This window comes from Nostoc sp. LEGE 06077 (genome assembly GCF_015207705.1).
Classification (GTDB): Bacteria; Cyanobacteriota; Cyanobacteriia; order Cyanobacteriales; family Nostocaceae; genus Nostoc_B.
In genome coordinates, this window is sequence record NZ_JADEWI010000005.1 from 115344 (window position 1) to 173014 (window position 57671).

A 57671-nucleotide genomic window follows, 5' to 3' on the forward strand; every position below is an offset into this window, starting at 1 on the left:
TCGGTGATGGTGTAACGAGCGATCGCATCTAAACCGGGTGCTATGATAGCAATCTCTTCTGGTTGTATTTGCCCTGATTTGATAGCTTTGCCAATAACCTCGGCTGTGGTTCGCAGTAGTTCAGCGCGGGAAGTCGTCTGAATTGACTGTACTGTTGCGGGTAACTCTAACATCACCATTGGCTGTGTAATAAATTCTACCATTGGTGTAGCTAGTTGCTCTGCCAAGGATTCTTGGGCAGGTGCAAACAAAGTTTCTAAGCGACAATACTTTGATAAACCTTCCAAATAGTTAGGATCTGCGCCTAATCCCCAGCGCACGGCTCCATCAGGATTGTAAGTAAAAGCGCCAACAGCACCATGTTCTAAAAGTGTTTCACATAACTGACGGGCTACACCTGGATAATCATCAACATCGTCAGCTAGTATCGCTTGATACCTTTGGGTCAGACGTTCTTGGTAATGGCGATCGCTTAACAAATGCTGAGAGTAGAGTTCAGTTATAATTCCATAAGTGAGTAAGCCTCGCTCTAAACACCAGTTACGCCAATCTAGTAGCAAAGATGCCAGAAATTCCGGCTCTAGATTTATGCCATCTTCCTCTAAACCTTTTTGCAAAACCTCGGCTATTCCTTCACAGGGTGTGCCACTATAAGCAGCTAGTTGCAATAAGTCTAAAATCCGTCGCACTAAACGATACTCATTTACTCCCGCACGACGCAAGATTTCTGCATCTAATTGCTCACGCCAGAGTTTTGTGGCTAATTCCTGTTCAGTTTCTGGGCGTAATCTTACCGGAAATTGTGCCTTGAGATGCAACAACTCAATCAGTAAAGGCCAAAATAAAATAACTTCATCCTGCAAAAAACCTAATGGAGTTTTAGCCCGAATAGGGTATTTTCCTAAAGTTTTTGTAACAATTTTGTCAGATAATTCTCGACGATTATCATCATTGGCAGCTAAGACCAAAACTCCCGGTTCTGTTTGCTTTAAAACTAAGGGTTTGGAGATGGAATTGTCTGATTTTTTTCTGGCTTTTTTAGTATAAAATAATTCAAAGTTATGATTTTCTATTTGCAGCCAACGACAAAAATGATCTACTAAACGAGTTGTCTTCCCACTGCGGCTATTGCCGACAATCCAAACAGAATGCGAAGTCACAAACTTTCTCCTTCTAGATTTGGTTAGTATATCTTGTGCGTTAACTTAGGGTTAAGAATCACTAAAAAAGGCTGGATAATTGCCTGCAATGAATAATTTTGTTTTTACTCAAAAAATTTACTCTTACTTACTCTCTGCTTACCGTTGGTACTTATTAACGCCACAGCGTTCTCTTGATGAAGCTTATCAAGCAGCATTACGCATTAAATCCATCGAAGATGAGCATTTCAACGGACAGAAGATAGACGCTGACTCAACCATCTACAGCAGCAGCATGATGGATTATTTTGAGTTAGATCTAAAAAAACAATTAAAAATTGCCCGGATGCGTTTGACGGAATTCCGCGCCAGCCGTTGGTTTTCTAACGAATCTAATCAAAAAGCAGCACGAAAAACCGGGATAGAATATCCCACTGCTGACATAATTTTAGAAAAGTTAAGATTTATTGATGAAGTCATATCAAAATATACTGTACCTGATATTGAGATTAATTCTGCAATAGTTACCCAACCACAAATAGTCAAAGTTGATGAGGTTGCTATCCAAAAATCACCTGGATCATTACCTACGTCATCACCTAATAAAAATCTAGAACCAAAACTAAAATCACGCAGAAAAGCTGACACAACAGGTGTATTACCTCGCTCAATTTTAGGCACAATTAGTCGGTTACAAGTTGAATTAGACCCTAATTCTGAGGAAGATGTTGTTAAAAGCTTTCGTCAGGCGCAAAGAAGAACCATTATATCTATTAGATTTATATTATTACTAATTATTGTACCTCTTTTAGCACATCAACTATCAAAAACTTTGATTGTTGGGCCATTAATTAGCCATTTTAGACCAGATGAAACAGCCAATGTCTTCATCAATTTTGAAATGGAAGAAGAAGCGCTGGCAGAATTACAAAGATTTGAAGAAAGACTTAAATTTGAAAATTTAATTGGCATTACACCAACGCTGAATGCAGAAGCCATAGAAGATAAACTGAAAGAAAAAGCAGCAGAAATTGCTGAGGAATTTCGAGGTGAAAGTGCCAATGCGATTAAAAATGTTTTTGCAGATATTTTCTCGGTAGTTGCTTTTGTCTGGCTGCTGCTAGTTAGTAAACAATCTATTTCAGTACTCAAAGATTTCTTTGATAATATTGTTTATGGCTTAAGTGATAGTGCCAAGGCATTTATTATCATTTTGTTTACCGATGTGTTTGTCGGATTCCACTCTCCCCACGGTTGGGAAGTACTCTTAGAAGGTATATCTCGTCATTGGGGTTTACCAGCTAATCGAGATTTTATATTTTTGTTTATTGCAACATTCCCAGTAATTTTAGATACGATTTTTAAATACTGGATATTCCGTTATCTCAACCGAATTTCACCTTCGGCTGTTGCAACTTACCGCAATATGAATGAGTAGTTTTTTCCCTAGGGATATTAATTTGGGGTGTAGGGATTGATGGAACAACGATTCACTCGTGGTTTTTAGAGTCCTGACTCATTGCTTTGTTCAAAACCTACACTATAAGGTGGATGTGATCAATGAAATACAGATTAGAAACTATCCTCAGTCCACCGATAATGCTGTTGATTTTTCTGGTGGGGATGCAACCATTTGGATATCGAGAACTGAGTTCACCAGGATGTCGAGTGAAGAAATGGGATATACCAGAGTCTTTACAAAATAAGCAACAAGTCTTAATTCCCCGATCGCCTGTGAGTTGTTGTCAAGATGATCTCTCTTGTTTAGACGAATTAGCCGATAAAAAAGCTTTAATTACTTCTATTGACCGCAGTTTACAATATTTGCAAACATCAGGAGCGATCGCAGCTTATCAAAAATATCCAGTAACGGGAATTACCCGCGATCGCATCATCAAAAGTTTAACAAGATTCCGCGAACTCCTGCTCAAATCTCAATCTGCTCAAGAATTACATCAAGCCATCGAACGAGAGTTTGTTTATTACCAATCTGTCGGTAAAGACCAAAAAGGCACAATTTTATTTACCGCTTATTATGAACCACTTTATCAGGCTAGTCGCTCTCCCACAGCCGAATTTCGCTATCCTGTCTATCGCTTACCTCCCGATATCAATTCCTGGGCGCAGCCTCATCCTACACGCTTAGAATTAGAAGGGGCTGATGGCTTACAAGGAACCCAAGGCAAATTGCGAGGATTAGAATTATTTTGGTTCCGCGATCGCCTAGAACCATATATGATTCAAATTCAAGGTTCGGCGCAGCTGCAATTGACCGATGGAACTAAAACAACAATCGGTTACGCAGGTAATACAGCTTATAACTATAAAAGTATTGGCAGAGAACTAGCCAATGATGGCAAATTACCTTTACAGGGGATGACAATGCCTATTATCCTCGACTATTTTCAACAGCATCCCCCAGAATTAAATACATATATCCCCCGTGATCCCAGTTTTGTGTTTTTTCAAGAAAACCACGGCGCACCAGCCCAAGGTTCGATTAATGTCCCACTTACACCAGAACGCTCAATCGCTACAGATAAGTCTCTCATGCCTCCTGGTGCTTTAGCTTTGATTCGCGCGGCTTTTCCTTTTGTTAAGGCTAATGGCGAGATGGAACATCAAATTGTTAGCCGTTATGTGCTTGATCAAGATACAGGTGGAGCCATTAAAGGTACAGGTAGAGTCGATTATTTTTTGGGTACTGGGAAAGTTGCAGGCGATCGCGCTGGTGTTACTGTTAGTAATGGACAATTGTATTACCTGTTACTCAAGCCCTAAGAAGAACTTACGCTGTAAGACGAAAAATCAAAGGTTGAGGCATTTTATTTACACCCTATACCCCAATACGGTTCAGATCAGCTTTTTTGTCTTTTACTGTTCCCTTCTCTCCACAAGAAAACTTTCTTAACTGAACTGTATTGCCCTATACCCAATCTCAAAAACTATCCCTGGTACGTAAATTCTATTTCAAAAACTCGGAACGAAACAGCAAAAAGATTTTACATTTGGAACCAATAAAATCATTTGCCGTCATTTTTGCTAATAGTCAATATTAGACAGAGCTATGCTACAGCTTGCTTTTATTCTGTACGTATTTAAATTGATTGTTATCTGAAATGGATCGCTTTTCTTTTTTTATAGTTTTATCACAGATAAGTTACTTATCTTAATATTTTGCCCAAAAAAAAGGAAAATCAAATCTGAAATAATGATTAATTCCCTTGTATTTGATGATGTAAGTTTAAGTTTCAGTTACTACGACTAATGCTCGTTTATATTAGCAGCACCTTTATTCTCAATTCTAGCGATCGCGGGTTAACTACAAAAACTCAGTGCTGACTACGCTTCACTGTCCGGGGAGCATATTGAATGGTTACTAACCACTTCTTAGCTGCATTTATTCAGTCCATCATTGGGAGTTGAAAGTGTTCAGGATTTTAGTTGATGCCGATTTAATCTTAGATGCTTTGATAAATCGCCACAAATTAACAGAAGATGTCAGAGAATTACTCGATGGGGTGCATCCATCAATTAAGTTGTATTTAACAGATATTGGCTGGCAAAAAATAGCCGCTTACACTAGTCGCTTGCAAAACAGTCAAATTGCGGAGATAGTCATTGATTGGTTGCGCGAAAAAATTCACATTTGTATTGTTGATCAGCAAATTTTGCAAATAGCACGCGCGTTACCCTTAAGAGATTTTGAATCTGCTGTAGAGTTAGTTTGTGTCAGTGATCAATTGCTAGATGCGATCGTTACCCATACACCAGAGAATTTTGTGGAAGCACCAAATCAGCTATGGGTTTGGTCTGTAGGCGACTTGTGGTTGCGAGCCGATTTAGAAAGACAGTTACAAAAGTGTCTTTGATTGGTTCATAGTCAATGGTCAATAGTACTGAGTAGAGCATATTCTCCCCTGTATCCTGACACCTGACCTCTTTTAGTCCAAATTTTTCCGAAAGATGGTTAAAAATAAAGTTTTTTTAGGGATTTTCTAGGCGCAGGTTTTTTTTGGTGCTAGGATCTAGCACTATATATTGAGATAAAAGTGCTGTAGCTGTGAAACAAAAGCCAAAACCGAGGATTGCTTTGCTTCGTGAGAGAGCAGGGCTGACCCAGCTTGAATTGTCGCGTCTTGTTGGCGTAACTGAAAGCACTATTCAAAACTGGGAAAGCGGCAGAACTGGGACAGACCACATTGAAAGAATCATTAGGTTCTGCAAAGCCTTAGATTGCAAAGTAGAAGACCTAATAGAATATGTGAATGAACCATTAGAAGAACCTGTAGCGAAACCAAGTTCTATAAACGAAATACATCAGATATTGGGAACTGAGGCCACAGCCTCAACCATCAATTCTGAAAGTGAAGTTACTCAAAAGCGTCAAGCCACGAGTAGCTAACATAGGTCTTATGTAAATTCCCTGGACTAACCGATAGATAATCTCTCAAAAGTATTTGGCAAGAGATAATCTATCGGTAATTTTCAATTATTCAATTTTAATTAGTTTGATTGTATTTCCATAAATTATCTACTGTGACAAACTGGTAGCCTTGTTGTAGTAATTGGGGAATCAAGACTTCTATTGTTGCAGCTACATCTTGTCCGCCACAAACACCATCATGTAAGACAATGAGTGAACCATTTTGTACTTGTTGGTTGACTCGCTGTACTACAGTAGTAATTCCTGGCCTGACCCAATCTTCTGGTACAACACTCCACATTACCGGACGGTAATTCCACTGACGGAATAAATTTAAAGTTTTTGGGGTAAATAAACCGTTGGGAGGCCGTACATCGCGCACTTGTTCAGGTAGCAGGTTACAACTATCGTAGATAGCCCCTTGGGTTTTTGCTAAACTTTCTTGGAGTTCGTTAGGAGTAAGCAAAGGAAAGGAACGATGATCGTAACCATGTAAGCCAATCCAATGGCCGCGATCGCACACTGCTTTAGCAACCTCTGGTGAACGGTTGACACAAGCACCCAACCAAAAAAAACTGGCTTGAATATTGTAGCGGTCTAAAACTTGCAATACTTGGCGTGTGTATTGTGGATGAGGGCCATCGTCAAAAGTTAGGGCGATCGCCTGAGAATTGCGATCGCCACACCAAAGACAATCAGGAAAACTCGGTTGAAGAATCCGATAAATAAAAGGAAAAAAGGGAGCAAACTGCATTACTAATGTTTTCGTAGCTTTCCCTAGTCTAACTCTAGAATTCTTGTCAAGATTTGCTAATAATATTCATTTTTTAACAGGGCTTAAACACGAAGATTATCTGTTAAGACTGGGTGTAGAGGCGTAAAATTTTTGAACTCTTAAAAGAAATAAGAGTCTTGTATTCAAATGAAGGTGTCATCACTTACACCATAAATTAGCAACAAGATACTATTGTACTACGCAAGGTAAACAAATTGTAATTTGTAATATTGACTCACTCTTAAGAAACATGGGGAGTAGAGAGTATTTGCGTAATTCCTATGATGTTAGAGCTTGCTAGGGCGGGCAAAATGCCCACCCTACAAGAATTATCTCTATTCAGCAATGCCCAAAAGTTAACTGGTATTAAACCCAGTCCAAAGTCTTAATCTAAGAAATTTGGCCGGGGAGTAGTGACACCATTACTACCAACTGCGGGTATTTCCACTAGCTGATCTGTAGCAGTAGGAGTTCCATTAGTATTACCGCTGGAAGTCACTAAAGATTGATTGCCCGGATGTCCATTGGGGATGAACAATTGTGGATGGTCAAAGGGTGCTTTGTCGAGAAGGACTCGCTGATCAGTCAGTCCGCTTCTCATAAAAGTGACCAAATCGGCTTTTTGCTGTGAGTTTAAGTTCAATGGCGCTACACCCGCTCCACCATCGTCACCTCGACCACGATTGTAAAAGTCAACAACTTGCTCTAAAGTTGCCATACCACCGTTGTGCATATATGGTGCTGTCAAGGCGATGTTACGGAGAGTAGGGATTTTGAATCTTGATGTAGTAAAGTTTCCTGCGCCTGGGTCTTCTGCTGCTGGTCTGACACCGTAGTTAGGAATGAAGCCGTTAACAAAATTATTAATCAACGGATTGCCAGAATCAGTTGAAGTTACTCCTGCGGTTCTTCTGACAGAAGCCATGCTGAATTCTGGAATCGCATGGCAAACGTTACAATTTGCGCCACCATTAGCCACAGTATTAACAAACAAAGCTAGACCGCTTTTTTCTTGAGTGGTGAGAGCATTGGTATCTCCCGCCTGAAATTTATCAAAAGGTGTCTGATTAGATACAAGAGTAGACATATACTTTTGCATTGCTAACCCAGCAAATAAGGAGAAGTTCCAATCCCTGAGCGTAAACTGATTGGCAGGTAAAACCAGTTTTTCTTCACTATCAGTAGAGGTAGCCAAAGCATTAATACTGAAAGCAGCATCAGTAGTGAAAGACTCATCAGTAGCGAGAGACCCATCAGTAGTGATAGCCGTATCAGTAGTGGTAGTGAAAGAACTAGTATTGGTAGTCAAAGCTCCGGGGAGGATTGTTATTGTTCCATCACTCTCAACTTGAATAATAGACTTTGATTTCCACCATTCCGGCTTAAAGGCTTTCTGAATTAACCTATCATAGGCTCCGATTGCCAGACCTTTATAGGGGTATCGACTAAAAGATCCTAAAACACTGTCTTGGGGATGTACAACTTGTTTACCTAACGGTCTGAGACTTTTGAGCTTCTGACCTCTTCTTCGCAGAAACTTAGCACCGATTTCAGGGAAAGTCCGGCCATCCGCAGATATCTCAAATGGACTCAATGGTGGCCCAGTTACTAAGGAAGCTATGGAAGAATTGTTGAGCGAAATGGAAACTGGAGTTAGTTGGGTTTGTCCTGAAGCTCGGAAAACTTTAGCATTAAGGTCTGCTGCTCCATTTCCATTCACTCCATTGAAGGTTTCCTTGGCACGACCATCCCAAAACTGGAGTTTGTTGAAGATGGCATCAATTACGGTTGGGGCATTACGTGGTTCAACTCGGCGTACATTGATGCCATTAATTTGAAAACCATCTGGATCTGGCGTGGATGTAACATTATCCTCTGCTTGACCTGGAACGGTTGCTAAGAGAACGCTATGAAATACTCCTTGGGAGGAGGCGACATCGTTAACATCAGAAAGAACTGTACTAGTTCGATTGTCAGGATCTGCAAGTTTGTGAAATGGAAAATCTGCTGCTGTGAGTTGATAGTTTGGACTACCACCAACCTGGAAAGTTATATCTTTTAGTGATGCCAAAAGACCAGGACTGATTTGATTCTTTGATCTACTATCAGATCCGGCATGAAAGTGACAACTAGCACAAGACTGAATGCCGTCGCTACCAAGCTGCATATCCCAGAATAGGGATTTTCCTAACTGGAGTAGGGCTGTGTTGTCCCGAACAAAGCCTCCGAGATTACTTGGTTCAGCTACTGCTGTCAGAAGTGGTGGATTTGCCGGGGTAGGGTCTCCAACTGTAGCTGGTGGAAGACTAGTTATGGCATTTAAGGGAGCCGGGTTTAAAGTTAATTGTGCTGATACGACACCTCCACTAGCGATCGCTAGTGAAACTATGAGGAAAATTGTCAGAGGGCGTGAATACCTTGATAATTTTCTAGATTTAAACGCTAAATAAATCCAAAAAAGCATCACAAATATCATCAGCAAGATTGCTAATGTACCACTTGAATGTATCATAAGACCTCGTTGTACCTGTAGATACCGTGGGATTGATGTTAATTAAGAGGATGTTTGAAAAGTGGTTGGCTGTAACTTTAGGTACTCACTGATCCCCCTAAGTTTCGCTTAAGAATCAAGGTATTTTCATACATTCAGAAAAAAAGACGACTGTGTTTCAAAGCATCTCCCCTTCGTGGGGAATAGGTTTGGAGACGGGTCATAATCTCTGCTACAAAATGAGAAATCAGGACTTATGGATTTTTCTTTTTTCGTATGAAACCACCCTGCCTAAGTCTCCCTTTTTAAGGGAGACTTAGAGAGATATGAAAGCATTTGATACATCACTAAGGACTTTTCAAACAACCTCTAAGGAAGACTACGTACTAAAGTATTCAATTACTAGGTTCTTAATGCCGACATTTCTCAGGTAAGAAAGGATATGAATGGTATTTTGGATGAAAGATACCATCACAGTCAGAAATAAGATTACAAGATATTGACCACTACTGGATAGTGGCAGAGATTATATTATTAAGCAAATTATGTTTTGTAGAATGTAGATATTATTATCATTTAATAACTATTGTTGAGAATACCTAACCTATCTTTTTTGATCTAAAAACGGTCACACTCCTCTACTGACTTTGCTTCAGATGCTTTGTCACCCCACCAGACAAATTATTTGCTATCTGGATTCAACTCGCCAAATTTAGGACTCCACCAACCTTTGGCTGTACTAAAAAAAGCCACATCTTTATGCTTTTTATCTTGACGAGACGCAGCAGAACAACGCAGCATGGTTTTGTTTTGTCCATCTTTGGTGTAGCTATACTCTTCTAGAGGTTTTTTACAGACTGGACAGGGATATGAGCTTAACTTAGCAGGAGTTTGGGCGTGGTTTTCTGGCTTGGTTTCTGGGGTGCGTGGTGGTTGCCAAGATTTGCTGAAGTCACTCCAAAATAGGACTATATTTGCACAACCGCTGGTACATTTGAGGAAATATTTTTTCTTGACTTTGCTGCTGGGAATTTTAGCGAGAAAATTATTACATTCAGGGCAGCGAGTTTTAGAAGTATCATATTTGCGTTCAGCTACTGAGGATTTTGTACTTGAAGTACTTACAACAACAGTTTTGGCTTTGGCTAAGGCTGGGACGAAATAATTTTTATTCCAAGTTGTTAAGTATTGCTGCCAACTTTGTTTACCTTCAGCGATCGCATCGAGGGCGCTTTCCATTTTGGCTGTAAAATCTGCTTCTAGTAAATCTGGCAAAGCTTTCTGCAAAAAATCATCAACTTCTAGCCCCAAAGTTGTGGGCTGGAGATTTCCCTTAATTAACTGCACATAACCCCGCTTTTTGAGGGTAGCAACAGTGGGCGCGAATGTACTCGGACGACCGATACCTTTACGTTCCATGAGTTGTACTAATTTCGGTTCGCTGTAACGGGGTGGCGGCTGAGTCTGTTTTTTCTCCGAATTTGCATTATCTAGAGTTAATGCTTGTCCCTGCTGGACAACAGGTAACACACTATCTTTGCTGAGGTTATTCCAATAGCGAGCGTAACCGTAAAATTCGATTACTTGGCCTCTGGCTTGCCATAACAAAGAACCCGACTGAGTGATAATCTGAGTTTTACGGAGTTGAGCAGCCCGACATTGAGAAGCGATCGCTCTTTTCCAAATCATCACATACAAGTCAAATTCATCAGCAGGTAATTCTTGCCGTAGCTGGACTGATGGACGAAACACATCGGTAGGGCGAATCGCTTCATGGGCTTCCTGGGCTGTTTTGGCGCTGCGATGTTTGGCAACTTGCTGTGGTACATTCTGCGGATCATTTTGTTCTAACCACTGACGAGCCGCAGCGCAGAACTCAGGACTTAACATTACTGAATCTGTCCGCATATATGTAATTAACCCAGCCTCATAAAGCTTTTGGGCTAAAACCATTGTTTTGTCTGGGGCTAATTTCAGCTTGGAACCTGCGGCTTGTTGCAAGGTGGAAGTAATAAATGGTGGGGGTGGTTGACGATATACAGTTTTACCTTCAACTTGTATCACTTGATGGGGATATCGCCTTGCTTCTTCAACTAACCCTGTGGCTTCTGCTTCCGAAAGAACCCGCTTAGACTCTGGCTTTTGGGTATTATTACCTGCTGCATCGTCGTGGGCTTCTGTTTCTGGTTCTGGCGCATCGGTGGGAGAATTGACTGTACCTTTATAAAAAGCCCGGAATCCTTCGGCGTAGTCTACCCACACACTCCAATAGTCTTGGGGTACAAAGGTGACAATCTCTCGTTCTCGCTGACATATTAGGTGCAACGTCGCACTTTGTACTCGGCCAACACTCTTCGCACCATTATTTAACGCCCAAACTAAGGGACTACCTTTGTAACCAACCAGCTTATCGAGACAATCGCGGCAAAGTCCAGCACCAACTAAATTAGAATCTAGTTTGCGAGGATTAGCGATCGCACTTTGTACCGCCGATGCGGTAATTTCACTATAAATAACTCGTTTCGGTTCTCGCAATCCCAGCACTTCTTTTAAATGCCAAGCAATTGTTTCCCCTTCGCGGTCTGGGTCTGTGGCGAGAACAACTTCATCAACCTGTTTGGTAGCTGCTTTTAGCTGCTGGATAGTTTCTTTAGAGCGTTGGTCACGGGGTACATAGTTGCACTGGACGTGACCATCATCAATGACGAAACCCAAAGAATCTTCTCCCGTATCACTCAGTTCGCGGATGTGACCACAACTAGCCCGGACAATCCAATCAGAACCCAAAATCTGACTGAGCTTTTTGACTTTCCCAGGAGATTCAACAACTAGAAGGCGTTTCGGCATAGATGCTTTTGATAACAGAGATTCTAGTCTTTGATATTTAGCAGAAGGCAGGAGGCAGGAGGAAAAGTCTTACTATTCCTGGCGTTCAAGTTTTCAAATTGTCCTAACATATCTGACTACCGATATAGTAATACGATTTGATTGCTGAACTATCAATCATCACGCTTTACTTAAAAAAATGCAATAAAATTAACCGCAGATGAACGCGGATATAGACGCGATAGCGGCTTCCCGGAGGGTACGCAGATAGGTATTTTTAGGAGGTGTTGATGAATTGGGTAATTAAATCTCACTTACTTAAATATTAAACTCCTTCTTCTCTCCGCGCATCTGCGCCTCTGCGTGAAACAAATTCATTCCGTATATTTACTTTCTTATTGAATTAAAATAATCGCCTCTTGAACTTTCGTTACCAGGGCTTTTTGTAGACCTTGTTCAACTTTTTGGGTGAGTTGTTCAAAAGCTGCTTGATTATTAGTTAATTGTTCTCGAAAGACATTTTCTAATTCCGGTTTGATTTGAATGCACATATCTGCAATTTTCTGATCGTTCATTAAATTAGAACGAATCCAACTGGGGATATCGAAATTTTTCTTGATTGTTTCTTGGACAGTTTTGCGGTTGAGTTCCATCCCGGCGGCCATCACAGAAGCACCGTAGACTAATGCGATCGGCCAAGTTAAATGTCCTGTGAGAATGAGGGTAATCAGACTCGCTACAGTACCGCCACCAATGACGACATTGACGATAAACGCCACAGTATCAGCTAAAATTGCATCACCAATTCGTAATTCTGGATTAACAAAAGCTGGTTCAATGCTATCTTCAAACCTTAAACTACTTCTGGGTATTTGAAATTTGCGGCAGATGGGGTCGGTTTCTGCGGCTAAGTCTGGTTGAATTTTGTTGTTAAACCAAAGAATACATTGATTGTTAATTATCTGCTGGGCGGTATTGCTTTTTAACCACTGTTCTGCTCGATTTTTCATGGATGATTCTAAATCAGCCAAAGTGCGAATTTTGTTGGTTTGCCATTCTTTTACTCCTGGTCTAACGGCGTGTTCAATCAAATTTTCGGCTAATGGTTGAGTTAACAATTCAATTAAATCTGGAATATGTCTCTCAATTAATTGTTTGAGTTTTTGGGAATCTAATAATTGATTAACTTCTTGTTGAAAAGCCGTCGCCCGCAAATCCCATCTTCCGACTCTTGCTAAACCCAATGCAATGCACCGTTCCGGTTCAGGATCAGGGCGAAGTTGGGTTGCTGGTTCGGGAAACATTTGCTGGCAAATTTGGTGGGTAAATTTCATTCGGGATGCACCACCAGTCATCAAAACTAATTTTGGGACTGTATCAAGTTGTTCTAATTTGGTTTTGGCTTCCCTGACACTATCTTGAAACGCCTGAAGCCAACTTTTATTTCCTAGTTCGGGTAAAGGTTGGTGCAGAATTCCCTCCATCATCAATTTGTTGACTTGGGGAATAAAATAAATCTGCTCGTTGATAGACTCAAAGCCACGGGCGAAAGATTGCGGGTCGTTGTATAACTGTTCATTAGAAAAATAATCTTCTTTGGCTTTGCGACAAGCGAGTTCACAACGGGCTTGGTGATGAGGATATTCTTGAAATACTTTTTCTAGTAATGGTTTTTGCTCGTGTTTGGCAAGAGTTCTGGTAAAAATCGCTTTGTCAATTAAGGATGCGCCTAAAGTATTACTGCCGAAATCTAAGGGGATTTCATGTAAACTTTTTACCAAGGTAAAATCTGTAGTCGAAGAGCCAATATCAACAATTAGCACCGATGCGAGGAGTTTCTCATACTCCAACTTTCCGGCTTCTTTGGCTTGCATAAAAGCCGCACGGGATTCAGGTATAACGTTGAGGTGGGGAATACCAGCCTCTTGAAGTAGTTTTTGATATGCTTGGCGATCGCTCACTGACCATCCGGAAGGACAACCAATGTAAAAATAACTACTTTCGTCGCCTTCTATTTGTTTGCTTTCTTGCAGTTTGTGATAGTAAGTAGCGAGAAAAGTAGAGATTGTTTTTCTGTAATCAGGATTATGGTTGGGTTTTTGCTTGAAAGATATAGTTAACTGAGTAACGCCAGCTTGAATTAAGGCTTGTTCTCCCACAAGATAACCGAGTTTGGGATGCCAACCTAACGCGGTAATTTGATTTTTTTTGTTATTAATTTCCAACATTTGGGGCGGTTCGATGCTTTCAACGATTGCTTTCGCTACGGCTGTCTCACCGTGTCCCAAATCAAAGCCGATTGTTTCTAAAATTCTCATACTTTTATTGTCTACTATTCTCTTGCCTCGGAGTATGCTGGCTCAATTACTCGACCGCGGCGGAGTAAGCGATCGCCTTTTAACAATGCAGGTGTGATGGTAACGTAATCTTTAGTGTCAGGGTCGATACTCGGCTCAAAGTCGAAATAATCACGCTCATTTTGCGGTGCTTGCTGTTGGTAAATTTGAGCGCGGATTCCTTGAGACATGAGAATTTGGGGAAGGAGTTTTGTTAAAGCGATCGCCATTTGCGGTTGTTCGAGAAATGATGCACCCATCAGCCGTTGGAGAAAATTCAATAACTCTGGTAGTTCTTCTAAGGTGCGATCGTCTGCTAATTTGTTTCCTTCCTCAAATCTAGCCACTGCTATGTCAATTGTGTTCAGCCCATCGGCTAAGTTATCTAAAAGCAGTTTACTATCCACTCGCAGCACAGGTTGGGGTATCTCTAACAATTCCGTGGATTTAATATTACTTTTATCCAGTTGCAACACAACTTCTAAACCAAGAAGCAATAAAGTTAGTAAGATACCCATCCAAGCACTAATGCTAATTTTCGTTAAGGAAAATAAAACACCTAAAATGCCAACATAAATCAGCGCCTTTAGTAGTTTTAGAATTAATTTTTTTGGGGAAACATTTGTAGTTAAATTACTAATTGGCTGTTGTTCTGGCGGTACAACTGGAGACTGGTTAACCACAGTCAAAGTAGCGATTGACTGTCGCAGCATCTCCACAAAAAAGGATGCTAAACGTACTTGAGTTAAATTTAGCTCGCTAATATAAATTCTTTCTAAATTATCGAGTCGATGTTGAACAAGTTTAACTACTTGTTCAACACTAGTTATCTTATCAATCTCTATCTGTAGTTGGTTACGTTCTGCGTTAAACAGTGCAGTTATAGTTTTCATTGGTTAACGTTACTAATCGCCCTTCACCTTTTATAAATTTAGCTTATATCGATTCACTGATTGCCAGAAAACATTAACCGTAGATGTAGACGTGTCAGCAGCTTGCCGCAGGCTACACAGATTAATTTTTACTTTGGCAGATGAGGAAACTCTAGATAAAATTAGTCTAGCTTTATCTTGTATGTTAAAAGTTAAAAGCTAAAAGCGAGGAGTGGCAATAACTCCTCACTTTTAGCTTTTTAACTAGTTATAGATTATCAAAACTTACGTCCAAAGCTTAATTGCTCAGACAAAATGTAAGATTAATCCTCAACCAAACCATTGAGATGGTTCACAACCGGGTTCAACTGTGTCACATAGATGATTATTAATCCAAGCTGATTTATCTTGCATAATTGCAAAAATGCCTTGATGAATCAAATTCTGTATATGTAGTTTTTGCTCTAATGGACTCCGAGGAAATTTTTGCTCTATTGGATAATCTTTGATGATATTTTGCAACGGAAATTCTCTGTCGAATTCCTTGTGATAGAAACAGGGAATGCGACTGATTACGAAATCAATTAGTTCTTGACGTAATTCAGGAATCACAAAGGTTTCTTGATAGGGATGATATGAGTATGTATCTAAAACACTTTCAATTTCGCTGATTACTGATTCCCGTGTTAAATTGACTACTGTTTTCATGATTTTTTATCTCCATTTAAATACGGATAAGTTTTGTTTTAAAGACTCACTAAGTGCTGATCATCACCAAAACTGATTCCCTAAATTGGTTTTTATACCCTAAACTTCATCTTTTATTTCGGTACAGACTCAGACCTTTGGTTAGAGTTATGTAAGTTAAAGTTTATACCTTTGACCCTTGTATTTCGTCTATAAATTTCCACCAAATAGTATAGTACCGAAGCTTTATATCTACAATGCCAATTATTTCAAATTTATAGTTTTTTGGCTAAAATCTACACAAAACGCAGCATAATCATTAGGGGATCAATTTTAATATTAGATTAACAACATCCTTAAGATAGAAATATTTGTGTAAGTAAAAGTTGCTAAGTAATTTACATTACTTATTGATTTATTACCTATTGTCTCTCAATGATTTTGTGTTTGGCTATGTGTATTAGAGAAAACAAATGTTTTAAGTAAAACTGTAGCAAATCCTGAAAAAAAAGACCTGGCTACGCAGAGCAACCAGTCTAACGATAGATGTAATTAAAAGGTAAAAATTTTGAAAAAATTCACACTAGTGAGAGTTAATTGACTCAAATGATGATTAATTGCAACAGATGCAGCTAGTCCAGAAAGCATTGCACCTTCGACAAGATTACCGCCACACCAATCACCACAGCACACCAAAGGTAAAGAAATGCTGGCAGATAAAACACTTTCTGCCCAAGGATGACTAGGAAAGGCATAACGCCAACGATGTACTTGCAGCCATTCGGGTGTCTCTAACCAAGGAAGCGCGAGAGTTTGGGCGGCTTGCTGCAACATTTCTTGTCCTACAGGTTGTAAATCTGGGGTGTCTAAATGCAGTTGGGCAAATTTGGCACTGCTTTGTACCACAAATACAGGTTGTTTTGGTTGGGGGCGCTTGCTACTATCTAAACCAATCCATCCCAAAACAGGATCATCGGCAAAACTTTGGGTTTGCCAATTGGGTAACAGTTGGGAATCAGCCGGATAACCTGCGATCGCACTGATACAAGGCGTAAATTCCACCGAACGCAGGTTATTTAAAAAATCTATTCCGAGTAACTCTTCCCCCAAGGGTTCGAGTAACATCACAGCCTGGGGTGCAGGAATCGCCAGGACAATCGCTTTAGCTGTAATTTCTTCGTTGCTAGATTCGAGAATTAACCGCCAAGTATTTTCGGGAGTGGGATGAATTGCAATCACCCGTTGATTCAGCAACACATCCAAACCTTGAGCCAGAAATTTAGCGATCGCACTCATCCCCGCAGGTGCAATATAACGAGGTTCTGCGTTTGGGAGTTCGTGATGATTCCAAACAGTGATAACTTGGAGATCGCACAATAAATCAACAAACTCTCGGAAAAATTCACCCTGCGGTTTCAGGTAACAAGCGCCATGATCTGCCCAAGTTTCATGCAAGCGACGTGTCGCCATTCTTCCCCCCAAACCACGGGATTTCTCCACCACTAACACCGAATATCCCGCTTGTTTTAACTGCTGGGCGCAAACTAACCCCGCCATACCAGCACCAATCACTGCAACATCTATCATTAGTTAATAGTCCTGAGTCTTAAGTCTTTGGTTATTATCAAACAGAATTCAGGAGTCAGGAGCCAGAACTCAGAATGTAGAGTTGTTCTAGGAACCTTACCGTAGAGTATTCTGACTTATTTTCATTTTTGTTCTGAATTCTGAATTCTGGCTTCTGAATTCTTGATCCAATGACAAATACAGATGGTGAAGGATAAAAAGACTACTAAAGGCCGCCAAAAGCTAATAGTAGAATAAAGTACAGACAAGCTGCACGGAAGGGAGGAAGGAACATTGGATGAACTCAGGGCGGCCTTAGAACTAGCAACCGATGATGAATTGCAAGATTTAACGGCAATTTTATTTAGTCGAAAGTTCAATCCCCTAGATTATGTTCAGACACCTGAACCCATCGAAGTTCAAAGCCAGAGCCGTCAAGCTTGGTTAGACTCACTAGAAGAGCGTTTTCGGTTTTTGGCAGCAGATGGGGTAACAGTATTGCGGGGACGTACAAACCAAGTAACTTACCGCCAAGCACTAATTCAAGTTTGTAAATACTTAAAAATTCCTTACTCTGATCAGTTAACAACTGTTGATTTAGAAGCCGAAGTATTTTTACATCTGCTAGGGCAAGTATGGAAAAAACTGCCAGAAAAAGAAAAACAAAAATTGACTGTCAAAGTACAGCGTCATTTGGTGAAAGCAGAACTTAAAGAACCGCTACCAATTATGTTGCAACGTGACCCCTTGGGATTAATTTTTAAGGGTGGTAGTGCTTTAGCTGTGACCTCTGTAATTCAACCATTTATTCTCAAACAAATTGCTCAACAATTTGCGATGCACTTTGCTACCTATCAAGTAGCGAAACAAGCAACAATTACAGGTTCAACAGTAGCAACAACGCAGTTTGAAACATACTTTGCTCTGCAAATGGCGCGGCGAGGTATGACATTGAGTGCGGCGCGTTATGGCGCAGTTCGTACGATATTTGCTTTTGTCGGCCCAGCTATGTGGACTTGGTTTTTAGCAGATTTAGGTTGGAGAGCGATCGCGACTAATTATGGTCGCATTATCCCGACTATTTTTGCTCTAGCACAAATTCGCCTTACTCGCACAGAATGTTGGGAGCCAGCTTGAAACTAGCTTTTAATCATCCCAACCCTAAGAGCCAATTTGCTTGGAATTCTTGCCAAATTGGGCTATTGATTTTTCCCCTAGCCCCGTTTTTAGGGTTTGTGGCGATGGCTTTGGCAGCTTTAATCACTTGGCTGCAACAATACCGCACAATTATTCGCCGCCCGATTAATCGGGGATTTGCCCTGTTTACTTTATTCCTGGTAATTACGTCAGGATTTGCCACGAATCAAACGGATGCTTTTTTAGGTTTATTTAATTTAGTACCTTACTTTTTTGTTTTTGCTGGCTGGAATACCTTAATTCAGACAATTGCCCAATTGCGCCACCTCGCTTGGATTTTGGTAATTGGTGCTGTACCAGTGATCATTATGGGCTTTGGACAATTGTTTTTAGCTTGGGCTTTAAAATTACAGTTTTTGTGGATTGTTTTAGATTGGGCGATCGCACCTGGAGGAGAACCACCAGGGCGAATGGCGGCGTTATTTATGCACGCTAACCTCTTGGCTGCTTATCTAGCGATGATCTTTACTGTAGGGTTGGGGCTATTGCTAGAACAATGGCAATCCAGAACTAAAAAAAAATCACAACTTGCTTTTCTTGCCCTGACTGTAATTGCCAGTTTTGCCGCCCTTATTTTAACCAACTCGCGCAACGGATGGGCGATCGCTATAATTGCCTGTTTAGCTTACGCACTTTATCAAGGTTGGCGCATCTTAGTTGGTAGTGTTGTTGCGGTTGTCACTACCATTCTTTTGGCAGCTTTTGCGCCTTCTCCCATAGCCCTAATTTTTCGCCGAGTTGTCCCGGCTTTCTTTTGGGCGAGGTTAAACGATGAAATGTATCCAGATCGACCAATTGCTTTAATGCGAAAAACTCAATGGGAGTTTGCTTGGTCTTTGGCACAACAGCATCCTTTGACTGGTTGGGGTTTACGTAGTTTCTCCGCACTCTACAAAGCCACTATGCACATTGATTTAGGGCATCCTCATAACTTGTTTTTAATGCTATCTGCGGAAACGGGATTTCCTACTACTCTTTTATTTTGTGGTTTACTGGCTTGGATATTAATTGCAGGCATTCAATTTTTGCGGCAATCTAATTCTTTGGTTAAAACAGATAGGTTAGTATTCTTCAGTTATCTTTTAGTATTTGGGCAATGGATACTATTTAATACAGTGGATGTAACTTTATTTGATTTTCGTGTGAATACCCTCTCCTGGTTATTTTTATCAGCTATTTCTGGAGTTGTATTTCACTCTCATCAAAATCACAAGCTTTCGGCAAATAAAAACTTGTCATAGGCAATAGCTAAAGTATTTAGGACATTTTTAGAGGATAAAACTTATATTCCCAAAATCTTTTAACTTTGTCACTGTACCCTTCGGGAACGCTTTCAGCGAACCGCTAACGCTCACAGCTGAAGCCTTTCACCTATTACCTGCTATATCAGCAATTTTGCTCAAAAATAGCATTTTATTACTTGACTTGTTTTCCGTGGTTATACTGGCGGCATTTGTATTTTTTAGTTAATAAAATTACAGTATTCACATTTGTGATTTGGCTAATTTCTGATTAGCCAATGTTGCTGATAGTTGGGAAGGTGTAAGGACAACCCTTTTGGGGGTTTCCTACATGACGGGCATCTAAATCTTTAGATGCCCTTTTGTATGTTTTATTTTTCATCAGTTAAGCACTATTTTTAAATTTGATTCGTCAGTTTATAGACTGACGAATCAAATAATTTTCTCAGTAATTTGTATTATTAATGCTGATTTATAATCAATTTAAAAATGCAAAAATTAGCATAATTATGCAAATAAGTTATTGGCAATTTGTTCTCTGACATAAAATATCAATGCTATCTCACTTTAAGTAGTAACTATAGGACTAATATTTGATTTCTGAAAAAACTTAGGTATCTGTAAGGTAAGCATTCACTGCTATATTCTATGTTGATTGAGAGTTTTATTGAAAATGCACATCCTACTTATAGTTCAGAAATCACGTCGGATTGCTGTATGTTAAGAAAGCTTCGACTTCAATGAGTGTAGGCTGAGATGTAATTGCTCCTAATTTCGTCGTCGTAATTGCTCCTACAGCGCTTGCATAAGTAACTATTTTCCTGATAATCTCTGGCTCACTTAAACAATGAATGTCATATTTAATCATCTGAGATATTATTCCCGCATTAAAAGCATCTCCTGCTCCAGTAGTATCTTGGACATCAACAGAAAAGGCTGGCAAATTACCTTCATATCCCCCTATATAATAGCTGCAACCGCTTTCACTAGCAGTTACTAAAACACCTTTAAGGTTATTGAAGGATTGAGCAATTGCTTTAGGGTTAATAGTACCAAACAAAAATTTGGCTTCGTCAACAGTTAACTTGAGGAAATTAACGTCTTTAATTAATTCCCTAATTGTTTGTAGGGCAGTTTCTGTTTTTCTCCAAAACATTGGATTCCAGTTTATATCTACAAAAATTTTGATGTCATAAAACTTGGCTAAACTAATAGCCTTATAAATTGCTTCTTTACTCTTAGGATAAGCAAGTTCCAACGTTCCCAAAACCAACCAATCCGCTTCTTTAAACAAAGAGATAGGTAATAGTTCAGCAGAGAGATAAGCATCAGCAAATTCTCCAGGGTCACGACCACCAAATCCAACAAGCTTGGAGTTACCTATTTCGTCCCGAACCAGATAGACAGTCCTTGCAGGTGCTTTGTGATGACGCTGTACACCTGTGCAGTCTACGCCATAATCTTTTAGTAAATTTACCAATAGTTCTCCTAGTTCATCTTGAGCTATACAACCAATAAAAGTGGTATAAACTCCTAATTTAGATAAAGCACAAGCTGTATTAGCTGGCGCACCACCAGGACAATCTTGCCAAGATTTTACCTGTTGCAATGATTCTCCTTGTTGTTCAATAAAACGGTCAAATAAAATTTCACCAATACAGATGACACGAGGCTTTTTCATAAATTACTCGATTGCATTAGTTGGTCAGTGTTAGTTCTACTTTTTGAGTTAGCAATTTTTTGTAAAGGCTGTTTAATTGATCAACTGTTGTTGCTAAATTGAAGTATTTATTTACTCGGTTTGAGCCATTGATACTTAACTGTTTAGCCCAAACTTTATTTCCTAGAATACGGTCGATCGCTTCAGTAAATAATTCAATATTCTGGGGAGGGACTAACAAACCAGTTTCCTGATGTACAACTGTATACTTTAAGCCACCAACATCTGAAGCTATCACTGGAGTACCACAAGCCATCGCTTCTATAGCTACTAGACCAAACATTTCATAGTGACTTGGTATTACACACACATCTGCACAAGCATAATACAAAGGCAATATATGATGGTCAACTCGACCAACAAATAAGGTTTTTTCAGCAAGTCCTACTTCTTGAACAATTTGCTCAATTCGCTGACGTTCTATTCCATCTATCCGATCTGAGCAACTTCCCGCTACAATTACCAATCTTAGGTTTTCCGTCAATCGACTTTGAGACTGAGCGCAAGCCCTAACAATTGTTTCTATACCTTTTCGAGGATCAAATCGTCCGACGTATAGAACAATTTTTTCAGTTAGTTTTAACCCTAATTTAATTCTAGCTTCTGACTGAAGTATAGGATGAAAAAGGTCAACATTTGTTCCCAACGGAATAAGCTCAATACAACCCTTTTGAGAAACTAGATTACGGAGTTCTTCTTTCTCTTGCATACTGTTGACAACAACACAATCTGCTTGTTCAAGAACCTGCTGTTCAACTCTCAGTCGAGTTTCTGCAATTTCTGGTAGCTGAGTCAGGGTTTTGTATTTTAAAGCAGTATCATACTTAACTATACCTAAAGAGAGATAAGTATGAACTAGCTTAATGTTGGTAAGATTTTTTAATTTCAGACCAACCCATGCTGAGAGCCAATAGTTTGTATGAATTATTGGATAATATATGTTTTCCTGCTTGCGAAAAGCTTCAAATGCTGAAATGAATTCAGGCATATAATCAAAAATCTGATCTCTGGGAATAAACTTTTCTGGACCAGCAATCAAACGTATAGTTCGGCAGTAAGGAGAACTTTGAATTATCGCTGGATCTTCTTTGTTGTTCTTGCGAGTAAATATATCTACTGACCATCCAAAGTTAGGCAAAATTTCACCTAATTGACGAACATAAACATTTTGACCACCTGCCTCTTCCACACCGATTTCTGTATAAGGATCAGCATGATCAGAAATTATTGCAATTCTCTGTTTATGAAAAAGTGATTTGCTAACTAGTTTTTTTTGATTAATGAAATTATCCATCATGCTGAGCCTAAAATTGGATTCGTGACACACCTAAAAAGTAAAGTTTTAGACATATTTCATATATGACCTAACTTTTGATTATTACCTGTGAACTTACTTAAAGTATGTATCTTCAGAAAGATAAATATAATTTCGCAATCCTATATTAGGGTAGCAAGGAGAGATTGAACCTCTTCTGCTTCTCTTATCATACCAAGCTGATTAAACCCTTCAAGTGCCTGTTCTGCCCATTTATAAGCTTCCTCTTCATTGCCTTTTGCTTTCTCTAAACGTGCATAAGAAACTTGGTAACAAAAAATTCTCCTTTTGAGATTATTTTGTTCAGCCACAGCTAAACCTGTCTTCAATAGTTCTTCAGCATCGTTAAGTTCATCTTTTATTATTGCAATATCAGCCAACCAATTTTGTGCATAATTGCTATAACGCTGCCATTCAATTTTGCTGGCTTGACTACTTACCTTTTGAAATAATATTTTTGCTTGGTCGTAATTTTTTTCAAGATAAAAAATTTCTGCTCTACTATATAAAACTGTAGTCAAACGTCGCATCTGATAACGTTCTTCCATCTCAGCATCACGTATAATCTTCTCTTGCGTATCTAACCAAGTACGTGCTTGATTATATTCTTCTTGTCCAATATATAGTTGTGCAATATTGTGAGCTATGAAATCTTGAACACTCAAATCTACATGATTGCGAAGTTCCCAAGCTCTAATCAATAAATCGCTGGCTTTTTTCCAATTCTCTGGTGAATATCTACGTATGTATGACCAACTCGCGCTAGTTGTCATATCCACGAAAGTTACCCAATCACCACGTAATTTTGCTTCTTCTATTAACCACTCCATCCAGCGAATTCGCTCTCGCCAATAACCATAACCATAAGCTGGCTCATGGAGATATTGCCAGAAATCTGTGACCTTTTTGTAATCTTTTTTGGCTGCACACCATTCAAGCACATTTATTAAGTTTCCCCATTCTTCTTTTAGCTGAAAATACCCTTTTTTTGTAGGACCCCAATCAACACCACCAGTTTTCTTCGCAAAGTTTAAGTACCATTCTACCCAGCGTCCTCGTGCTTCTTTTTCAAAATCTGGATATGCAGCAAGTTCTGCTAGGATATAGTAGCGTGTCAGGGAAAGTATACTGTAACGACCATCTCTTTGACTTACCAGAGAAATTTGTTGTAGATGCTCTAAGCCATCACTTACTGTAAAGATAGGTTCAGTTTGTAACCCAGCAACTGCTGCGAGAGCATCACGAATTGGAGCCTCTTGAAAAATTGCTAATGCCATCAAAATTTTATGCGCTGGTTTTCCTCGCAAACTTTTGGCATCTTGGTTAAAAAGAAAATGAGCAACATTTTCCTTTGGAGACTGTAAATCATTTAGTACTGTTTCAAGAGACCTGCTGTCTGCTAAACGACCAATTGCATAAACAATCACTATGGGAATGCCATCCGTAACTTTATATAGTTTTTTTTGTTCTTCTTCTGTGAGATAAATCCCTCTATCGCCTTTTGTCCTTAGTTCCTGCTGAATCAACTCTAAACTCTTAGCCTCTGGGAGCGAAGTTAACCGAATATGAACATGGATAGACTTTTGTTCACGAGTAGTGATTATAGATTTAACAGTACGAGGTAAATCAACTAGAAAACTTAACACACTTTCTTTATCATCTATTGTTTCTAAGTTATCTACAATTAGTAGTGTTCGCTGCTTGGTAAGACTCTTATGTACAGAGTTAAGTTGCTCTTCAGGGGCTGCTTCAGTAATAATTGTATAGTCCTTTAATGTATCAGCAATTGCCCGGAAAATATTGCTTAAATTGCGCTGTTGCTGAGATGTTGGCAATATTCCTATAGGAAGAAGCCTTTCCAATTTTGCTGAAGTAAAAATGATAGCATCAAATATAGGTGTATCCGGTAGGTTTTTCTGACTAGCGTTGAGGCACTGATAGGCGACTTCCATTGCTAAAGCGGTTTTACCAACACCCCCAATACCATCAACTGTAATAATAGAAGCTGCATGATTAGAAGAAAGCAACTCTAATAACCTCTCTTTCTCCGCCTCACGTCCGACAAAAGTGTAGGTTGCTTTAGGTAGATTATGACGAATATCTCGCTCTTTAAGAACAATGTCTTGCCACTCCAATCCTAACTTCTCACAAATGTCAACAAAATAAGAATAATCAATGCGATCGCCACTAAGAAATTTTCTCACAGTATCCCTACTACATTCGGCAACTTGCGCCAAAGCTTTCTGACTTCTATAGCCTTTGTGTCTTAAAGCTAATTGGACTGTTGGAAAGTATTCAGGAGAAACCTGAAGTGAGCGTTGTGACATGGCTTGCTATGCTTATAAGCAACAACAATTATTTTGCATTACAAACTGGCATTTTCATAGCAAGTCAGTCAAAGTCCGGCATAAGTTCGGCATAAGTCCTAATTACTATTTTACTCTCTATACCTCAGTCAAAGTCCGGCATAAGTTCGGCATAAGTCCTAATTACTACCTCACTCTCTGCACTTCGTTCTCAGGCATCTCCTACTTCAGAATGGAGTTGTAGAGTTGAGTTAGACATCATGTGTAAATCTAACAAATTTAGACTATCAAATGAGAATAGAAAAGCAGAAAAACAGCCGAAACCTGGATGCACCAGTAGTCTATTTATTTCGTGGGAGCTTGTGCAGCGCATAGGAACTGTATTAACACTATTAAAAATACTTGTTGAACTAGTCTATATGTTTCCACAGTTTGGTTTAGATGTGAATGTAAATCATAAATTCAAAGAACCTTATGCTCTCACGACATCTCGCGCTCAATGCCACAAGTAGAGAAATTTTGCCTCTGCTATCAAACTATAGTTTACTAAACGAGTTCTATCAGTTATGTGGTGTAAGTACTCGGTAAAATGGGTGTGTCTGTAAATAATGTCAAGACACCCAACTCGCCAATCTGTATGTTCTCAACAGCTGATTTTCTTCAATATACCCAATGGTCTGGTATTGCCACATTAGTATTTGCTGTCTTAGCAGTACTGTCTTTTGTTTTTAAATGGGGCATTCGCTTTCGGCTAGTAGGTACAACTGGCTTTATGCTGGTGCTAACAAGCGGGTTATTTGGTCTTTCTGTAGTACCGTTGAGTCGGACAGTGATTCCCGGAGCCGAAAAATTTACGCTAGTTTATGATAATGGTGCTACACAAGCTGTAATTGCCATTTCACCAACAATTTCCCCCTCGGCGTTAGAGGCTACCTTACGTCAAGCCGCTAGTAATTTATATACCTATGGTCGCTTGGGTAAGCGAGGTGACAATTATCTGATGGTTCGCGCCCGGACTGTTGTACATCCAGAACCAGGGGTTTCTGTACCGCTTTATCTTGGTCAACTCAAACAATCTCTAGATTCACGCGAAAATGCAGAGATAACAGTTGAGATTTATACAGATAAATTTGCTCAATTGCCAAAACCTACTGCTTAACAAAGCTCCGTACTTATGCAAAAAGCTTAATTGTTAAGATTGAGTAGAAGAAGGTTAGGGGTGTAAGGGTTTTGCTGACTTACACCTCTCAAGCCTTGATTGTTTATACCCTGCTGTATGGCGATCGCATCTTGGAGATTGTGGCAGTTTTAGTCTAATTTATAAGTATATTCTCTAACATCAAAGTTATAATTTTGTGTTCAATAAGACATTATTTTTTTTGTATTTGACTATACAATAAGCATTATTTTTAGATTAAGATATTACTTACCAATTCCATCAATGGAAAAATTTTTAGTAGGTGCTGGTCGTAAGTGATGGTGAGTTTTATTGATAGGCGGATGCCTTCTGGAAATATTATGTAATTCTACTAGCATCAATACAAATTCAGGTTTTGCCTAACTAGTTATATGCCTCATCAATCAACTACTACGTTGTCTACTCAAACATCTAATTCTTTACCGGCACTGGCGATCGCTCCGGCAAAAGTCATCCGTGGCTCTGGAGTATTACCAGCAGCACTAGCCGAGATTGCGCTTTTGGGCAGTCGTCCCTTAATAGTTGCTGGCGATGCCTCATGGCAAGCCGTTAAACGTCTACGCACTCTAGATATCATCCAAAATACTTTATTAGAACAACAACAGCTGCATACTGCTCAAGCTTCCTATGGTGCAGATTGTTCCGAAGCGAGTTTGAAATCCTTAAAGAAGGCAGCTAAGGAACACAAAGCCGATCTAATTATCGGTGTTGGTGGCGGTAAAGCCTTGGATACAGCCAAATTAGTTGCCCATCAGTTGCAGTTACCAGTGGTGACAATTCCCACTTCCGCAGCTACCTGTGCAGCTTGGACAGCCCTTTCTAATGTGTATTCGGAGACAGGAGCTTTTTTGTATGATGTGGCGTTGTCTCGCTGTCCTGATTTATTGATTCTGGACTACGATTTGATTGCCACAGCGCCAAAACACACCTTAGTGGCTGGGATTGGTGATGCGATCGCCAAATGGTACGAAGCCTCAGTCAGTAGTGGACACTTGCAGCAAACTTTAATTATTGCCGCAGTCCAACAAGCTAGAGTTTTGCGCGATATTTTATTCCAAAAGTCAGCCATCGCCTTGCAACAGCCAGGCAGTGAAGTTTGGCAAGAAGTTGTTGATGCTACGGTTTTGCTGGCGGGAGTCATTGGCGGGCTAGGTGGGGCGCAGTGTCGGACTGTTGCCGCCCATGCTGTACACAACGGTTTAACTCACATTGCGGGACACAGCAGCATCCACGGGGAAAAAGTCGCGTTCGGCATCTTAGTGCAACTCCGTTTAGAAGAAATGATTTTGGGTAATCAATTAGCCACCACTGCACGCCAACAATTGTTGAAGTTTTACGCAGAGATTGGCTTACCGCAACAATTAGATGATTTAGGATTAGGCAACATCAAATTAAGCGAGTTAAAAACAGCGGCGGAAATTGCCCTAGCGCCGAATTCTGACATTCACCGCTTACCTTTTAAGGTAGGACTAGAACAGCTAATGGCTGCAATGGTTTCTACTACTGCACCAACTGATAGTAGAGAATGCAGTAATCGAGTTGCTGTTAAGGCAATGGGGGAGCAAATTGAAGAGTAAATAACTTCCAGCTTGCAGGATGAAACTTTATTCTTGATTTTTTGCCAAATATATTACCCAGACCAAAAACTTTTATCAAAGTCAGATTTTGCTAACTCATGGTTTTCTCAAATTTATCCACAGCCGCCAACTGTGGTTGATGAGAGAGATTTCACTCACAAATCAACTGTATCAAGAAGTGGTACATCAATGACACTGAATTGGATTGCCCCAGCAGGACGCATACAGAAACTGCCCCCTTATGTATTTGCCCGTTTAGATGAACTGAAAGCAAAGGCACGGGAACAAGGACTGGATTTAATTGATTTGGGTATGGGAAACCCCGATGGCCCCACACCGCAACCAGTAGTAGAAGCGGCGATCGCTGCTTTGCAAAATCCCGCAAATCATGGTTATCCGCCCTTTGAAGGTACTGCTAGTTTTCGTCGCGCCATCACCAATTGGTACAATCGCCGCTATGGTGTAGTGCTTGATCCCGATAGCGAAGCCTTGCCGCTACTTGGTTCTAAAGAGGGATTAGGACATTTGGCACTAGCCTATATCAACCCAGGTGATGTAGTGTTAGTCCCTTCACCTGCCTATCCGGCTCATTTTCGTGGGCCTGTCATTGCTGGGGCGCAAGTCCATAACTTAATTCTCAAACCAGAAAATGACTGGTTGATTGATTTAGCAGCGATTCCCGAAGAAGTAGCCCAAAAAGCCAAAATTCTTTATTTCAATTATCCCAGTAATCCCACTGCGGCTACTGCACCGCGAGAATTCTTTACAGAAATTGTCGCCTTTGCCCGTAAATATGAAATTATGCTGGTGCATGACTTGTGTTATGCCGAGTTAGCTTTTGATGGTTATCAACCCACCAGCTTATTAGAAATTCCAGGCGCAAAAGAAATTGGCGTGGAGTTTCATACTTTATCCAAAACTTACAACATGGCTGGTTGGCGAGTAGGTTTTGTCGTCGGCAACAGTCAAATTATCCAAGGTTTGCGGACACTGAAAACTAACTTGGATTATGGGATTTTTGCCGCATTGCAAACAGCCGCTGAAACCGCCTTACAACTACCAGATGTCTATTTGCATGAAGTCCAACAGCGTTACCGCACCCGCCGCGACTTTTTGATTCAAGGGTTGGGAGAATTGGGGTGGGATATTCCCAAAACCAAGGCTACTATGTATCTCTGGGTAAAATGCCCTGTGGGTAGTAGTTCCACAGATTTTGCGTTGAATGTATTACAACAAACAGGCGTTGTCCTGACTCCAGGGAATGCCTTTGGGGTTGCAGGTGAAGGGTATGTGCGGATCAGTTTGATTGCAGATTGCGATCGCTTGGGTGAAGCCTTGCATCGGTTTAAGCAAGCTGGCATCTCATATCAATCAGAAACATTAGTTTCTGTGCCACTTTAATAAGTGACCTCAGAGTTTAATTACTAAATCCCCCACTAGACTATAGTAGGGGGTTAGATTCCTGAATGATGTAAATATCAATCTTCCCAAAGTTGAAAAACCTGTTTCTAGGATTTTCCTCTATCTATTCAAATTCATCTTCTAAATGGGATTAAAAAATCTTTTGTCGAGTTGTAATATCGTATCTGCAAAGCTATTTGGTCAATAGCTAAAGTTTTTTTCCAGTTTACAGCCAGCTACAGGCATAGGCATTTCCTGGGGAATTTTATTAGGTTTTTCATAATATTTTTATAATGCAGAAACCTTGTATTGCCTTTTGTAGTGTCTTCAGACTTAGGCAGCCAGCGCCCGTATCAATTAGCTCATAGCTACTGAATAACTAAGTTATATAAGCTGGCAAATTTTAGCATAGTTGTTGATATTTACAGCAAAAAATTATGCTTGCTTGATATATCAAATCACACAGAACAAATTTCAGTAACCAAAGTCCTATATACTAGACATGACTTAAATAGGTTTGAATTTTTCGTTAACTATGATACAAAGACTATTAATCTTTAGATGAAATACTAGCGCATCTCAAGATTTTCAGATTGAGTAAAAAGTATATCCCGTATCATCAAGAAACTTTCAACTGCATGTGGTGTAAAAACTCAGAGGGGAGTGAAAACATGGATTTACGTGGTGATGCCTTGCAAATCCTCAAAGAAACTAGTCGAACTTTTTATATTCCAATTAGTATTTTACCGTCAGGATTGCAAGAAGCCGTCGCATCAGCATATTTGTGTATGCGTGCCATTGATGAAATTGAAGATCATCCAGAATTGGATAATTCAACAAAGGCACAACTGTTACACAAGATTAGTTTGACATTACAAGCAGGAGTTGATGGGTTTGCAGTTGATGCTTTCTCAGTAGGATTTAACGGCTACGAGGATGTTTTAGCAGAAGTAACTCTGAGAGTAAGGGAATGGTCATTATTAGCCCCTGAGACTATTGCACCACGAATTTGGGATGCAACCGCAGCAATGGCTGATCGGATGGCTTATTGGGCAAACAGAAACTGGAAAATTGAAACAGAGTCTGATTTAGATCGTTATACCTTTGGGGTTGCAGGTGCAGTTGGGTTGTTACTGTCTGATTTATGGACTTGGTACGATGGTACACAAACTAACCGGACTCTGGCTATTGGTTTTGGTCGTGGCTTACAATCTGTGAACATCCTCCGCAACCATATTGAAGATATGGGACGTGGTGTAGACTTCTTTCCAGAGGGTTGGACAGTGACAGAAATGCAAGAGTATGCCCTACGCAACTTAGCGTTAGCGGATGCTTACACTCAAGCTTTGCCTGCTGGCCCTGCTTTAAACTTTTGTCAAATTCCCTTAACTTTGGCACATGGTACGATTGATGCTCTCGCCAATGGCAAAGAAAAACTCAGTCGCAGCGATGTCATTGCCTTGCTTGAGCAATTAAATGCTGTCAATGTCAAAGCCAGTTAATGTCGCAAAGTGCTGTAAAGCTCTGCGGGTATGGCTGCGCTTAGATCGGTCGCGGGGCATTTAGCCTGTTCTAAGTTCTGAGGATAAATCCAGCTACTTCATGGCTTTGAGCAATCCACACTGTCTTAACATATCTGACTACGGCTATAACTTTGATCAGTACGATTGATGCAGTAAGTTCCAATTTAATAGTACTGATTTTAGATTCTGGTGTATTTTGGTTGTTAACCCAAATTTTTCACTACATCGTCAATCTAAAAAGCTAGTAACTATAGAGTACAGACGTGGATTAGTCACGTCTGTATTTTAAACCAACCCAAAATTATTAACTATCGGAAATAGAAAGCGTTAGGATGCAGCGAGAGCGTATTTTTTTAAATCTGCTAAAGAACAGACTTCTATAGCTCTGGCGTGGGTAGATTTTAGCACTACAGGTGGTGCAACACCTGCTTCCAGGGCTTCTTGCCAACGTGCTGCACACAAACACCAGCGATCGCCTGGCCGTAATCCCGGAAAATTATATTCAGGAAATGGTGTACTCAGGTCATTACCTTGAGATTTGGTAAACTCCAAAAATTCCGTCGTGACTTGGGCGCAAACAACGTGCATTCCCATATCTTGACCACCTGTACTACAAAAACCATCACGATAAAATCCAGTCATAGGCGAAGTACAGCAAAGTTGCAAATCTGTGCCGAGTACATTTTTAGCTTCTGCCATATTTGACTCCTTCAATTTTGCCGTAGTCTAGTTTAAGGGAAATCAGTGAAAGACTAGCGTTGTGTCCCTCATATAGAGCAAACCGCTTTTACTTCATATCTTGCACTTAGCGATTTATCTTTGCTAGGTGCAAGACTTTACGCCCTTAGATCTAAATTTATCTAACTCCTGCCAAATACAGTTCCTAAAGAACGGGCAATGTTTTGCGGTTGCATTGCATCCATTGCGGCGGTTGGTTCATAACCGCAGTGAACCATACAATCGGCACACTGGGGATTACCACTGGCGCGGCCGTATTGACTCCAGTCTGTTTTTTCGAGCAATTCTTTAAAGCTGGTGTAATGCCCTTCATTCAACAAATAACAGGGTTTTTGCCAGCCAAGCACGCTATAACTGGGACTTCCCCAAGGTGTACATTCATAGTCTTTTTCGCCAATCAGAAAATCTAGGAACAGAGGATTGTGATTGAAGTTCCAGTTTTTCTTACCTGATGTGTAGGGTGCGAGGATTTCCCGGAAGAGGGCGCGGGTTTGTTCGCGCTGGAGGAAATGATCTTGATCTGGCGCCCATTCATAGCTGTAGCCAGGGGAAATCATCATCCCATCAATTTTCAGGCTATCGAGAAAATCAAAGAATTCCTGCATTTCTTTGATATCTGCACCTTCAAAGATAGTGGTGTTGGTGGTGACACGAAAACCTTTGGCTTTAGCTGCACGAATCGCTTGAACAGCAGTATCAAACACACCTTTGCGATCGACACATTTATCATGCCACTCGCGCATTCCATCTAAATGGACGCTGAAAGTAAAGTAAGGGGAAGGTTGAAATTTATCGAGGCTTTTTTCTAATAACAACCCATTGGTACACAAGTAAACATACTTCTTGCGTTCTACTAACCCCCTGACAATCTCATCAATTTGGGGATGGAGTAGGGGTTCTCCGCCAGGAATAGAAACTACAGGCGCGCCACACTCTTCCACAGCGGCAAAGCATTCTTCTGGGGTGAGATTACGTTTGAGAATTTCCACGGGATGTTGAATTTTCCCACAACCAGTGCAAGCCAAATTACAGCGAAATAATGGTTCTAACATCAATATTAAGGGGAAGCGTTTGCGCCCTAAAAAGCGCTGAGTCACCAGATACTTCCCAATATCCATAGCTTGTTGTAGATTAATTCCCATTTTTTATTACTCCTCTCTTATAAGTAAAAAGTGTTGAGTGCTGAGTAAAGATTTCTTCTGCCTCCTGCCTTTCATTTGACATAACCTTCAGCGATAAACCAATCCACAGCGTCCTTGAGGGCTGCTTTTAAGGGAGACTGGGGTAGCCCCAACTCGCGGACAGCTTTACTAGCGTCATAATACATATGTTGTTGAGCCATCCGCACACCATCGATGGGGACTGAAGGCGTTTTTCCTAAAGGTGCCAGAATTGTCTCATCAATCCAAGCGGCACTCAAGGGTATCCAAGCAGGGATAGTGTGCTGGGGTGCAGGTAGATTGGTGATTTCGGCGAGTTGTTCTAGGAGTTGCTTGAGGCTGAGGTTTTGATGCCCTAAGATATAGCGATCGCCTGACTTCCCTTTGTGCAATGCGAGTAAATGTCCCCATGCGACATCTCGCACATCGATAAAATTCAGCCCAGTGTCTAGATAAAAGGGCATTTCTCGCCGCAAAAACCGCAGGATAATATCGCCGGTGGGTGTGGGTTTGATATCTAAAGAACCAATGGGGCTACTAGGGTTAACAATGACGACATCTTGCCCTCTTGCAGCCGCTTGTTTTGCTTCTTGTTCGGCGAGATACTTGGATTTTTTGTAACTACCAATGAGTTTCTCGACGGGACTTTGATAAGTTTCATCGACAGGTTTACCGTCTGGGCCGACTCCAATTGCTGATACCGAACTGGTGTAGACTGTGCGTTCAATTCCCGCTTTGCGGGCGGCTTCGAGAATATTGCGTGTCCCGATGACGTTGTGGCGATACAGTAGTTGTTTGTCTACTTGCCACAACGAATAATGGGCAGCAACATGAAACAAGTATTGACAACCCTGCATTTGTTGCCAAATATCAGGATCAGTCAAATCGCCTTTGACAAGTTCCACATCCAAGCCGCATAAATTGTCTAAATTGCTGCTGGGACGCACCAACGCTTTCACGGCATATCCTTGTTGCAGTAATAACCGCACCAAGTGGGAACCGACAAAACCAGTTCCCCCTGTGACAAAGGCCTGCATTAATTTTTTGCCCCCTGACGAAAGCGCGGGAACCAGTCATCTAAGATGGCGTAAACTACGGGTACGACAATCAAGCTCAAAATTGTAGAACTAACTAAGCCTCCAGCAATAGCCACAGCCATAGGCGATCGCAATTCTGAACCAGCACCAAGACCCAAGGCAATGGGTAGCATCCCTAATAGTGTAGAAGCAGTGGTCATCATAATTGGTCGCAGGCGCACTGGCCCAGCTTTCAAGATGGCTTCTTTGCGGCTTAAGCCAGCTTGACGTAGTTGATTGATGTAATCCACCAACACGATCGCATTTTTGTTAGCCAGCCCCAACAAAAATACAAAGCCAATTAAAGAAATCATGCCAAAATCACTCTTGGTAAAGAGTAACGCCAGCATGGCTCCCACAATTGACAAAGGCAATGAAACACCAATAACAACAGGGTCTATCCAACTTCGGAACAACAAAATCAGTACCACAATGATGCAAAGTGCCGATAGCACCAAAGTAGAAGCAAAGCTGCTAAAGACTTCGTTTTGCCGAGCCGAATCGCCTCCCAGGTCTAAAGTTACACCAGCAGGTAAAACTTCTTTGGCTTCCGCAACAATTTTGTCTGTGGCACTACCCAAAGACAAATCCTGCCCTAAATTGGCACTGATGTAAGCCACACGCTGATTATTCAGTCGCTCAATTTGAAAAATTCTCCCTTGGTTTTTACTGTCACCTGTGACTGTCACATCAGCAAATCCCGGTATTTTGGCGATGCGTTCTTTAATCGCTTGGGCTGCTTTGTTCAGTTCTTGAAGATTTTCTCCCCGCAATGACACTTGTAAGGGTTTTTGCCCACCAGTATCGATAAATTGAATGTCTTCCACACTGGTAGTTACACCAGATATATTAGGCAACTGAGCGCGGATCTGGTCTTGTACTTCCACCGTCTTCAGGTTTCTGTCTTGCTTCAGCTTGACGTAAAGGGTACCTTTATTGGGTTCGCCTTCGCGGGAACCAACAGTAGTAAATACTGTTTCCACTGCTGGGGATTTTCTCACCACCGCTTCTAGTTTTTTCGCAACTTCTGAAGAGTCGTTCAAAGGGTTGGGAAGGGAAATTGGGGGTTGAGATGACAAGGGAATTCCAGCTTGTGCTGCCTGTGCTGCCTGTTTTTGCAAAGCTGCTAAATCAGGTATTTGTGGTAAGGGAGCCGTATATGTAATATTAAATTCGCCCCGGTCTAGTTTCGGGATAAAGCCTTTGGGGATGAATGGCACTAGGGCAATACCCACTACAAAGCTGATAACAGCTAAGAGAACCACTGTTTTGCGGTGATTTAACGACCAATACAGCAATTTCCGGTAAGCTTGGGCAAAACCTGACCACAGCTTTCCTTCCTTTCGGGGAGCATTGGTAGAGATTGGTTTGAGCCAGTAAGTAGCCAAAACTGGTGATAGTGTCCGAGCTACTAAGGTAGAAGCAATATAAGAAGCAGAAACTGTAATCCCAAAGGGCTTGAAGAACTGTCCAACGACACCACCCATCAAACCAATCGGTAAAAACACCGCCACTGCTGTAGCTGTTGTGGCGACAACTGTTAACCCGATTTCACTGGTGGCGGAGTAGGCTGCTTGACGAGGGCTTTCTCCTTCTTCAATATGCCGCATGATATTTTCGACATCGATGATGGCATCATCAATCACGCTACCAATGACTAATGCCAAAGCTAACAATGTAATTGTTTCTAAGTTGAAGCCGAAACTTGCCATGACGATAAACGTCGCTAACAAAGAAGTAGGAATCGCCAGTGCGGAAATTAAGGTGGCTCGCCAACTCCACAAGAAAGGAAAGATCACAACAATAGCCAACACTATGGCTTCAATCAGCGCGTCAATTGTTGATTTGGTGGCATGACGAATATACTCAGCTTGGGTAGATGCTAAGGTGAGTTTGACATTCTTCAGGTTAGTTCTTAGCTGTTGAACTTCTTTTTCAACCCGACTCACCACTTCTAAGGTGTTAGCATTACCCCGTTTGATCACTTGAAACGCCAGTGCATTCTGCCCATTAAACCGGACTAATGTGGCTCCGCCTTGGGGGAGAGCAGCCGCGGCATTTTGGGCTGTGGGCAATGCTGGTGTAGGGCTAGGCGCTCCCAATAAATTGACTTTCAAGACTCCCGGTACTTTGGCAATGACGGGGATAATTTGATCTTGCGCCACCTTCGTCAATTCTGGGAGATTCTGCGAAGAACTCTCTAAGGTATAGCTAACGGCGGCTGATTCATTTAGGTTCAGGGGAATAATTTTGTAATTTGCACCCTGGGGTAGATTTAACTGCTTCAGTGCAGTTTCTACATTGCTGCTGGATTTTTCTAAATCAGTACCGACTGCAAAAGCTAAACTAACGGCTGTTTGACCAGGATAGGCAGATGAACGAAGATTATCTAGTCCTTCCAGAGAGCGTAGGCGCTCTTCAATTGGTTTGGTGAGCTTGGCTTCTGTATCGATTGCTGTTGTCAGTGGTGCTGTGGCGTTGACGACCACCACCGGAAACGTAATATCTGGAAACAAAGCATACTTTAGGGAACTGAACGCCAAAAGCCCAGCTACCGTTACAGCAATCCAGAAACTCACTGTCAACCACGAGAAGTCAATTGCCAATTTGGAAATATTGAAGCGTTCTCGTGCAGATTTTGCGCTACTAAGCTTTACCATCTTGGAAAATTGTGCTGGTGTCCCAATTAATTGTCATGCTACATTAATCGTCTAAAGTTTGGGTGGTTTAGTTTCCTTGGGTGGGCAATTTTACTTAATTAGTTTCTTAAAAAAGCATAAAGGATAAACGGTAAAAAAATTTCTTCTACTCAAACACTTAATAATTAATACTGAGCAATCAGCACTAAGTAATCAGTAATGTATTGCTCTATGCTGAGAACAAACTTGTGTTACTCATTACATCATCTTGGATCTGACTGCAATTTTAAGCACACATAACTTTACTTATGAAAATTGGTTCTGTTGACCATAAGGAATTATTCTGTCGTAGTTTTATGGAGAGCTATCGGGAATATGAGCCTGAGCATCTCCCTTGGCCTGATCTAGATGATGCAGCCTTGGCACGTATGCGAGGCATCCCTTTCTGGGATCAGGCGTTGAATAAGGAGCGTCAAGCTGGGGTTATCGTCAGTCAATATGCCACAACTGTAGACGATCGCATTTTACAACCAGCGATCGCTCTCCAAGGTCAAGAAGAATCTCGCCATGCGCGGTTACTCAAAATCCTGATTGAGCGTTATGGCATCACCATGCCTCCCTGTCCACCCATAGAAGTTCCCGCCAACCTGGAGCAAACATTCATCGAGTTTGGTTTTGAAGAATGTCTGGATTCTTTCTTTGCTTTTGGCTTATTTGAAATTGCCCGTGAAGCCAGAGTTTTTCCTGAGCAAATCTTCACAATCTTTGACCCAATTTTAGATGAAGAAGTCCGGCATATTGTATTCTTTGTCAACTGGTTCACATATTTGCAAATTCAACGTGGTGACGGATTTTTACCCTTGCGAAGCGCCAAAACTCTCTGGTATTACGGAAAAGCACTGAGCAGTGTCATTAAGGCCTTTGGTGAAGCTGACCCCAATGGCGCTGGGTTTACCGCCAGCGGAGCCGGTGTGTTTAGCCAAGATTTGACTATTGAAAAATTCCTCCAAGTGTGCATTAAAGAAAATCAACGGCGGATGAGCAAGTATGACTCGCGGTTATTGCAACCTCGACTTATTCCTAGACTCGCCAGTATGGCTTTGAGTACTCTCCAGTTACTCCCAAAACGTAAAGCTTTTGGGGAAGGTGTAAGGGTCTGAGGTTGTGGGGGTATGGGGGTGTAGGTGTGTAAGAGTATCAGGTTGTAAGGTATGGGGTGTGGGGGTAAGAACTAGCTGCAAGGCTCAAGTATTAACCCGTCCTTTTACTTATGATTTTGGAATTTCTCTAGCCTATACCCCTTTCATTCTTTCTTCATACTCAACACAAAGATGATGATTAATACTGTGATTTTAGTGCCGCAGGGTGCGGAGTATCAAGCTGTGTGTCGTGGCTTACGTCGAAGTAAAGGGTTGCGACCAACGGTTTTGTCCATACCTGTGGGGATACAACCTTTGACGAAATACTTGCAACAATGGGAGCAACAGAAGCAGTCGCCATCAAAGGTGTTGGTAATGGGTTTGTGTGGGAGCTTGCGCCAGCGTTACGCTGTTGGGGATGTGGTGTTGTATCAACATTGTACTTATCAGCGACAGGTGCAAGAATGCGATCGCACTTTTACGGCTCAGTTGTATTCTCGCTTACATCAACAAGTATCTCTGGTGAAAGGCTTGACAAGCGATCGCGTCATTTGGTCTGCTAGAGAAAAATCCTCTTTAGGTGAGACATCCGACAGTGATGTTGTTGATATGGAAAGCTTCGTTGCTTTGCAGTTTTTTCAACAAATGGGAGTAGCTATTACAGTTTTGCGCGTCATCAGTGATGACTGTCAACACGATATTCCTGACCTCACCCCAGCTATCAGCGCCGATGGTTCACTGCAAACTTTACCCCTAGCCTGGGGTTTAATTAGTCAACCCATAGCGGCTACTCGATTAATTCGTGGTTCCTTACAAGGGCTAAAAGTATTAGAAAAAGCTATTCAATCACTGTTCATCAATGGATAACCTGTTTTATAGTAGGTCTACAGGTTTTGCAGCAAAGTATATTACCAGTAAAATAAGTGCCATAATTTTTGCTAAAAGCTAAGTATTACTACTTAGCTTATGCTACTATGTAAATACTTAAAACTTTTAACCAATAATTCACAATTTCTCTACATAAGGTTGTGATAGTTTTATTTTATAACAATACTAACTAACTTAGTCTGGTTAGTAATTTTATTATTTATTGACGAGAGAATATAGTGTCAGATGAAACCCAGATGGGAAATAAAAAAATCAAGACCAGCAAGGGGTGATTAGTTTAGCTAATTCCTAGCTAATATAGCTATTTAACCTAACCATAATATAAATTAATTTTTTTTTGATTATCTTGATGAATGTCAAGATTTAACAGTTCTTACTATCAATAAAGATGAGAATAAATCAAATTTAAGATATGACATATATTAAAAGTGCATTTCAAGAATTTATTGCGACTTTAGAAGGATTTGAGCAATTACCGTTAGAAGTAATTGTGAGTATTTCAGAAAAACTAGAGGCTTGGCGCTATCGTATTGGGCAGAAAATTATAGGCAACGAAAATATACCACAAAAAGTCATATTTTTATATGAAGGGCAAGTCCGCCTTCTAGGATACGAACCGCAAACACAAACAGCAATTACTTTAAAATTGCTCAAACCAGGAGCGATTTTTGGGGAAATTAGTTTCTTGCGTCAGGTTCCTTGTGAAATTGCGATCGCCTCTACAGAAGTAATATGTTTAGCATTGAGTGTTGAAGAATATTCCCGCCTATTGTCAGAATATCCCGATTTTGCTCACACTCGCCAAAATCATAGCAATATCTCCGAAGTTTTTAGTGTTTTGGGAGTACAGGTAGCCAAGCAAGCTAATGCTGTAGCAAATTTTCAAGAAATATCAGAGCAAGCTTTATTAAACGCTAAAATACATTACTTATCTCCTGGAAAAACTGCATCTAACCAACTAGATAGCAACAAAATTTGGTTTGTTAGTGGTGGCGAAATCAAAAATTTTGCTCCAGGTTCTCGCCTTGAGTTAAATAATTTGGCTATGGAAATTTCTGGTAAAGCGCCTGCACGATTAATTGGTTTTGACCCAGAAGATTTATCATTTATAGATAACTATTCTCAAGCTGAACAACTGTCTATTAATAATACTCAAATAACCATTACAGACGAGTTAGATATTCCCTACGCACCCGACGAAATTACTCCAGCAGATTATCCAAATTCAAATAAACAAAAGCATTTAAAATATCCATTTATTTCCGGTAGAGGCGAATTAAATACAACCTTAGCTTGTTTTCAAATGCTGTCTAAGCATTTACAAATTCCCTTGCGGAAGGAAGTAGTACGTCGGATTTTATCTGAACAAATTAAACGTCAAGGTAGTATATCTTTTCCCGCTTGTGCTTATCTAGCAGAATTAATTGGGTTAAAAGCGCAGTTAGTAGATTTACCAGTTAATACCCTTGAACGTATTCCCACCCCAGCACTAATTCGCTATCGAGAAACTTTTGCCGTATTGTATGCAACAGATGCATATCATGTTGTCGTTGGTTTACCATCTCAAGGCATAGTACGCTGTAAACCGCGAGAATTACTGGCACATTTAGAACTTGAGGAAGGTAACTATCAGCCACAAATGCGGGTATTACTACTGAGTGCTACCAAAGAAACCCCACAAGAACGATTTGGTGTATCGTGGTTTTTACCTTATTTATCGCGCTATCGTCGAGTTCTCATTGAAGTCTTTATTGCTTCCTTCTTTGTCCAATTAGCACAACTTGCTAACCCCCTCGTCATTCAGTTGATTATCGACAAGGTAATTGTCCAAAATAGTATTAGTACTCTGAATGTTTTAGGCGTATTACTGTTAGTCGTCGGATTATTTGAAGCTGTAATTACAACTTTGCGGACTTACTTATTTGTTGATACGACTAATCGCATCGATATGGGTTTGGGTTCGCAAATTATTGACCATTTATTACGGCTACCACTACGCTATTTTGAACGCCGCCCAGTGGGGGAATTGTCAACTAGAATTAATGAGTTAGAAAATATTCGGCAGTTTCTCACAGGGACAGCGTTAACTGTTGGGTTAGATGCGTTATTTTCGGTGGTTTATATTGTTGTGATGCTGTTTTACAGTTGGCAACTGACTTTAGTCGGTTTAGGGACAATTCCCATATTTATTGTCATTACCTTAATCGCCTCACCCACCATCAGTAAACAGTTACGCAACAAAGCCGAACGCAACGCCGAAACTCAATCTTATTTAGTTGAGGTGATGTCTGGTATTCAGACAGTGAAAGCCCAAAATATCGAATTGCGATCGCGCTTTTCTTGGCAAGAGCGTTATGCTCGTTATGTTGGCGCAGGATTTAAAACTGTTGTCACTTCTACCTTAGCAAATTCTACAAGTAGCTTTCTCAATAAACTCAGTAGTTTACTCGTTTTATGGGTTGGTGCTTATTTAGTTTTACAAGGCGAACTGACATTAGGGGAATTAATCGCTTTTCGGATTATCTCAGGTTATGTCACTGGCCCAATTTTACGCTTGGCGCAACTCTGGCAAAACTTCCAAGAAACTGCCTTATCTTTAGAACGATTAAGTGATATTGTAGATACGCCAGAAGAAGGGGAAGCTGACAGAGGTAATATTCCCTTACCAGCAATTGACGGTGCAGTTAAATTTGATAACGTTTCCTTTCGATTTACCCCTAGCGGCCCGTTGCAACTTTCTAATATCAGCATTGAATTTACCGCCGGACAATTTGTCGGTATTGTCGGGCAAAGTGGCTCTGGAAAAAGTACGATGATGAAATTACTGCTGCGGCTTTATGATGTGGAGTCGGGCAGAATTTTAATTGATGGTTATGATATTGCCAAAGTCGAACTTTACTCTTTAAGAAGACAAGTAGGCGTAGTTCCCCAAGAAACACTATTGTTTGATGGGACAGTACAAGAAAATATTGCTTTGACTAACCCCGAAGCAACCACCGAAGAAATTATTGAAGCAGCGCGGGTGGCTTGCGCCCATGAGTTTATTATGGGCTTACCCAACGGTTACAATACACGCGTTGGCGAAAGAGGCGCTGCACTTTCTGGGGGACAACGCCAAAGAATTGCGATCGCTCGTTCTGTACTCCAACGACCAAAACTGTTAGTCTTAGATGAGGCCACCAGTGCCTTAGATTACCCCACAGAACGCCAAGTTTGTCTCAACTTAGCCAAAGCCTTTCAAGGTAGTACAGTATTTTTCATCACCCACCGTCTGAATACTGTCAGCCATGCAGATACCATTGTTGTCATGGACGCAAGCCGAGTCATAGAACAAGGAAGTCATCAAGAATTAATGGCTGCTAAAGGTCATTATTATTACCTCTATCAACAGCAAGAAGTTAATTTGTAATTGGTCAAGGGTTAATCGCTAGTTATTCATCAAGGGTAAAAATACTATGACTCAAGTTAATGGTAATCGTCTCAATGGCAATAATGGTAACGGTAAACATCATCCAGAAACTACAACAGAATCACCCGGATTAATATCGTCAGATAAAGTTTCGCCACAGCCTTTAATTAATCAAAAATTTGATAACTTTGAGCAATCTGTTGTATTGCGTCAATCTCCGATTTGGTCACGGACAATTATGTTGACCTTGATAGTATTAGCTTGTTTTGGTATTGTTTGGGCTTATGTTGCCAAAATTGAACAAGTTGTACCTGCAACCGGTCAATTAAAACCCCAAGGAACCGTCAAAGATGTGCAAGCGCCAGTCAATGGTGTAGTCCAAGAAATCTATGTCAAAGACGGACAAACAGTTAACAAAGGAGAGTTACTACTAACCTTTGAAACTGTGGCAACTTTAGCCGAATTTAATTCATTAATTCAAGTTCGTAATAGTCTAATTAGAGAAAACCAAATTTATCGTCGGTTGATGAGTTCTAGCTATACTGTCGGCTCAGAACTGGAATTTTTACGGAGTAAGTTACCTACAGATGCAGTCTTTTTGTTGAAAAGTCGCGCAGCATTAGTTGGCGAAAATGAATTGTTGCGTAAAGAATTAAGAAATTCGACTGCAACTCAAGGACTGGGAGTTGATGAAAAACAACGTTTGCAAGTTTCTAACTTAGAATTAGCTACCCGTGCAAATGCAGCCCAATTAGAAGTTGAAAAAACCAAAAAACAACTTACCCAAAATCAAGTTAAAATCGCCGATACCCAGTCTAGTTTAGCTATTCAACAGCAGATTTTCGATAGACTTAAAACCCTAGCTGAACAAGGTGGTATTTCTCAGCTACAATATCTCAATCAACAACAACAAGTACAAACACTACAAGCCGAAGTCGCCCAATTACAAGAAGAAGAAAAACGTCTCAAATATGACATAGAAAAAGGACGACAAGAATTAACTAATACTGTTGCTGTTTCTGGTAAAAATGTTTTAGAAAAAATCTCAGAAAATAAACAAAGAATCGCAGATATCGATAGCCAATTTATCAAAATTGTCCTGGAAAATGAGCAGCGTTTGTCTGATATTAGCAGCAAACTTTCGCAAGCTCAACTTAACCTCAGATATCAAGAACTACGCGCACCAGTTAGCGGGGTAGTTTTCGATTCGCAAGTAAAAAATCCCGGTTTTGTAGCCAACGCTACACAAAAGCTACTGCAAATTGTCCCTAACGAGAAATATATTGCTGAGGTATTTATTACTAATAAGGATATTGGGTTTGTGCGGGAAGGGATGAAAGCTGATGTGAGAATTGATTCCTTTCCCTTCAGTGAATTTGGTGATATTAAAGGAGAGTTAATTTCGATTGGTTCTGATGCTTTACCACCGGATGAAACACATAAATTTTATCGTTTTCCAGCCAAAATATCTTTAGATAAACAAGCACTAAATCTCAACGGTAAACAACTACCATTACAATCAGGGATGTCAATCACCGCTAATATCAAGGTGCGGGAAGAAAGAACTGTGATGAGTTTGTTTACTGAGATGTTTACCAAACAAATTGACAGTTTGAAAGAAGTCCGCTAAATCAGTGATTTTGGCGGATTGGATGATAGGCGATCGCATTTACGCTAAAGTGGAGGCGATCGCATATTTATTTTTACCTATTTGTATGTTTTCCCCTCAACGCATCGAACCTGCGCCCGGACAAGAATCAGTATGGGATTATCCCCGTCCCCCTCGCTTAGAACCTACCAACAAACATATCCAGATAATTTTTAATGGCGTAACCATTGCAGACACCCATAACGCCAAACGTGTATTAGAAACTAGCCATCCGCCTTCTTACTACATCCCCCCTGAAGATATCAAAATGGAATACTTGATATCAGTACCCCAATCTAGTTTTTGTGAGTGGAAAGGACGCGCAGGTTATTACACCATCCGCGTTGAGGATAAAGAAGCCCAAAACGCAGCTTGGTTTTACCCCAGCCCGACATCAGCTTTTGCATCCATTCAAGATCATGTCGCTTTCTATTGTCATGTTATGGATGCTTGCTATGTAGATGGTGAAAAAGTTCAACCCCAACCAGGAAACTTTTATGGTGGTTGGGTTACAAGTGATATTGTTGGGCCATTTAAAGGCGGGCCAGGTACTTGGGGATGGTAAATTTCTGAGTGTTGTACACTGAGCGCAGTCGAAGTGTGAGTGCTGAGTTGAAATAATCAAAACGCTGTCACCTGTCACCTATCACCTTCTTCCTACTATCAATACTTAAAACAACAACACCCAAGCATCTACTCACTTAGCAATTTCCTCACATTCATCACTTACTTTAGGCTGTTACTGATATATCTTCAATCATCAGTTACAACGCCTCAGTTTACCAAGCAGAGGAAATATTAGTGTTCGAGTTGGGTGTTGTTGTTAGGACGAGACAGATTGAAATCAAACAGCGTTTTTACCTCTTAACTAATTTGAACATTGGCTGTTAATCTGCCAGGGAAGCTTTTCAGCTTCAATTACTAATTTATCACAGCTAAATCAACACAATAGACTTTGATACTAAACTTTACTTTTGCATAGATGCCCGACTTCTCAAAAAATCGGGCATCTGGCGATCGCTCAATATCAGATTTTGGACGTTGCTCAACTACTGATTGTTTCATGAGACTTTTCTCACACTATCTTAATTATATTCTCATCAAGGTCTAATTTAATTTAGATTAAGCCCAAGTTAAACACTAATCATTGAGGCTGTACTTACAGCCAGGAGGCACATTCATAATCAAGCTTGGCTAAGGAAAGTAAGGTAAACACAAACAAATGAAACTATCTGTAGATAAATATAAGGATATTTCTATAAATACATTCATAGAAAGATTAGGGGCATTTTTTCGGACTTCAACCCGTTGGCAGTTCAAATCCCTTCTAGCATTATTTTTAACTTTTCTCTCTGGGGTCGTAGTATTTTTACTGAATGGTTTATCTACACAAGGACGGTTGACAATATTTGTGTTTCTCCTAGCCGTAATTTTGTGGTCAACCACCTCAATTAATGCTGGTTATGTAGCGATGGTTTCGGTGCTGTTGCTGCTGTTAACTGGAAGCATTTCTCAAGAACAATTTTTTGAGTCTTTGGGTTCCGATGTTGTTTGGTTAATGATAGGTGCGTTTATTTTAGGCGGTGCAGTTAAGCAAACTGGTTTAGCCACACGGCTGACTCAAATAGTTGCAGCGAAAGCGCACAATGTCAGCAGTTTATTTTGGTTACTGACGACAGTTTTAATTCCTCTGTCATTTTTAATTCCCTCCACCTCTGGACGCGCTGCTGTTACCCATCCAATTTTTCGCAGCGTCGCCTATGCTACAGAGGATGAACGGACTCGTCGCGCTCTAGCATTGTTAATGCCGACTATTATTCTTGTATCTACAATTGTTTCATTAACTGGAGCCGGTTCACATTTAGTCGCCCAAGATTTATTACAAGAAATTTCCGGTAGAAGTATTTCTTTTAGTCAGTGGTTGCTTTACGGCTTACCCTTTGGAGTTGTTGCTAGTTATGCCTCTTGCTGGGTAATTATGCGGCTATTTTTAGATAAAAAACGCTTGCAACAAAAGCTAAATGTGGAATATTTGCAATCAGCGCCTGTATCTCCACCAGAACGCAAAACATTGTTGATTGTATTGTTAATGTTGGCATTGTGGATAACTGAACAATGGCATGGTTTAGAAATTGCTACCGTCACCGTCATCGGTGCAATGATTCTCACCGCGCCTAACTTTGGCGTTATTAAATGGAAAGATGCAGTTAAAGCTGTTTCTTGGAATCTGATTATTTTTGTCGGTGCAACTTTAGTGTTAGGACGAGCGTTAATTAGTTCTGGCGCTTCGGGATGGTTAATTAATAATATTTTTCAATTTAGTAACATCAACAGCGCCAAATCCCATTTTTTCATTCTCCTACTCATTGCCATTATTTCTCTAACTTCCCACATATATATGACTTCTCACACCGCTAGAGCCGCGGCTTTAGTTCCGCCGCTGCTTTACCTCGCTAGTAGTTTAAATATCAATCCTGTCGCTGTGTTGTTTCTCAGCACTTTAGGTATGGACTATTGTCTCACCTTCCCTGTCAGTTCTAAAGCACTGATGGTTTACCAAGATGCAGACGAAGGCTTTAAACCAACAGATTTACTCCGCCTAAGTTCAGTGATGATTGTGATTCACTTTGCTTTAATTCTGTTGTTTTACTTTACCTGGTGGCGTTGGGTAGGATTATCTCTCTAATTCTCTAGATAATGTTTACCCATCTCTGCACTGTCCAATTTAACGACAAAAAAAAGCGGCTGGATTGCCGCAGGAAATTAATAATGACACTAAACATTTTAATCGCTCCTTCTGGATTTAAAGAAAGTCTTGACGCGGAACAAGTCGCTGATTGTATTGCTACAGGTATCACCAGGGTTTTACCCGATGTAAATATTTGCAAAGCACCTTTAGTAGATGGTGGTGAAGGTTTTACCAAAACTCTAGTAGCAGCCACAGGTGGTACTTTGCATCACTTGGAAGTAACTGGCCCCGTGGGAAAAAAGGTACAATCTCACTTCGGCTTTTTGGGTGGAACTACTAAAAAGACAGCCGTGTTAGAAATGGCGGCTGCTGCTGGTTTGCGACTTGTACCTAGGGATATGCGAAACCCCATGATCACCACAACCTATGGGGTAGGTGAGTTAATTAAAGCGGCGTTAGATGCTGGCGCTGAACGTATTTTAGTGGGATGCGGTGATTCTGGCACTAACGATGGTGGTGCGGGAATGGCGCAAGCTTTGGGTGTGAAGTTGCTAGATGAAAATGGGAATGAGTTAGGTTTAGGTTGCAGTGAATTAATTAAACTCAAACGCATTGATTTCTCACAAAAAGACTCTCGCTTAAATCAAGTTCAGATTGATGTTGCTTGCAATTGGCATAATCTTTTGTGTGGTGAGAAGGGTGTGGCGAGAGTTTTCGGCCCGCAAAAAGGTGCATCCCCAGAAACAGTAGAAAAAATGGCTTTAGCATTAGAACACTACGCCGCGGTTATCCAAGCAGATTTAGGTATTGATATGCGAGAAATGCCGGGTAGTGGTGCTTCTGGTGGTTTGGGTACTGGCTTACAGGCGTTAATTGGCGCTAAATTACATCCACGCTACGATATTGTCATGGACTATTTAGAATTAGATAGTTTGATTCCTCAAGCTGATTTAGTAATTACGGCGGAAGGTTGCATTGACTTTCAAACCCCACGGGGGAAAATTCCGGCTGAAGTTGCTAAACGTGCCAAGCGTTATCAATTACCAGTGATTGCATTAGTGGGTACGATTGGCGAGGGTGCAGAAATTAATCTTCAACAAGGGATTGATTATTTCAATAGTATTTTGACTCATCCCTGTCAATTGCATGAGGCCATTTCGCAAACTGCAAGTTTGTTAACTAATGCGGCTGAACAAGTTGCACGGTTGTTGTTAGTTGGTAAACAAATTAGGCGCTATCAAGATTTACGTCAAGGTAAGGAAAAATCGAACCAGAGAGGGTAAAGAGAAAGAAGAGTTGCAGAGAGTTATTTAGTCAGTTCTGGCTATAAAATTAGAAGTTAGCAATTTAACGTGAGTTCGACGGATCTAAAAAAACTCTCTCGAAACCTCTACGTTAATTTATAGCTAGAATTAATTGAATTTTTCCCCAGAATCTACTATTTATCAGGTTATTTTGGGGATTTTTGAATGTCTAAATTTTAGGAATAGTTATGCAGAATATTCTAATTGTTGATGATGAAATTCGCATTGCGGCTTTTATTGAAAAAGGCTTGCGTAAGAATGGCTTTAATACTGCGATCGCCAACAATGGTGAACAGGCTTTAGAAATGTTGACCACAGCTAAGTTTGACTTGTTGCTGTTAGATGTTAACTTACCTGTAAAGGATGGTTTAACTGTATTAACTGAACTTCGCGCTCATAATATGCTAATTCCGACAATTATAGTTAGTGCCAATCATGATGTACTAAAACAAATCCCGCAATCGGCAAATAAAACTGTTCCTTATATCAGCAAACCATTTAAATTTACTGATTTGTTGAACAGCATCCGCACTCACTTATCTAAAAATAATTAAAATTTCAATGTGGTGCGGATAGTACCTACAAAAAGACTCTTGTTATTAGTGTTATGTTCCGGATTCGTAATGAGAAAAACTCCCGGTGTAATGGAAATATTTTCTGTCACCCGCAAGCGATAAAACCCTTCTATGTGTAAGGAAGTATCCCTATCAGCAACTAAACTACTACTGATAACTTTTGGTGGCATTCCAATAACTAAACCAGCTAAATTACCTTCACTTCCCAAATCAGGAAATGCTAAACTCACCGCATAATTTAAAATATCAGCATCATCATTTGTCACTGGTGACTCTGCTTTTGTATAACCAACCCAACCAGAAACAATAAATTTGGGATTGATTCGCCAGCTAGTTTCTAAACCAAAGGAATTTGCTGTAGTTGAAACATTACCAAAAGGACTACGCGCTGTTAAACTACCTGTGCTACCTGTCAAATTTATGCCGCTTTCCCCACCGCCTGCATAGTAAGCATGAATATAGGTAAAAGCAATGCCTAAATTTTCAATTGGTTGATAATTTAAATGTCCTAATGCAGCAAAGTTACCATTAAATAAACCATTTTTTGCTGTTGGTAATACTGCATCATTAGTCATGTAAGCAAAGCCAAGATTAGTATTTTGATTTAGTTGATAGTTTAGTCCTAATCCTGTTCCATCCATACCACGGACAATCGGGTTATACCTACCAAAGCGCGAAACTGCGCCATTCCCACTACTGGCTAAAGGATTGATTGGTTCTGCAATATCGTTTAATTCCAGTTCAGCGATCGCTAGTGTAGTTTTGATTCTATCACCAATAGGAAAAGCATAATATACTTCATCTAGACCAACATTGTTACCTGTATCTTCATCAAACCCTAAACGAGTCATTCCTGTTCCAGTAATATTTTCATCAAATTCTGGAATATTCCCTGACTCTAAGCGGAGATTTAATTCATCTTTCCCCGTAAAGCTAGTGACAAAATTTAAGCGCACCCGTTGAGCAAATGTGAGATTATTATCAGAATTATCAGCAATATTTTCACCAAAAACACTAGCAACAGTCATGATTGCTTCCGCTTCTAGTTTTTTTGTAGTAGCAAATTGATTTGCTGCTAACTCAGCAGTTTGATTTTTTACAGCATCTACCCGATTGCGGATTGTTGCTAATTCTGCGGAAAATTCTGATTGGAGTTTTTGGATTACACCTAAATCTTCTTTAGTGATCAAGCTATCTTTGGTTGTACTAATTAGTTCTTGAATTTTTGCTAAACAAGTGCTTAAACTCGCTGCAAACGCATAGCGAGACATAGCGCGTAGAGAAGCGGCTTGTCGTGAGACATCGCCACGAAATGTACCATTAGAATAACCAGCAATACAACCGTATCTTTCTATCAGTGATTGTAAAGCTAGAAATGCCCAATCTGTAGGTTGAATGTCAGAAAGTTGAGAAACTGATGTTAATTGTGAGATATCTGCTGGAAGAGTCTCTGGCTGATTTTCTAAGGCAAATATTGGGATGGTAACTAGTGATGTAGCGAATATAAAGTTCGATGTAAAAATGAGATTTTGATACAAATTAGGCATTTTTAATGCAATGATTAATTATCAGTATGTAGTGGGGTATACATAATAAATTAGCATCAAAATATGTAGGAAAATATGAGAAATCTCTCATGATTAAATATTAGTCTTCATATAAATCTAATTGCCTATTACCGTTGACATCAAAATATAGCTCATATTCAATTTCTCCATCAGTAATATCTACCTCATAGAAGTTACCTTCAGGTGTAATTTCTATTTCATATTTTGTAATTTTAAAGTTAGGATATTCTTGGTGGATGCGTTTTAACACAATATCAGGAAATTCTTCTCCTGCTACATAGTATTCAGTTTCTAACCATTCACCTGTATCAGAAAATTCAGCTTCGTATTTGATATTATTTTGCATATAAGTCGCCTCATAGCCGTAGTTAGTCTTTTCCCAAACACGAGGGATATGAGAATATTTTTCTGTAAATGCTTTGTCTACAATCTCAGGTGCTTTTATCTGGTTGTTTTGAGTTTGTGAACTATTGCAAGCAGAGAGAAAGAAAATTAGCAAAGGACTAAAAGTGCCAAATATAATTTTTTGTATGTGCATAAGATTATGTCAAGCTAAATGCTATTAATTGCCGTAGCTTGTAACGCAGTTTAACCCAACTCACACATTCAGACGAATTTTATTTTTACTTTATTAATAGGTCTTTTAAATATTTTTATCTTGAGGTGTTTCTAAGGGTAATGTAATTGTGAATGTGGCTCCTGTTCCCAATTTACTTTCCAGGGTAACTTGTCCACCGTGAGCCTCTACAATGGCTTGAACTATCGATAATCCTAACCCGGCTCCTTCGGAACGACGGCGACTATTTGCAGCACGCGCAAAACGTTGAAAAATTCTTTGTTGATCAACTTTTGCAATACCTTCGCCACTGTCACTTACCCAAAAGCTAAGTTTACCTTGATGAATAGCCGAACCCAGGGTTATTGTATCGGTAGTTTTTGTATGCTGAGTAGCATTTTGTACTAAATTCATGACAGCCTGAGTCAAACGCTGGCGATCTGCAACAATTCTACCTTTAGCAGTAGTCTTCAGTTGCCAGTTGCGATCGCCTAAAGCTTGAACTTTCACAAATAATTCTTCGGTGAGAGCGCTAATATCGACTGTTTCTAAATACAAAAAATCAGGACGTTCCGCCTTTGCTAATAAACTTAAGTCATTCACAAATCGGTTCATCCGTTCTAACTCATCCATTACTAATGCTAGAGTTTCTTGGATTTCTTGCGGGTCATCACCCATCAACTCTAAATGACCACGAATAATTGTAATAGGCGTGCGTAATTCATGGCCAGCATCGTTAATAAAGTCTCGCTGGCTGATAAAAGCAGCTTGTAACCTATCCATCATTTCATTAAAAGTAGCTGCTAGTTCTGCAAGTTCACCCTCACCAGGAATAGAGAGGCGCTGATTTAAATCTGATTCGCTAATATTACGCACAGTTTGAGTTAACAAGCGTAAAGGTGCAAGAATTCTTCCTGAAGCAAACCAAGCTAAAACTAAAGCTAAAACTAAAATTCCTGCACTCACAGGGATAATAACTCTGATAGCTTCTACTACTTCCCCATGTTCCCCTGCGGTAGTATGTGCAATTACAAATACCCCTATAATTTCACCCTTAATTTTTACAGGTTGAGCAAGATAAATAATGCTTTCGACACTGCTACCAGGAAGCCTTTTTTCCCCTTCCTCTGGTTGAGTTAATTTTGACCAATATCGCATGAGTGATGAGTCTCTGCTCAGTTCTTTTGGTCTACCTCTTGGGCTAGATTTATAAAATTTTTCTTCTGTTAAAGCAATTAAGAATGTGTCGTCTTCGGGAATTTGATTTACCAAAAAAGCATCAAAAAACTCTTTTAACTCTTCTAAAGATTTTGGCGGTTTAATTAAGCGGTTATCAGCTTCTCTAAGTAGATTAATTGTATCGTCTTTTTGTCCATTTTCCAGATAATCAAATAATTTGGAATTTCCATTAACTAATTCAAGAAAAGTATCCATTTTTTCGTTGATTTCTTTATGAACCCGCCTCTCAACTTGTGCATATAAAAAATAACGAAATACTGGCACAAAAAATATAAAAATAAAGCATAGGATGAGAAAATACCAAAAAAAAATCTGGGTACGTGTAGCCCAAAACAGACTTTTAATATATTTTAAGCAAGTTTTTGTTACCTGTTTTTGGGAATTTTTATTTCTCCGCATTGTTATGTAGAAATAGCTATATTTAGCTGAGATTATGCTATTAATATATTATTTAGTTTATTAACTGTTGATCAAAGAAACGATACGACACATAGAGTACGAGTATAACCGCTAAGTGTCGCATTTTGAATATCATTAATTAACTACTATAAAAATGAAACTTATCATCTCATAATTCACTCCTGATTATTTTATTTTTCTAAGATAAGAAGAAGATGAAAGTTTCATGAGAAATTTCTCATGTTCGCAGACGATAACCCATACCTCGGACAGTTTCAATGAGGTTATTGCCTAATTTTTTACGCAAGTAGCCAACGTAAACATCAACAATATTAGAACCTGGATCATAGTCGTAACCCCATACCCTATCTAACAATTGTTCACGACTCAAAACTTGGCCAGGATGGCGAAAGAAGGTTTCTGCAAGAATAAATTCCCGTGCTGGTAGTTCTAGTGTTTTGTTACCAACTTTTACTTTACGCGATCGCAAATCCAAAATTATATTCCCAACCTTAAGTACCATCTCATCACTAGCTTGGCTACTAACACTGTTACGTAATCTCGCCTTTACTCGTACTAACAATTCTTCAAATCGAAAAGGCTTAGTAATATAGTCATCTGCACCTGCTTCAAAACCAGCAACTTTATCTTGAATGTCATCACGCGCAGTCAAAATAATTACCGGGAAATTTTCACCTTGTCCGCGTAATTCTTCCAAAACATCTAAGCCGTCTTTACCCGGAAGCCCTAAATCTAAAATCATCAAGTCAAAAGCACTACCTAACGCCATTTCCGTAGCTGAGTGTGCATCAACCGCCACAGAGGTTGTAAAACCGTGAGAACGCAATCCTTTCTCAATAAACGCCGCTATTCTGGGTTCATCCTCAGCAATAAGAATTCGATTCATCCGATGCACCTATTTTTTGGGTTCTAAAGGTAAGACATCCGTAAATGTACTACCTGTTCCCAATGGAATTTTTTGGTAAACATTGCTGAATTTCCTATTCTCTTAGAAAATACTCTGTATCTTGAGCTTTTCAAATAGCTATGAAGGTAGAAGTTGTACCCCATAATCCTAACTTGCTGAGTCAATTTGAAAAAAACATATAAACTAGCAACTTATTAAATAATGCTACTTACTAACTTTCGGTTGAAATATTAAATAAGTTCCTCCAAGCCCCTCGACAATGGTGCGTGTATTCGCAACCATCATTTTTTGATAACTATCACTATCACTTTTGGTTTCTCCCAGACTATCAGTATAAAGCCCTCGTTCAGAAACTTTGACTTCTGCTGCTTGTGCCACTGATTGAATTAATTTAGGGTTAATATTTATTTCAGCAAAAATAGTTGGTACTTTAGCTTGCTGGATTTCGTTAACTAAATTGTTTATCTGTCCTTCTGTTGGTTTATCTTCTGGGTTAATACCAGCCAAAACTCCTGCTAGTGGAATACTATATGCTTTAGTATAATAAGCCATTGCATTATGGTAGGTAACTAATTTACGTTTCTCACGAGGAATAGTAGCTATTCTTGTTTTTACCCAACTATCTAACTGAGTGATTTCACTTTTAATCCGTTGAGTATTACTATTATAAACTCCTGCGTTATCAGGCTCTAATTTCTTCAGATTGTTGCTAATTACTTCTACCATTTTGATACCATACTTAGCATTGTGCCAAATATGGGGGTCTGTAATTCTTTGTCCATCTTCAATAAATCTTTGCGGTTTAGGAACTGCTAACTGACTTACAGCTATTTTGGGTGCAGTATTGCTAGTTGATTTAATAATTCTGATCACGCCTGATTCAAAATTATAGCCATTGTAGAAAATCAGATTAGCTTGGTCAATCGTTTCACGATCTGCTGTATTTGGTTGATAATTATGAGGATCTGTACCTGGAGGAATTAAACAGGCTAGATTCACTGTATTTTCTGCAACTTGTTTAATTAAGTCACATAATATGCTGGTTGTAGCAACAACTTTAGGAAGACTTTCATCTACTGTTGTGGTTTGAGTAAATGAAGTATTAGTAGCTTGCCTTGCACAACTAGCCAATCCAATTATCAAGGTAACAAAAGTAGCACGTAACCAATTGTTCAATAGTATTTTATTTATCATAATCAACTGCTACTAGCTTTCCTGAATTAATCTAACGATTATCATTATGATCAAATAACAGCGAAATGTTAGATATTCAGGATTAACGATTAAAACAAAATCCCTTCTAACATTTCTGTGAAGGGATTTTGTTTTATGTTACGGTCTAAGCTTTTAGTTCAGTTAAAGTTTTCAGTATTGCTTTAAAATCTGGCTGTGCTGAAATAACACATTAAGCAGAAATATGAAGAGGCTTGGTTTGTGAATAAGTTCTTGTTTTCAGCCACTTTTGCCGTTCTTTATGGCTCATTTCAGTTTTATAACCAACTCTAACTTCATTAGGAGTCAATTCTTTCTGAGTGTCCGTGTGTGTTTGTGTACCTTTGACAGAAGTCTCTTGCTGCTGTAACCCTAAATTGGAAAGCATAACCTTCTTCTCCTGGGGCAATTGTTACCCGCCCTAAAGGCTACATACCAATTATATCACCATAATATGGGATAGCATCATCTAAAGCGTCAAGGTAAACCAACGCATCATCATTTTGATTAAAAGTGCAAAAATTTAACGCTGTTTGAACTGCATACCATAGAAGCCACTTTCCGACAGGCGCAACCATTCTAGAGTCTTTAGGCACAGATTCTATATGTAATACTTCTAATAAATAAGGTATATTTTCATCGGTTAAGTAAACAGCATACCTAATTAAGCCTAATATAGTGTCGTTATCAGAAAGTTTTATAATATTTTGATATTCAAAATCTGTTTTTTTCCATAGTTCCCGCCAATTAAAATTCCACTGACTAGCTACAGGCATATCTTCTTCCTTTGCAGGTTCTAGGCAAACTAGGATAGAAGTCTGCGCCTGTGTTTTAACCGGAACTTGATAAGCCCCTATTGAGTACATTATTTTCTGCGCCCAACATCCGTTTGAGTCAACAGCGTCATACTCCGCCAGAAACTTCAGTTGTCCAAATAATTAATTCGCCTTGTTCACCACCTGCGGCGAGAAACTGACCTTGGGGATGCCAAGCTAAGGTGGTGAACCCCGCGCTAACGCCTGTGAGAATTTGTGATACTTGCGAAGCTTCTGTCCACAAACACAACAAACCATCAGCGCCGGCGGAGGCTAACAAAAAGCTTTGGGGTGCAAAGGCGATCGCATTAATCACATCCACATGATTAGTTAACACTCGCGCTTCCCAACCCAAGGATTCATCTTCTAATTTTTCCCAGACAACAATTCCGTCAACACTAGAAGAAGCCAGTATAGGCGCACCTAGTTCTGTAGTAGCTTCCGACCAAGCTAACTGGCGAATCTTCCCAGGAAAGCCACGCATTACCCAAGGGTCAGGGTTGTTCCAATCCAACACAGTGACGCTGCGATCCATATTCCCCGAAGCCAAATATTTGCTATCAGGCGACCAGCCCATAGCTACACTTACAGTTGGCATACTCAGAAAGTATGGTTCCTCATTCCAGTCTTGACTATGCCAAATCTTAACTCCTTGATAACCACTAATAGCTAAATACTGGCCATCGCTACGCCAATCTATACCTAAAACCGAGGAGTTATCAAAATTCAAGGTGACGACGATCTCACCCAAATCTGCATCCCACACTTGCACATAACGCCCCAAACTAAAAGCTAGTAAGTTACTAGTATGATTCCAAGCCAACTTGTCAACCCAAGCAGGTGCATTTTCTAACGTGGCGATGAGTTCATTTTCTTGCCAAATTTTCACTTGTCCATCCTGTCCGCCAACAGCTAAAAATTTGCCATCAGCCGAAAAAGCCACACAGTCTACTGATTTACCACTACCATTTTGTAACTCTACTACATTGCCATCATTCCATAGCACTACCTCTCCAGCGGCCGAAGTAGCGGCGAGAATTGCACCTTGGAAAGACCAAGCTAATGCTGTGACATAATCTGACAGCATCCCGGAATCATATTTGGCAAATTCTGAGGATTTGTTAGTTGTAAAGTTCATATCTGGGTACTGGGAAATTTGTGAAGGTTGATGATGTTGGTTATTGTTCTATCAAGAAGCCGGAGTAGGCAAAATTTCTAAACCATACTTGGGTGCAGTAGCCAGCAACTTGTTGATATCTGCTTCAGTTACAGGCGGTGGTGTAGTATTTTGTTCTAAGATTGGCGTACCCACTTCTCTAAAAAATTTCTCCAGTCCGCCTGGGGTTAACCAGCACAAAAATTTGGCAGGTTTTGTATTAATGTTGCGAAAACTATGTGGCTGTCCTTGAGGAAAATGTAAGAATGTTCCAGGTGTAGCCAAAATTATTTGTTCCCCAATTTGGAACTCTACTTCACCCTCTTGAATATAAAAAGATTCATTTTCGTTTGTATGCTTATGAGGTGGAACTGCACTATCAGGCTGCATGACAATCTCAATTAATGCGTAGGCTTGATTTGTATCTTCACTAAATACCTTGAAGGTATATAAGTCTCCCAGTACCCAAGAGGCAGTACCTTCTCCTGGTTGCATGATGATGTTGGGTTGATTAATAGTCATAATGATTAATTCCTCATGCTAAAAAAGCTTAATTCTAGTCAATCTTAGATTTATAAAAATAGATTTTTGTTTATAACTCAGAAACTTAGGAAAAATTACGTTTGAGAATAAAATTTACGTCGGATTACAAGATTTATCGTAACTTATGCTAAGTAAAAGCAAACCGAAAAAATTGGGATAGTTCTTGTACAAGAACTATCCCAATTTCATATTTTAGATTGTTACCGCGATCGCTTAAGCAAAGGCGGCTGTTTTTACATCATTATTTGCCAAGATTTCTTGCAATTCTTCGGCATCTACTGTTTCTTTATCAACCAGCATTTGGGCTAACAGATCAAGGATGTGGCGGTTATTGATTAACACTTCTTTAGCGCGGGTGTAGGCTGTATCTACGAGTTTCCGCACTTCTTCGTCAATGGCAGCAGCAGTTTCTTCGGAAAAGTCACGCTCTGACATGATATCTCTTCCCAAGAACATATTACCTTGCTGACGACCGAGGGCAACAGGCCCTAAGCGATCGCTCATCCCAAAGCGGGTGATCATCTGACGGGCTACGCGTGCTACTTGCTGTAGGTCGTTAGAAGCACCTGTGGTAACTTCTTCTTCACCAAAGATGATTTCTTCAGCCAGACGACCACCTAATGCCACAGCCATCTGATTTTCCAGATAAGCGCGGCTGTACAAACCAGTGTCCATCCGGTCTTCGCTGGGGGTGAACCAAGTTAAACCACCGGCACGACCGCGAGGAATGATACTAATCTTCTGTACTGGGTCATAGTCGGGCATCAATGCACCAACTAAGGCGTGACCAGCTTCGTGATAAGCTACCAAGGTTTTGCGTTTTTCGCTCATTACCCGGTCTTTCTTCTCTGGGCCAGCTAACACGCGATCGATGGCATCATTGATTTCATCCATCGAAATTTCGGTTAAGTTGCGGCGGGCTGCCAAAATTGCTGCTTCATTCAACAGGTTAGATAAATCTGCACCTGTGAAACCAGGGGTACGACGGGCAATTTTATCCAAGTCCACATCTTTGGCTAAGGTTTTGCCACGGGCGTGAACTTTCAGGATTTCGCTGCGTCCGGCGTAGTCGGGACGGTCAACAACAACTTGACGGTCGAAGCGACCAGGACGTAATAAAGCTGCGTCTAATACGTCGGGACGGTTGGTAGCAGCAATAATAATAATCCCGGTATTGCCTTCAAAACCATCCATTTCGGTGAGTAACTGGTTAAGGGTTTGTTCCCGTTCATCGTTACCACCACCTAAACCTGCACCCCGTTGACGACCAACTGCGTCAATTTCATCGATGAAGACGATACAGGGAGCGTTAGATTTAGCTTGCTCAAATAAATCACGGACGCGGGAAGCACCCACACCCACGAACATTTCTACAAATTCGGAACCGGAGATAG

The 57671-nt window shown here is 40.2% G+C and carries 44 protein-coding genes (2 of these 44 cut by a window edge); 18 read left to right on the plus strand and 26 right to left on the minus strand.

The genetic code is table 11. From position 1 onward, the window contains the following. Nucleotides 1-1160: the 5' portion of a recombinase family protein gene (locus IQ244_RS05350; protein ID WP_193890537.1), read on the minus strand. 1078 nt of this gene lie to the left of the window's left edge; the window shows 1160 of its 2238 coding nt (coding positions 1-1160); the start codon lies at nucleotides 1158-1160; the stop codon falls past the left edge of the window. Between the two features lie 88 nt (nucleotides 1161-1248). On the opposite strand from IQ244_RS05350, the gene IQ244_RS05355 reads away from it, so the two are divergent. The 4 genes from IQ244_RS05355 (at nucleotide 1249) to IQ244_RS05370 (ending at nucleotide 5544) form a co-directional block, all read left to right on the plus strand. Next, complete coding sequence (locus IQ244_RS05355) at nucleotides 1249-2577, plus strand: proton extrusion protein PcxA (RefSeq protein ID WP_416209759.1); 1329 nt, start codon at nucleotides 1249-1251, stop codon at nucleotides 2575-2577. A 122-nt stretch (nucleotides 2578-2699) separates the two neighbouring features. After that, nucleotides 2700-3920, plus strand: a complete 1221-nt coding sequence (locus IQ244_RS05360; protein WP_193890541.1) for a murein transglycosylase A — start codon at nucleotides 2700-2702, stop codon at nucleotides 3918-3920. Between the two features lie 647 nt (nucleotides 3921-4567). Further along, nucleotides 4568-5011 (plus strand): hypothetical protein, encoded by a 444-nt coding sequence (locus tag IQ244_RS05365; protein ID WP_193890543.1) that lies wholly within the window; start codon nucleotides 4568-4570, stop codon nucleotides 5009-5011. A 191-nt stretch (nucleotides 5012-5202) separates the two neighbouring features. Beyond that, nucleotides 5203-5544, plus strand: coding sequence for a helix-turn-helix transcriptional regulator (locus tag IQ244_RS05370; RefSeq protein WP_193890545.1), 342 nt, complete (start codon nucleotides 5203-5205; stop codon nucleotides 5542-5544). A 97-nt stretch (nucleotides 5545-5641) separates the two neighbouring features. On the opposite strand, the gene IQ244_RS05375 is transcribed toward IQ244_RS05370, so the two are convergent. From IQ244_RS05375 to IQ244_RS05405, 7 genes are all read right to left on the minus strand, one after another. Next, the gene (locus tag IQ244_RS05375; RefSeq protein WP_193890547.1) at nucleotides 5642-6319 is read right to left on the minus strand and encodes a polysaccharide deacetylase family protein; all 678 of its coding nucleotides are present in this window, start codon (nucleotides 6317-6319) and stop codon (nucleotides 5642-5644) included. 406 nt (nucleotides 6320-6725) lie between these two features. Continuing rightward, nucleotides 6726-8852 (minus strand): cytochrome-c peroxidase, encoded by a 2127-nt coding sequence (locus IQ244_RS05380; protein WP_228058749.1) that lies wholly within the window; start codon nucleotides 8850-8852, stop codon nucleotides 6726-6728. Between the two features lie 660 nt (nucleotides 8853-9512). Further along, nucleotides 9513-11678 carry a type I DNA topoisomerase gene (gene topA / locus IQ244_RS05385; RefSeq protein WP_193890549.1) on the minus strand — a complete coding sequence of 722 codons (2166 nt, stop codon included), beginning with the start codon at nucleotides 11676-11678 and terminating at the stop codon, nucleotides 9513-9515. A gap of 374 nt (nucleotides 11679-12052) precedes the next feature. Continuing rightward, entirely contained in the window at nucleotides 12053-13975 is a 1923-nt protein-coding gene (locus IQ244_RS05390) for an Hsp70 family protein (RefSeq protein ID WP_193890551.1), read from the minus strand. Nucleotides 13976-13989: 14 nt separating this feature from the next. Continuing rightward, nucleotides 13990-14886 (minus strand): hypothetical protein, encoded by an 897-nt coding sequence (locus IQ244_RS05395; RefSeq protein ID WP_193890553.1) that lies wholly within the window; start codon nucleotides 14884-14886, stop codon nucleotides 13990-13992. Nucleotides 14887-15195: 309 nt separating this feature from the next. Next, on the minus strand, nucleotides 15196-15573 hold the full coding sequence (locus tag IQ244_RS05400) for a hypothetical protein (RefSeq protein WP_193890555.1): 378 nt from the start codon (nucleotides 15571-15573) through the stop codon (nucleotides 15196-15198). Nucleotides 15574-16104: 531 nt separating this feature from the next. Then, a complete protein-coding gene (locus IQ244_RS05405; RefSeq protein WP_193890556.1) occupies nucleotides 16105-17139 on the minus strand; it encodes an NAD(P)/FAD-dependent oxidoreductase in 1035 nt (344 codons plus the stop codon). A 273-nt stretch (nucleotides 17140-17412) separates the two neighbouring features. On the opposite strand from IQ244_RS05405, the gene IQ244_RS05410 reads away from it, so the two are divergent. Beyond that, a complete protein-coding gene (locus IQ244_RS05410) occupies nucleotides 17413-18255 on the plus strand; it encodes a YaaW family protein (RefSeq protein ID WP_193890558.1) in 843 nt (280 codons plus the stop codon). Continuing rightward, a complete protein-coding gene (locus IQ244_RS05415) occupies nucleotides 18237-19556 on the plus strand; it encodes an O-antigen ligase family protein (RefSeq protein WP_193890560.1) in 1320 nt (439 codons plus the stop codon). Before IQ244_RS05410 ends, IQ244_RS05415 begins: the two co-directional genes overlap by 19 nt. A gap of 700 nt (nucleotides 19557-20256) precedes the next feature. Here the strand turns inward: IQ244_RS05415 and IQ244_RS05420 are convergent. The 3 genes from IQ244_RS05420 to IQ244_RS05430 form a co-directional block, all read right to left on the minus strand. Then, the gene (locus IQ244_RS05420; protein ID WP_193890562.1) at nucleotides 20257-21237 is read right to left on the minus strand and encodes a carbohydrate kinase family protein; all 981 of its coding nucleotides are present in this window, start codon (nucleotides 21235-21237) and stop codon (nucleotides 20257-20259) included. 16 nt (nucleotides 21238-21253) lie between these two features. Further along, nucleotides 21254-22573 carry a glycosyltransferase gene (locus IQ244_RS05425; RefSeq protein ID WP_193890565.1) on the minus strand — a complete coding sequence of 440 codons (1320 nt, stop codon included), beginning with the start codon at nucleotides 22571-22573 and terminating at the stop codon, nucleotides 21254-21256. A 140-nt stretch (nucleotides 22574-22713) separates the two neighbouring features. Continuing rightward, the gene (locus tag IQ244_RS05430) at nucleotides 22714-24918 is read right to left on the minus strand and encodes an ATP-binding protein (protein ID WP_193890567.1); all 2205 of its coding nucleotides are present in this window, start codon (nucleotides 24916-24918) and stop codon (nucleotides 22714-22716) included. 616 nt (nucleotides 24919-25534) lie between these two features. On the opposite strand from IQ244_RS05430, the gene IQ244_RS05435 reads away from it, so the two are divergent. From IQ244_RS05435 to IQ244_RS05450, 4 genes are all read left to right on the plus strand, one after another. Next, nucleotides 25535-26056, plus strand: coding sequence for a Ycf51 family protein (locus IQ244_RS05435; protein ID WP_193890570.1), 522 nt, complete (start codon nucleotides 25535-25537; stop codon nucleotides 26054-26056). A 410-nt stretch (nucleotides 26057-26466) separates the two neighbouring features. Further along, nucleotides 26467-27672, plus strand: a complete 1206-nt coding sequence (locus IQ244_RS05440; protein ID WP_193890573.1) for an iron-containing alcohol dehydrogenase family protein — start codon at nucleotides 26467-26469, stop codon at nucleotides 27670-27672. Between the two features lie 189 nt (nucleotides 27673-27861). Then, on the plus strand, nucleotides 27862-29073 hold the full coding sequence (locus IQ244_RS05445) for an aspartate aminotransferase (protein ID WP_193890576.1): 1212 nt from the start codon (nucleotides 27862-27864) through the stop codon (nucleotides 29071-29073). Nucleotides 29074-29744: 671 nt separating this feature from the next. Next, nucleotides 29745-30575, plus strand: coding sequence for a squalene/phytoene synthase family protein (locus IQ244_RS05450; protein WP_193890578.1), 831 nt, complete (start codon nucleotides 29745-29747; stop codon nucleotides 30573-30575). Nucleotides 30576-30923: 348 nt separating this feature from the next. Here the strand turns inward: IQ244_RS05450 and IQ244_RS05455 are convergent, their stop codons facing one another. The 4 genes from IQ244_RS05455 to IQ244_RS05470 form a co-directional block, all read right to left on the minus strand. Continuing rightward, nucleotides 30924-31295, minus strand: a complete 372-nt coding sequence (locus IQ244_RS05455; RefSeq protein WP_193890581.1) for a DUF2237 family protein — start codon at nucleotides 31293-31295, stop codon at nucleotides 30924-30926. A gap of 161 nt (nucleotides 31296-31456) precedes the next feature. Beyond that, complete coding sequence (gene hpnH / locus IQ244_RS05460) at nucleotides 31457-32476, minus strand: adenosyl-hopene transferase HpnH (protein ID WP_193890585.1); 1020 nt, start codon at nucleotides 32474-32476, stop codon at nucleotides 31457-31459. A gap of 71 nt (nucleotides 32477-32547) precedes the next feature. After that, nucleotides 32548-33531 carry a hopanoid-associated sugar epimerase gene (hpnA, locus tag IQ244_RS05465; RefSeq protein ID WP_193890588.1) on the minus strand — a complete coding sequence of 328 codons (984 nt, stop codon included), beginning with the start codon at nucleotides 33529-33531 and terminating at the stop codon, nucleotides 32548-32550. After that, nucleotides 33531-36230, minus strand: coding sequence for an efflux RND transporter permease subunit (locus IQ244_RS05470; RefSeq protein WP_193890591.1), 2700 nt, complete (start codon nucleotides 36228-36230; stop codon nucleotides 33531-33533). The genes hpnA and IQ244_RS05470 overlap by 1 nt, the downstream gene beginning before the upstream one ends. A 287-nt stretch (nucleotides 36231-36517) precedes the next feature. On the opposite strand from IQ244_RS05470, the gene IQ244_RS05475 reads away from it, so the two are divergent. The 5 genes from IQ244_RS05475 to IQ244_RS05495 all read left to right on the plus strand — a co-directional run bounded on the left by IQ244_RS05475 (nucleotide 36518) and on the right by IQ244_RS05495 (nucleotide 43858). Then, nucleotides 36518-37369: a ferritin-like domain-containing protein gene (locus tag IQ244_RS05475; RefSeq protein WP_193890594.1), complete on the plus strand. Its 852-nt coding sequence runs from the start codon at nucleotides 36518-36520 to the stop codon at nucleotides 37367-37369. Between the two features lie 174 nt (nucleotides 37370-37543). Continuing rightward, complete coding sequence (locus IQ244_RS05480) at nucleotides 37544-38215, plus strand: phosphorylase (RefSeq protein ID WP_193890876.1); 672 nt, start codon at nucleotides 37544-37546, stop codon at nucleotides 38213-38215. Between the two features lie 433 nt (nucleotides 38216-38648). Further along, nucleotides 38649-41645, plus strand: a complete 2997-nt coding sequence (locus IQ244_RS05485; protein WP_193890597.1) for a peptidase domain-containing ABC transporter — start codon at nucleotides 38649-38651, stop codon at nucleotides 41643-41645. A 46-nt stretch (nucleotides 41646-41691) separates the two neighbouring features. Continuing rightward, entirely contained in the window at nucleotides 41692-43275 is a 1584-nt protein-coding gene (locus IQ244_RS05490; protein ID WP_193890600.1) for an HlyD family efflux transporter periplasmic adaptor subunit, read from the plus strand. An 85-nt stretch (nucleotides 43276-43360) separates the two neighbouring features. Further along, a complete protein-coding gene (locus tag IQ244_RS05495; protein ID WP_193890878.1) occupies nucleotides 43361-43858 on the plus strand; it encodes a DUF427 domain-containing protein in 498 nt (165 codons plus the stop codon). A 356-nt stretch (nucleotides 43859-44214) separates the two neighbouring features. On the opposite strand, the gene IQ244_RS05500 is transcribed toward IQ244_RS05495, so the two are convergent. Further along, the gene (locus tag IQ244_RS05500; protein WP_193890603.1) at nucleotides 44215-44358 is read right to left on the minus strand and encodes a hypothetical protein; all 144 of its coding nucleotides are present in this window, start codon (nucleotides 44356-44358) and stop codon (nucleotides 44215-44217) included. Nucleotides 44359-44515: 157 nt separating this feature from the next. Here IQ244_RS05500 and IQ244_RS05505 point away from each other — a divergent pair, with 157 nt between their 5' ends. The 3 genes from IQ244_RS05505 to IQ244_RS05515 all read left to right on the plus strand — a co-directional run bounded on the left by IQ244_RS05505 (nucleotide 44516) and on the right by IQ244_RS05515 (nucleotide 47840). After that, on the plus strand, nucleotides 44516-45979 hold the full coding sequence (locus IQ244_RS05505) for an SLC13 family permease (RefSeq protein ID WP_193890606.1): 1464 nt from the start codon (nucleotides 44516-44518) through the stop codon (nucleotides 45977-45979). Nucleotides 45980-46062: 83 nt separating this feature from the next. Continuing rightward, on the plus strand, nucleotides 46063-47265 hold the full coding sequence (locus tag IQ244_RS05510; protein ID WP_193890609.1) for a glycerate kinase: 1203 nt from the start codon (nucleotides 46063-46065) through the stop codon (nucleotides 47263-47265). Nucleotides 47266-47474: 209 nt separating this feature from the next. After that, nucleotides 47475-47840, plus strand: a complete 366-nt coding sequence (locus IQ244_RS05515; protein WP_193890612.1) for a response regulator transcription factor — start codon at nucleotides 47475-47477, stop codon at nucleotides 47838-47840. Here the strand turns inward: IQ244_RS05515 and IQ244_RS05520 are convergent. From IQ244_RS05520 to ftsH3, 10 genes are all read right to left on the minus strand, one after another. Next, nucleotides 47837-49408 (minus strand): iron uptake porin, encoded by a 1572-nt coding sequence (locus IQ244_RS05520; protein ID WP_193890615.1) that lies wholly within the window; start codon nucleotides 49406-49408, stop codon nucleotides 47837-47839. The genes IQ244_RS05515 and IQ244_RS05520 overlap by 4 nt on opposite strands. Before the next feature lie 100 nt (nucleotides 49409-49508). Then, nucleotides 49509-49967, minus strand: a complete 459-nt coding sequence (locus IQ244_RS05525; RefSeq protein ID WP_193890618.1) for a PepSY-like domain-containing protein — start codon at nucleotides 49965-49967, stop codon at nucleotides 49509-49511. Between the two features lie 105 nt (nucleotides 49968-50072). After that, nucleotides 50073-51623: a sensor histidine kinase gene (locus tag IQ244_RS05530; RefSeq protein WP_193890621.1), complete on the minus strand. Its 1551-nt coding sequence runs from the start codon at nucleotides 51621-51623 to the stop codon at nucleotides 50073-50075. Nucleotides 51624-51861: 238 nt separating this feature from the next. Further along, nucleotides 51862-52530, minus strand: a complete 669-nt coding sequence (locus IQ244_RS05535) for a response regulator transcription factor (RefSeq protein ID WP_193890624.1) — start codon at nucleotides 52528-52530, stop codon at nucleotides 51862-51864. A gap of 225 nt (nucleotides 52531-52755) precedes the next feature. Continuing rightward, on the minus strand, nucleotides 52756-53745 hold the full coding sequence (locus IQ244_RS05540) for a metal ABC transporter solute-binding protein, Zn/Mn family (RefSeq protein ID WP_193890639.1): 990 nt from the start codon (nucleotides 53743-53745) through the stop codon (nucleotides 52756-52758). Nucleotides 53746-53956: 211 nt separating this feature from the next. Continuing rightward, nucleotides 53957-54151, minus strand: coding sequence for a hypothetical protein (locus IQ244_RS05545; RefSeq protein WP_193890642.1), 195 nt, complete (start codon nucleotides 54149-54151; stop codon nucleotides 53957-53959). 40 nt (nucleotides 54152-54191) lie between these two features. Next, nucleotides 54192-54629 carry a hypothetical protein gene (locus IQ244_RS05550; protein WP_193890644.1) on the minus strand — a complete coding sequence of 146 codons (438 nt, stop codon included), beginning with the start codon at nucleotides 54627-54629 and terminating at the stop codon, nucleotides 54192-54194. Nucleotides 54630-54666: 37 nt separating this feature from the next. Continuing rightward, nucleotides 54667-55716, minus strand: coding sequence for a WD40 repeat domain-containing protein (locus IQ244_RS05555; RefSeq protein ID WP_193890647.1), 1050 nt, complete (start codon nucleotides 55714-55716; stop codon nucleotides 54667-54669). A gap of 51 nt (nucleotides 55717-55767) precedes the next feature. Further along, complete coding sequence (locus IQ244_RS05560) at nucleotides 55768-56256, minus strand: quercetin 2,3-dioxygenase (protein ID WP_193890649.1); 489 nt, start codon at nucleotides 56254-56256, stop codon at nucleotides 55768-55770. Nucleotides 56257-56490: 234 nt separating this feature from the next. Next, nucleotides 56491-57671 carry the 3' portion of an ATP-dependent zinc metalloprotease FtsH3 gene (gene ftsH3 / locus IQ244_RS05565; RefSeq protein ID WP_193890659.1) on the minus strand. 658 nt of this gene lie beyond the right edge of the window, so only the last 1181 of its 1839 coding nucleotides appear in the window; the start codon falls outside the window, past its right edge — the gene reads right to left on this strand; the stop codon is at nucleotides 56491-56493.

What these genes read in the sequence shown, in the direction of transcription:
- IQ244_RS05375 (WP_193890547.1), bottom strand. Translation starts at nt 6,319, where the DNA reads ATGCAGTTTGCTCCCTTTTTTCCTTTTATTTATCGGATTCTTCAACCG.
- hpnH (WP_193890585.1), bottom strand. Translation starts at nt 32,476, where the DNA reads ATGGGAATTAATCTACAACAAGCTATGGATATTGGGAAGTATCTGGTG.
- IQ244_RS05400 (WP_193890555.1), bottom strand. Translation starts at nt 15,573, where the DNA reads ATGAAAACAGTAGTCAATTTAACACGGGAATCAGTAATCAGCGAAATT.
- IQ244_RS05405 (WP_193890556.1), bottom strand. Translation starts at nt 17,139, where the DNA reads ATGATAGATGTTGCAGTGATTGGTGCTGGTATGGCGGGGTTAGTTTGC.
- IQ244_RS05430 (WP_193890567.1), bottom strand. Translation starts at nt 24,918, where the DNA reads ATGTCACAACGCTCACTTCAGGTTTCTCCTGAATACTTTCCAACAGTC.
- IQ244_RS05550 (WP_193890644.1), bottom strand. Translation starts at nt 54,629, where the DNA reads ATGTACTCAATAGGGGCTTATCAAGTTCCGGTTAAAACACAGGCGCAG.
- topA (WP_193890549.1), bottom strand. Translation starts at nt 11,678, where the DNA reads ATGCCGAAACGCCTTCTAGTTGTTGAATCTCCTGGGAAAGTCAAAAAG.
- IQ244_RS05425 (WP_193890565.1), bottom strand. Translation starts at nt 22,573, where the DNA reads ATGATGGATAATTTCATTAATCAAAAAAAACTAGTTAGCAAATCACTT.
- IQ244_RS05515 (WP_193890612.1), top strand. Translation starts at nt 47,475, where the DNA reads ATGCAGAATATTCTAATTGTTGATGATGAAATTCGCATTGCGGCTTTT.
- IQ244_RS05360 (WP_193890541.1), top strand. Translation starts at nt 2,700, where the DNA reads ATGAAATACAGATTAGAAACTATCCTCAGTCCACCGATAATGCTGTTG.
- IQ244_RS05390 (WP_193890551.1), bottom strand. Translation starts at nt 13,975, where the DNA reads ATGAGAATTTTAGAAACAATCGGCTTTGATTTGGGACACGGTGAGACA.
- IQ244_RS05455 (WP_193890581.1), bottom strand. Translation starts at nt 31,295, where the DNA reads ATGGCAGAAGCTAAAAATGTACTCGGCACAGATTTGCAACTTTGCTGT.
- IQ244_RS05520 (WP_193890615.1), bottom strand. Translation starts at nt 49,408, where the DNA reads ATGCCTAATTTGTATCAAAATCTCATTTTTACATCGAACTTTATATTC.
- IQ244_RS05420 (WP_193890562.1), bottom strand. Translation starts at nt 21,237, where the DNA reads ATGAAAAAGCCTCGTGTCATCTGTATTGGTGAAATTTTATTTGACCGT.
- IQ244_RS05440 (WP_193890573.1), top strand. Translation starts at nt 26,467, where the DNA reads ATGCCTCATCAATCAACTACTACGTTGTCTACTCAAACATCTAATTCT.
- IQ244_RS05395 (WP_193890553.1), bottom strand. Translation starts at nt 14,886, where the DNA reads ATGAAAACTATAACTGCACTGTTTAACGCAGAACGTAACCAACTACAG.
- IQ244_RS05490 (WP_193890600.1), top strand. Translation starts at nt 41,692, where the DNA reads ATGACTCAAGTTAATGGTAATCGTCTCAATGGCAATAATGGTAACGGT.
- IQ244_RS05470 (WP_193890591.1), bottom strand. Translation starts at nt 36,230, where the DNA reads ATGGTAAAGCTTAGTAGCGCAAAATCTGCACGAGAACGCTTCAATATT.
- IQ244_RS05475 (WP_193890594.1), top strand. Translation starts at nt 36,518, where the DNA reads ATGAAAATTGGTTCTGTTGACCATAAGGAATTATTCTGTCGTAGTTTT.
- IQ244_RS05525 (WP_193890618.1), bottom strand. Translation starts at nt 49,967, where the DNA reads ATGCACATACAAAAAATTATATTTGGCACTTTTAGTCCTTTGCTAATT.
- IQ244_RS05535 (WP_193890624.1), bottom strand. Translation starts at nt 52,530, where the DNA reads ATGAATCGAATTCTTATTGCTGAGGATGAACCCAGAATAGCGGCGTTT.
- IQ244_RS05530 (WP_193890621.1), bottom strand. Translation starts at nt 51,623, where the DNA reads ATGCGGAGAAATAAAAATTCCCAAAAACAGGTAACAAAAACTTGCTTA.
- IQ244_RS05355 (WP_416209759.1), top strand. Translation starts at nt 1,249, where the DNA reads ATGAATAATTTTGTTTTTACTCAAAAAATTTACTCTTACTTACTCTCT.
- IQ244_RS05435 (WP_193890570.1), top strand. Translation starts at nt 25,535, where the DNA reads ATGTTCTCAACAGCTGATTTTCTTCAATATACCCAATGGTCTGGTATT.
- IQ244_RS05380 (WP_228058749.1), bottom strand. Translation starts at nt 8,852, where the DNA reads ATGATACATTCAAGTGGTACATTAGCAATCTTGCTGATGATATTTGTG.
- IQ244_RS05485 (WP_193890597.1), top strand. Translation starts at nt 38,649, where the DNA reads ATGACATATATTAAAAGTGCATTTCAAGAATTTATTGCGACTTTAGAA.
- hpnA (WP_193890588.1), bottom strand. Translation starts at nt 33,531, where the DNA reads ATGCAGGCCTTTGTCACAGGGGGAACTGGTTTTGTCGGTTCCCACTTG.
- IQ244_RS05540 (WP_193890639.1), bottom strand. Translation starts at nt 53,745, where the DNA reads ATGATAAATAAAATACTATTGAACAATTGGTTACGTGCTACTTTTGTT.
- IQ244_RS05555 (WP_193890647.1), bottom strand. Translation starts at nt 55,716, where the DNA reads ATGAACTTTACAACTAACAAATCCTCAGAATTTGCCAAATATGATTCC.
- IQ244_RS05495 (WP_193890878.1), top strand. Translation starts at nt 43,361, where the DNA reads ATGTTTTCCCCTCAACGCATCGAACCTGCGCCCGGACAAGAATCAGTA.
- IQ244_RS05560 (WP_193890649.1), bottom strand. Translation starts at nt 56,256, where the DNA reads ATGACTATTAATCAACCCAACATCATCATGCAACCAGGAGAAGGTACT.
- IQ244_RS05415 (WP_193890560.1), top strand. Translation starts at nt 18,237, where the DNA reads ATGTTGGGAGCCAGCTTGAAACTAGCTTTTAATCATCCCAACCCTAAG.
- IQ244_RS05510 (WP_193890609.1), top strand. Translation starts at nt 46,063, where the DNA reads ATGACACTAAACATTTTAATCGCTCCTTCTGGATTTAAAGAAAGTCTT.
- IQ244_RS05505 (WP_193890606.1), top strand. Translation starts at nt 44,516, where the DNA reads ATGAAACTATCTGTAGATAAATATAAGGATATTTCTATAAATACATTC.
- IQ244_RS05480 (WP_193890876.1), top strand. Translation starts at nt 37,544, where the DNA reads ATGATTAATACTGTGATTTTAGTGCCGCAGGGTGCGGAGTATCAAGCT.
- IQ244_RS05450 (WP_193890578.1), top strand. Translation starts at nt 29,745, where the DNA reads ATGGATTTACGTGGTGATGCCTTGCAAATCCTCAAAGAAACTAGTCGA.
- IQ244_RS05500 (WP_193890603.1), bottom strand. Translation starts at nt 44,358, where the DNA reads ATGAAACAATCAGTAGTTGAGCAACGTCCAAAATCTGATATTGAGCGA.
- IQ244_RS05545 (WP_193890642.1), bottom strand. Translation starts at nt 54,151, where the DNA reads ATGCTTTCCAATTTAGGGTTACAGCAGCAAGAGACTTCTGTCAAAGGT.
- IQ244_RS05445 (WP_193890576.1), top strand. Translation starts at nt 27,862, where the DNA reads ATGACACTGAATTGGATTGCCCCAGCAGGACGCATACAGAAACTGCCC.